The 57,671-nt window shown below is 63.4% G+C and carries 49 protein-coding genes and 3 pseudogenes; 19 read left to right on the top strand and 33 right to left on the bottom strand.

All coding sequences use genetic code 11. The annotated features are described in order from the left end of the window. The first annotated feature begins 126 nt into the window (after window positions 1–126). The 4 genes from HWY30_RS06610 to HWY30_RS06595 all read left to right on the top strand — a co-directional run bounded on the left by HWY30_RS06610 (window position 127) and on the right by HWY30_RS06595 (window position 7,134). Window positions 127–2,244 (top strand): hypothetical protein, encoded by a 2,118-nt coding sequence (locus tag HWY30_RS06610; RefSeq protein ID WP_176078858.1) that lies wholly within the window; start codon window positions 127–129, stop codon window positions 2,242–2,244. An 892-nt stretch (window positions 2,245–3,136) separates the two neighbouring features. Continuing rightward, on the top strand, window positions 3,137–4,525 hold the full coding sequence (locus HWY30_RS06605; RefSeq protein WP_090807122.1) for an FAD-binding oxidoreductase: 1,389 nt from the start codon (window positions 3,137–3,139) through the stop codon (window positions 4,523–4,525). Between the two features lie 266 nt (window positions 4,526–4,791). Next, window positions 4,792–5,382 (top strand): BPSL1445 family SYLF domain-containing lipoprotein, encoded by a 591-nt coding sequence (locus tag HWY30_RS06600; RefSeq protein ID WP_090807125.1) that lies wholly within the window; start codon window positions 4,792–4,794, stop codon window positions 5,380–5,382. Between the two features lie 264 nt (window positions 5,383–5,646). Further along, the gene (locus HWY30_RS06595) at window positions 5,647–7,134 is read left to right on the top strand and encodes a SulP family inorganic anion transporter (protein ID WP_090807127.1); all 1,488 of its coding nucleotides are present in this window, start codon (window positions 5,647–5,649) and stop codon (window positions 7,132–7,134) included. 68 nt (window positions 7,135–7,202) lie between these two features. On the opposite strand, the gene HWY30_RS06590 is transcribed toward HWY30_RS06595, so the two are convergent. Next, window positions 7,203–8,762 (bottom strand): methyl-accepting chemotaxis protein, encoded by a 1,560-nt coding sequence (locus tag HWY30_RS06590; protein ID WP_090807129.1) that lies wholly within the window; start codon window positions 8,760–8,762, stop codon window positions 7,203–7,205. Between the two features lie 110 nt (window positions 8,763–8,872). Further along, window positions 8,873–9,427, bottom strand: a complete 555-nt coding sequence (locus HWY30_RS06585) for a YbaK/EbsC family protein (protein ID WP_167368715.1) — start codon at window positions 9,425–9,427, stop codon at window positions 8,873–8,875. 192 nt (window positions 9,428–9,619) lie between these two features. Between HWY30_RS06585 and HWY30_RS06580 the strand changes: the two genes are divergently transcribed. Beyond that, window positions 9,620–10,888, top strand: coding sequence for a YihY/virulence factor BrkB family protein (locus HWY30_RS06580; RefSeq protein ID WP_090807133.1), 1,269 nt, complete (start codon window positions 9,620–9,622; stop codon window positions 10,886–10,888). A 433-nt stretch (window positions 10,889–11,321) separates the two neighbouring features. Beyond that, window positions 11,322–12,506, top strand: a complete 1,185-nt coding sequence (locus tag HWY30_RS06575; protein WP_090807135.1) for a porin — start codon at window positions 11,322–11,324, stop codon at window positions 12,504–12,506. Between the two features lie 154 nt (window positions 12,507–12,660). On the opposite strand, the gene HWY30_RS06570 is transcribed toward HWY30_RS06575, so the two are convergent. The 6 genes from HWY30_RS06570 to pdxR form a co-directional block, all read right to left on the bottom strand. Then, the gene (locus tag HWY30_RS06570) at window positions 12,661–13,533 is read right to left on the bottom strand and encodes a proteasome-type protease (protein ID WP_090807137.1); all 873 of its coding nucleotides are present in this window, start codon (window positions 13,531–13,533) and stop codon (window positions 12,661–12,663) included. A gap of 172 nt (window positions 13,534–13,705) precedes the next feature. Then, window positions 13,706–14,506, bottom strand: a complete 801-nt coding sequence (locus tag HWY30_RS06565; RefSeq protein ID WP_090807138.1) for a transglutaminase family protein — start codon at window positions 14,504–14,506, stop codon at window positions 13,706–13,708. 12 nt (window positions 14,507–14,518) lie between these two features. Continuing rightward, the gene (locus HWY30_RS06560) at window positions 14,519–15,469 is read right to left on the bottom strand and encodes an alpha-E domain-containing protein (RefSeq protein ID WP_090807140.1); all 951 of its coding nucleotides are present in this window, start codon (window positions 15,467–15,469) and stop codon (window positions 14,519–14,521) included. A gap of 170 nt (window positions 15,470–15,639) precedes the next feature. Next, complete coding sequence (locus HWY30_RS06555; protein WP_090807142.1) at window positions 15,640–17,049, bottom strand: circularly permuted type 2 ATP-grasp protein; 1,410 nt, start codon at window positions 17,047–17,049, stop codon at window positions 15,640–15,642. Window positions 17,050–17,462: 413 nt separating this feature from the next. Continuing rightward, window positions 17,463–17,915, bottom strand: a complete 453-nt coding sequence (locus HWY30_RS06550; protein WP_090807144.1) for an HU family DNA-binding protein — start codon at window positions 17,913–17,915, stop codon at window positions 17,463–17,465. A gap of 375 nt (window positions 17,916–18,290) precedes the next feature. Continuing rightward, entirely contained in the window at window positions 18,291–19,778 is a 1,488-nt protein-coding gene (gene pdxR, locus HWY30_RS06545; RefSeq protein ID WP_090807146.1) for a MocR-like pyridoxine biosynthesis transcription factor PdxR, read from the bottom strand. A gap of 85 nt (window positions 19,779–19,863) precedes the next feature. On the opposite strand from pdxR, the pseudogene HWY30_RS06540 reads away from it, so the two are divergent. Beyond that, a pseudogene (locus tag HWY30_RS06540) lies at window positions 19,864–20,052 on the top strand (carboxymuconolactone decarboxylase family protein); the annotation flags it as partial. A gap of 24 nt (window positions 20,053–20,076) precedes the next feature. Here the strand turns inward: HWY30_RS06540 and HWY30_RS06535 are convergent. The 7 genes from HWY30_RS06535 to HWY30_RS06505 form a co-directional block, all read right to left on the bottom strand. Continuing rightward, window positions 20,077–20,376 (bottom strand): hypothetical protein, encoded by a 300-nt coding sequence (locus tag HWY30_RS06535; RefSeq protein WP_090807148.1) that lies wholly within the window; start codon window positions 20,374–20,376, stop codon window positions 20,077–20,079. Between the two features lie 88 nt (window positions 20,377–20,464). Next, window positions 20,465–21,400: a 2-dehydropantoate 2-reductase gene (gene panE, locus HWY30_RS06530; RefSeq protein WP_090810212.1), complete on the bottom strand. Its 936-nt coding sequence runs from the start codon at window positions 21,398–21,400 to the stop codon at window positions 20,465–20,467. A 141-nt stretch (window positions 21,401–21,541) separates the two neighbouring features. Next, window positions 21,542–22,963 carry an efflux transporter outer membrane subunit gene (locus HWY30_RS06525; protein WP_090807150.1) on the bottom strand — a complete coding sequence of 474 codons (1,422 nt, stop codon included), beginning with the start codon at window positions 22,961–22,963 and terminating at the stop codon, window positions 21,542–21,544. 9 nt (window positions 22,964–22,972) lie between these two features. Continuing rightward, window positions 22,973–24,544 (bottom strand): DHA2 family efflux MFS transporter permease subunit, encoded by a 1,572-nt coding sequence (locus HWY30_RS06520; RefSeq protein ID WP_090810214.1) that lies wholly within the window; start codon window positions 24,542–24,544, stop codon window positions 22,973–22,975. Window positions 24,545–24,551: 7 nt separating this feature from the next. Continuing rightward, on the bottom strand, window positions 24,552–25,652 hold the full coding sequence (locus tag HWY30_RS06515; RefSeq protein ID WP_176078857.1) for an HlyD family secretion protein: 1,101 nt from the start codon (window positions 25,650–25,652) through the stop codon (window positions 24,552–24,554). Window positions 25,653–25,733: 81 nt separating this feature from the next. Further along, a complete protein-coding gene (locus HWY30_RS06510; protein ID WP_090807154.1) occupies window positions 25,734–26,156 on the bottom strand; it encodes a MarR family winged helix-turn-helix transcriptional regulator in 423 nt (140 codons plus the stop codon). Between the two features lie 83 nt (window positions 26,157–26,239). Further along, window positions 26,240–26,662, bottom strand: a complete 423-nt coding sequence (locus HWY30_RS06505; RefSeq protein ID WP_090807156.1) for a MarR family winged helix-turn-helix transcriptional regulator — start codon at window positions 26,660–26,662, stop codon at window positions 26,240–26,242. A gap of 426 nt (window positions 26,663–27,088) precedes the next feature. Here HWY30_RS06505 and HWY30_RS06500 point away from each other — a divergent pair, with 426 nt between their 5' ends. The 4 genes from HWY30_RS06500 to HWY30_RS06485 are packed head-to-tail and all read left to right on the top strand — an operon-like array spanning window position 27,089 to window position 31,213. Beyond that, window positions 27,089–29,434: a TonB-dependent receptor gene (locus HWY30_RS06500; RefSeq protein WP_090807158.1), complete on the top strand. Its 2,346-nt coding sequence runs from the start codon at window positions 27,089–27,091 to the stop codon at window positions 29,432–29,434. 21 nt (window positions 29,435–29,455) lie between these two features. Beyond that, window positions 29,456–30,079, top strand: coding sequence for a MotA/TolQ/ExbB proton channel family protein (locus HWY30_RS06495; RefSeq protein ID WP_090807159.1), 624 nt, complete (start codon window positions 29,456–29,458; stop codon window positions 30,077–30,079). Continuing rightward, a complete protein-coding gene (locus HWY30_RS06490) occupies window positions 30,079–30,477 on the top strand; it encodes an ExbD/TolR family protein (RefSeq protein ID WP_090807161.1) in 399 nt (132 codons plus the stop codon). Before HWY30_RS06495 ends, HWY30_RS06490 begins: the two co-directional genes overlap by 1 nt. Before the next feature lie 31 nt (window positions 30,478–30,508). Continuing rightward, entirely contained in the window at window positions 30,509–31,213 is a 705-nt protein-coding gene (locus tag HWY30_RS06485) for an energy transducer TonB (RefSeq protein ID WP_167368716.1), read from the top strand. A gap of 132 nt (window positions 31,214–31,345) precedes the next feature. On the opposite strand, the gene HWY30_RS06480 is transcribed toward HWY30_RS06485, so the two are convergent. Together HWY30_RS06480 and HWY30_RS06475 are read right to left on the bottom strand one after the other, a co-directional pair. Next, on the bottom strand, window positions 31,346–32,158 hold the full coding sequence (locus HWY30_RS06480) for a DUF4377 domain-containing protein (protein WP_208524303.1): 813 nt from the start codon (window positions 32,156–32,158) through the stop codon (window positions 31,346–31,348). Window positions 32,159–32,431: 273 nt separating this feature from the next. Beyond that, window positions 32,432–32,965: a hypothetical protein gene (locus HWY30_RS06475; RefSeq protein WP_090807165.1), complete on the bottom strand. Its 534-nt coding sequence runs from the start codon at window positions 32,963–32,965 to the stop codon at window positions 32,432–32,434. A gap of 88 nt (window positions 32,966–33,053) precedes the next feature. Here HWY30_RS06475 and HWY30_RS06470 point away from each other — a divergent pair, with 88 nt between their 5' ends. Continuing rightward, entirely contained in the window at window positions 33,054–33,986 is a 933-nt protein-coding gene (locus tag HWY30_RS06470; protein WP_090807167.1) for a LysR family transcriptional regulator, read from the top strand. A gap of 30 nt (window positions 33,987–34,016) precedes the next feature. On the opposite strand, the pseudogene HWY30_RS06465 reads toward HWY30_RS06470, so the two are convergent. The 5 genes and pseudogenes from HWY30_RS06465 to HWY30_RS06445 all read right to left on the bottom strand — a co-directional run. Beyond that, window positions 34,017–34,094, bottom strand: a pseudogene (locus HWY30_RS06465) (transposase); the annotation flags it as partial. A gap of 147 nt (window positions 34,095–34,241) precedes the next feature. Continuing rightward, window positions 34,242–34,709: a universal stress protein gene (locus HWY30_RS06460; protein WP_090807169.1), complete on the bottom strand. Its 468-nt coding sequence runs from the start codon at window positions 34,707–34,709 to the stop codon at window positions 34,242–34,244. A 181-nt stretch (window positions 34,710–34,890) separates the two neighbouring features. Continuing rightward, window positions 34,891–35,076, bottom strand: coding sequence for a hypothetical protein (locus tag HWY30_RS06455; RefSeq protein ID WP_090807171.1), 186 nt, complete (start codon window positions 35,074–35,076; stop codon window positions 34,891–34,893). Window positions 35,077–35,633: 557 nt separating this feature from the next. Then, entirely contained in the window at window positions 35,634–35,984 is a 351-nt protein-coding gene (locus HWY30_RS41450; protein ID WP_244144815.1) for a helix-turn-helix domain-containing protein, read from the bottom strand. Between the two features lie 22 nt (window positions 35,985–36,006). Further along, the gene (locus HWY30_RS06445) at window positions 36,007–36,234 is read right to left on the bottom strand and encodes a hypothetical protein (protein ID WP_244144814.1); all 228 of its coding nucleotides are present in this window, start codon (window positions 36,232–36,234) and stop codon (window positions 36,007–36,009) included. Window positions 36,235–36,948: 714 nt separating this feature from the next. Between HWY30_RS06445 and HWY30_RS06440 the strand changes: the two genes are divergently transcribed. Next, a complete protein-coding gene (locus tag HWY30_RS06440; protein ID WP_143037213.1) occupies window positions 36,949–37,710 on the top strand; it encodes a hypothetical protein in 762 nt (253 codons plus the stop codon). Window positions 37,711–38,014: 304 nt separating this feature from the next. On the opposite strand, the gene HWY30_RS06435 is transcribed toward HWY30_RS06440, so the two are convergent. Further along, on the bottom strand, window positions 38,015–38,191 hold the full coding sequence (locus tag HWY30_RS06435) for a hypothetical protein (RefSeq protein WP_167368717.1): 177 nt from the start codon (window positions 38,189–38,191) through the stop codon (window positions 38,015–38,017). A 606-nt stretch (window positions 38,192–38,797) separates the two neighbouring features. Here HWY30_RS06435 and HWY30_RS06430 point away from each other — a divergent pair. The 5 genes and pseudogenes from HWY30_RS06430 to HWY30_RS41445 form a co-directional block, all read left to right on the top strand. After that, window positions 38,798–39,175 carry a SpoIIAA family protein gene (locus tag HWY30_RS06430; RefSeq protein WP_090807178.1) on the top strand — a complete coding sequence of 126 codons (378 nt, stop codon included), beginning with the start codon at window positions 38,798–38,800 and terminating at the stop codon, window positions 39,173–39,175. A gap of 312 nt (window positions 39,176–39,487) precedes the next feature. After that, window positions 39,488–39,919, top strand: a complete 432-nt coding sequence (locus HWY30_RS06425; RefSeq protein ID WP_090807180.1) for a hypothetical protein — start codon at window positions 39,488–39,490, stop codon at window positions 39,917–39,919. 317 nt (window positions 39,920–40,236) lie between these two features. After that, on the top strand, window positions 40,237–42,090 hold the full coding sequence (locus HWY30_RS06420; protein WP_244144813.1) for an FAD-binding oxidoreductase: 1,854 nt from the start codon (window positions 40,237–40,239) through the stop codon (window positions 42,088–42,090). Between the two features lie 107 nt (window positions 42,091–42,197). Next, on the top strand, window positions 42,198–42,452 hold the full coding sequence (locus HWY30_RS06415; RefSeq protein ID WP_090807184.1) for a hypothetical protein: 255 nt from the start codon (window positions 42,198–42,200) through the stop codon (window positions 42,450–42,452). A gap of 770 nt (window positions 42,453–43,222) precedes the next feature. Continuing rightward, window positions 43,223–43,812, top strand: a pseudogene (locus HWY30_RS41445) (DUF72 domain-containing protein); the annotation flags it as partial. Between the two features lie 442 nt (window positions 43,813–44,254). Here HWY30_RS41445 and HWY30_RS06405 read toward each other — a convergent pair. The 8 genes from HWY30_RS06405 to HWY30_RS06370 all read right to left on the bottom strand — a co-directional run bounded on the left by HWY30_RS06405 (window position 44,255) and on the right by HWY30_RS06370 (window position 53,811). Beyond that, a complete protein-coding gene (locus tag HWY30_RS06405) occupies window positions 44,255–44,749 on the bottom strand; it encodes an OmpA family protein (protein ID WP_244144812.1) in 495 nt (164 codons plus the stop codon). Beyond that, a complete protein-coding gene (locus tag HWY30_RS06400; RefSeq protein WP_090810220.1) occupies window positions 44,746–45,423 on the bottom strand; it encodes a M35 family metalloendopeptidase in 678 nt (225 codons plus the stop codon). The genes HWY30_RS06405 and HWY30_RS06400 overlap by 4 nt, the downstream gene beginning before the upstream one ends. Before the next feature lie 4 nt (window positions 45,424–45,427). Further along, a complete protein-coding gene (locus tag HWY30_RS06395) occupies window positions 45,428–45,883 on the bottom strand; it encodes a hypothetical protein (protein ID WP_090807186.1) in 456 nt (151 codons plus the stop codon). A 98-nt stretch (window positions 45,884–45,981) separates the two neighbouring features. Then, window positions 45,982–46,149, bottom strand: coding sequence for a hypothetical protein (locus HWY30_RS06390; protein WP_167368718.1), 168 nt, complete (start codon window positions 46,147–46,149; stop codon window positions 45,982–45,984). Between the two features lie 206 nt (window positions 46,150–46,355). Beyond that, on the bottom strand, window positions 46,356–46,595 hold the full coding sequence (locus tag HWY30_RS06385) for a hypothetical protein (protein WP_090807188.1): 240 nt from the start codon (window positions 46,593–46,595) through the stop codon (window positions 46,356–46,358). A 183-nt stretch (window positions 46,596–46,778) separates the two neighbouring features. Then, a complete protein-coding gene (locus HWY30_RS06380) occupies window positions 46,779–47,669 on the bottom strand; it encodes a transglutaminase family protein (protein WP_090807192.1) in 891 nt (296 codons plus the stop codon). Then, window positions 47,666–50,296, bottom strand: a complete 2,631-nt coding sequence (locus HWY30_RS06375) for a circularly permuted type 2 ATP-grasp protein (protein ID WP_167368719.1) — start codon at window positions 50,294–50,296, stop codon at window positions 47,666–47,668. Before HWY30_RS06375 ends, HWY30_RS06380 begins: the two co-directional genes overlap by 4 nt. Window positions 50,297–50,325: 29 nt before the next feature. Next, a complete protein-coding gene (locus HWY30_RS06370; RefSeq protein WP_090807193.1) occupies window positions 50,326–53,811 on the bottom strand; it encodes a transglutaminase family protein in 3,486 nt (1,161 codons plus the stop codon). Window positions 53,812–54,135: 324 nt separating this feature from the next. Between HWY30_RS06370 and HWY30_RS06365 the strand changes: the two genes are divergently transcribed. After that, complete coding sequence (locus HWY30_RS06365) at window positions 54,136–55,236, top strand: zinc-binding metallopeptidase family protein (RefSeq protein WP_090810223.1); 1,101 nt, start codon at window positions 54,136–54,138, stop codon at window positions 55,234–55,236. A 105-nt stretch (window positions 55,237–55,341) separates the two neighbouring features. On the opposite strand, the gene HWY30_RS06360 is transcribed toward HWY30_RS06365, so the two are convergent. Continuing rightward, window positions 55,342–56,643: a DUF3443 domain-containing protein gene (locus tag HWY30_RS06360; protein WP_167368720.1), complete on the bottom strand. Its 1,302-nt coding sequence runs from the start codon at window positions 56,641–56,643 to the stop codon at window positions 55,342–55,344. Window positions 56,644–56,654: 11 nt separating this feature from the next. Continuing rightward, on the bottom strand, window positions 56,655–57,104 hold the full coding sequence (locus tag HWY30_RS06355; RefSeq protein ID WP_176078862.1) for a DUF2844 domain-containing protein: 450 nt from the start codon (window positions 57,102–57,104) through the stop codon (window positions 56,655–56,657). Window positions 57,105–57,671 lie beyond the last annotated feature (567 nt).

The raw sequence follows: 57,671 nt of genomic DNA, 5'->3' as shown, positions 1-57,671 counted from the left end.
TTCGCTGCAAACTCCCCGCGGCGCGCGAGCGCGGTCGATGTGGGGGCCGGGCGGCGCCGGCTTCCACCCTCGGGAGCCCCGCAAGGTTCGCGGGACTCCTGCCACTGGTTAGTGGTTGCCGCCGCCGTGGCCACCATTGCCGGAGCCACCGCCGCCGTAGCCGCCACCGTGGCCGCCGCTGCCTTGACCGCCGCCGTTGCCGCCGTTGCCGCCACGGCCACCGTGGCCTCCGTTGCCGGAGCCGCCGTTGCCTTCGCCGCCACCGTGGCCGCCGTTGCCGGAGCCGCCGTTGCCCTGGCCACCGCCGCCTTCACCGCCATGGCCACCGTTGCCGGAACCGCCGTTGCCCTGGCCGCCGCCTTCACCACCATGGCCGCCGTGGCCGGAGCCGCCGTTGCCCTGGCCGCCACCGCCTTCACCGCCATGGCCACCGTTGCCGGAACCGCCGTTGCCCTGGCCGCCGCCTTCACCACCATGGCCGCCGTGGCCGGAGCCGCCGTTGCCCTGGCCGCCACCGCCTTCACCGCCATGGCCGCCGTGGCCGTAGCCGCCGTTGCCCTGGCCGCCACCGCCTTCACCGCCATGGCCACCGTTGCCGGAACCGCCGTTACCCTGGCCGCCGCCTTCACCACCATGGCCGCCGTGGCCGGAGCCGCCGTTGCCCTGGCCGCCACCGCCTTCACCGCCATGGCCGCCGTGGCCGTAGCCGCCGTTGCCCTGGCCGCCACCGCCTTCACCGCCATGGCCACCGTTGCCGGAACCGCCTTTGCCTTCGCCACCGCTGCTGCCGTGGCCGCCGTCACCGTGACCGCCGTCACCGTGACCGCCGTCACCGTGGCCGCCGTCGCCATGACCGCTGGCGCCGTGGCCGCCATCGCCGCGGCCGCCGTCACCGTGGCCACGACCGCCATCACCATCACCACCTTGGCCATGGCCATGACCGCCATCGCCGGCACCATCACCGCCGTGCCCATGGCCATGACCGCCATCGCCGTCACCATCGCCAGCGTGACCATGGCCATGACCGCCATCGCCGGCACCATCACCGCCGTGCCCATGGCCATGGCCTCCATCGCCGTCACCATCGCCAGCGTGACCATGACCGTGACCGCCATCGCCGTCACCATCGCCAGCGTGACCATGACCATGACCATGACCGCGACCGCCATCGCCGTCACCGTCACCGCCTTGGCCATGGCCGCCATCACCATCACCACCGTGGCCATGACCGTGACCGCCATCGCCGTCACCACCGTGGCCATGTCCATGGCCGCCATCGCCGTCACCATCACCGCCGTGGCCATGTCCATGGCCGCCATCGCCGTCACCATCGCCGCCGTGCCCATGACCATGGCCGCCATCGCCGTCACCATCGCCACCGTGCCCATGGCCGTGACCGCCATCGCCATCACCATCACCGCCGTGGCCATGTCCATGGCCGCCATCGCCGTCACCATCGCCGCCGTGCCCATGACCATGACCATGACCATGACCGCCGTCACCATCACCATCACCACCGTGGCCATGTCCATGGCCGCCATCGCCGTCACCATCGCCGCCGTGCCCATGCCCATGACCATGACCATGACCATGACCACCATCCCCACCACCGTCCCCGCCGTTATCACCGCCTCCGGTACCGCCGCCATCGCCGCCCGTGCCGCCATTCCCCGAGCCATTCCCGCCACCACCGCTACCCGCGCCGCCGTTACCGTTATCGCCGGCACCGCCGTTGCCGTTGTTGCCGCCGGTATTTCCCGGGCCCACCCCGCCCGGGCCGGAATTAGCCGAGCTATTCCCGCCACCGCTTCCCGTGCCCGTCGAGGACGTCCCGTTGCCCGCCGGCGAGCCGGTGGGCGATGTCGGGCCGAGCCCCGCCGCCGCGACGCCGAAGGCGCCCGCCCCGAGCTGCCCGAATCCCTGCGACGTGCAGCCCGGCCCGCCGCCCGACGAACATCCGCCGTGCACGCTAGCCTCGGCGAGCACCATCACTGCGGGATCCGTTGCCGGCGCGGCGGTGCTCCCCGAATTCGTCTGCGCACCCGCCATCGCCGCATAAAGACTGACCGCGACCGCCAAAGCCGCCCGTCGCGTTCCCAATATCCACGCGTCCCCGCTTTGCTTCTTCATTTCACTCTCCGAATTATTTCACCAAAAAGACCGGTCCAATTAACGAGTGAATCTCCGCTCGTCAACAAAACGAAAAGTCAAAGCCTTTGCGCAGCTTCGCTTTATGCGAATTAAAAATTCGTTCGCACTAAACACTTCTCTCACGGAAAATCCCCGGTCCGATTTGGCGTGCTTCGAGAGAATCGGCTGGCCGTGCGCGCACGTGATCGTGAGAGCCGCACAGCGAGGCTTGATGGACGTTGAAGTTATTCGCAGCGCAATCGCTCGACCGTGCGCTAGACCACGCAATGCGATATTGCCGATACGGCCCGTCAGGCGGCGTTAAACGACGATCCGCCCGCCAAATCCGCTACTCCACACTCTTCAGACAGGTAGTTAAAAAATCTCGCGCCCAGTGCAATCTGATCAGAAAAAAGAGAATTAGCCTTCGGTTTTATCGGACAAATATGGACGATTTACACATTTGGTTTTATTCATGTGGCCATTCGCACATAAAAATAGAAATAGAAAAACCCAATGAGAGCAACCCAATAGACAACGCAATGAAAATCACCGAAACGCGCGTGCGAAACATTACGCGTCGTCGGGCAATGCGCGTGCGTCGCGAAAATCGCTGTCGCCATGTGCGCTACCTCGCACAGTCGTCGAACGTGTGCCTCGGTCGCACGCGATCACGAGCCACGCCCATATGCAAAGTGTCGTGGCACAACCACCAGCGCGTCGGATAACCAACACATCAGCGCGCACGCTTTTCCCGGAGCATTCCCACCATCTTCGGCAGTACCGCCGCGTATCGTCGTTGCCCTGCCCGCAAAAGCCTGTCCCCGCGAGCCACCGCGCGGAATCGCCCACGAACGCGGGTAAACCTTTGTTTGACTTCGACGCGTCGCCCCGTTTACTGCACGCAGCCGAACCTCTCAATCCGCTTTCATTCACCGCCCGCATTTTTGGTTGGTCTGCGGAGCAGCGTTCTGCGAGCGCCTCCCCCTCTTCGACGAGGTACAACATGGTTACTATCTCCAGCAGCGCGGTCGACGAATTCAAATCCGGACTTCGCGGTCAGCTTCTGCTGCCCGACACGCCGGGCTTCGACACGGCGCGCAGCATCTGGAACGCAATGATCGACCGTTCTCCCGCGATGATCCTGCGCTGCGCGGGTGTTGCCGACGTGCGCCGCGGCGTCGCCTTCGCGCGTGACAACGGCCTGCCGCTCGCGATTCGCGGCGGCGGCCACAACATCGGCGGTAGCGCTGTGTGCGACGACGGCCTCGTGCTCGATCTGTCCACGATGAAATCGGTGCGCATCGACCCGCAAGCGCGGCGCGCCTATGTCGAACCGGGCGCGACGCTGCACGATCTCGATCACGAAGCGCAGGCATTCGGACTCGCGACGCCGCTCGGCATCAACTCGACGACCGGCGTCGCGGGTCTGACGCTCGGCGGCGGCTTCGGCTGGTTGAGCCGCCGCTACGGCATGACGGTCGACAACCTCGTCGCGGCCGACATCGTCACCGCGGACGGTGAATTGCGCCGCCTGAGCGCCACTTCGCACGACGATCTGTTCTGGGCGATTCGCGGCGGCGGCGGCAATTTCGGCGTCGTTACGCTATTCGAGTTCGCGCTGCATGAGGTCGGCCCGCTCGTGTACGGCGGCCTCGTCGTGTTGCCGCTCGCCGACGCGAAGGAAGCGCTGATCAAATACCGCGATGCCGTGCCCGCGATGCCCGACGAGTTGGCCGTCTGGGCCGTCGCGCGGCTCGCGCCACCGCTGCCGTTCCTGCCGCCCGACGTGCACGGCCAACCCGTGCTGGTGTTCGCGATGTGCAACAACGGGCCGGTCGAAAAAGGCCCAGCCGCGGTGGAAGCCGTGCGCGGCTTCGGCAAGCCGCTCGGCGAACATCTCGGTCCGATGCCTTATGAAGTTTGGCAACAGGCCTTCGATCCGCTGCTCACGCCGGGCGCGCGCAACTACTGGAAGTCGCACAACCTCGCCACCATCGACGATGGACTGATCGACGCGCTGATCCGCGCGATCGACACACTGCCGTCCGCGCAATGCGAAATTTTCTTCGGCTTGATCGGCGCGCAAACGCAGCGCGTGGCGGTCGATGCGACCGCTTACCCAAGTCGCGAGACGCAATACGCGATGAACGTGCACGGCCGCTGGGACGATGCGCGCGACGACGAGCGCTGTGTCAAATGGGCGCGCGACTTTTTCGACGCGTCGCGCCCCTTTGCGCTAGGCAGCGTGTACGTCAACTTCATGACGCAGGAGGAAGGCGGCCGTATCGCGGATGCCTATGGGCCCAACTATGAGCGGCTCGTCGCCGTGAAGAACCGCTACGATCCGCGCAACCTGTTCCGCCATAACCAGAACATTCGCCCAACGGCGTAGCGACGACGCGTGACGGAAAACGGCGCAAAAACCCGAACTGCAATGGCCGCGCCGCTCTCGCGCAAGGCGGCGCGGCCCTTGGGCACGCTCCCTGCTATTTGAGCGGTGGACCTCCGCGATGCGAACGTCGCGGTACGCCGCCGCCCGGCTGCGATGACCGCGCGCACGGAACCTCCAGCGTGCAGATGAGAACAAAGCAAAGCAGGCGACTCGCCGCACTCTTCCAAAACGTACAACACGCGTGAGAAACGCAAAGGAAAACCGTCATGCGCAGACGACAATTCATCATGACCGGCAGCGCTGCATGGGCCGTCGCAGGCCTGAGCCTCACCGGTTGCACGACGACTTCGCCGTCCTCGAACGCATCGCCGTCTGCCAACGCCGGCAAGCGCGACACGATCAACGCCGGCGTCGACTCGACGCTCGCGCGTCTCTACGAAAACGTCGACGGTGCGCGTGAGCTCGTTGCGAAAGCGCGTGGCGTGCTGGTGTTTCCATCGGTGATCTCGGCCGGCTTCTGGGTCGGCGGACAGTATGGTGAAGGGGCGATGCGCATCGGCGGCCGCACGGTCGGCTACTACAGCACGGTCGCGGGCTCGTTCGGGTTGCAGATCGGCGCACAGTCGAAGGCGCTCGTGTTTCTGTTCATGACGCAGGAAGCGCTCGACGAATTCATGCACAGCCAGGGCTGGGCAGTCGGCGCGAATGCGACCGTCGCCGTGCTGAAAGTCGGCGCGAACGGCGCGGTCGATTCGTCGACCGCGACGAGCCCGGTGCAGGCTTTCGTGCTGACCAACGGCGGCTTGATGGCCGGCGTGTCGCTCGAAGGCACGAAGGTGTCGCGGCTGATTATCTGAGTATCCGAGCGGAGCTTTCCCTCTTGCGGATTTGTGGTGCGAGCGCGCCGCGCGATTGCACCACAGATCCGCGCCGCGCGTTCGGGCCATAGCGTTCCCGCCCGCTTCGCCAGCGCCGTTCATCGCGCTACGGTAGAATTCACGCCTTTCGTAGACCGTCCGCGCCCAGCGGAAGCAATCCTTCGCGCAGCCGCGCGTTGCCACGCCAGTCCAGCGCAGCCCATACAAGCCTCAGCATTGCGCTCGCGCGCCACCTCGTAGAACATGAACACCGCTAGTCCCGCTTGCGGTCGGCCCGCCTGGCTGTCCGGCATTCGCAGCAACGTGCTCGCAGGCTTGACCTCGTCGTTCGCGCTGGTGCCCGAATGCATCGCCTTTGCGCTCGTCGCCCATCTGAATCCGTTGATGGGTCTGTACGGCGCATTCTTTATCTGCACCGTCACCGCGCTATTCGGCGGACGTCCCGGCATGATTTCGGGCGCGGCGGGCTCGATGGCCGTCGTGATCGTCGCGCTCGTCGTCGAGCACGGCGCGCAGTATCTGCTTGCGACCGTGATCCTGAGCGGCCTCCTGATGATGCTGTTCGGCATATTGCGGCTCGGCAAACTGATCCGCATGGTCCCGCATCCGGTCATGCTCGGCTTCGTCAACGGACTCGCGATCGTCATCGCGACCGCGCAGCTCGCTCACTTCAAAACGGTCACGCCGCACGGCGAAGCCTGGCTGCACGGCAGCGCGCTCGCGACGATGTGCGCGCTCGTCGCGCTGACGATGGCGATCGTCTATCTGCTGCCGCGACTTACGCGAGCCGTGCCACCGGCGCTCGTGGCCATTCTCGGCATCGGCCTTTTCACGCAGCTGCTGCATCTGCCGACGCGCACGCTCGGCGACATGGCGCATGTCGCCGGCAATCTGCCGACGCTGCATCTGCCCGACGTGCCGCTCGATCTCGAGACGCTTCGCATCATCCTGCCGTACGCCGTGCTGATCGCGATCGTCGGTCTGCTCGAAACGCTGCTGACGTTCAACCTGACCGACGAAATCACCGAAACGCGCGGTCAGCCGAATCGCGAATGCGTCGCGCTCGGCGCGGCGAACCTCGCATCGGGGCTGTTCGGCGGCATGGGCGGTTGCGCGATGATCGGCCAGACCATGATCAACCTGAACTCGGGGGGACGCTCGCGGCTGTCGGGAATCGTCAGCGGCGTGATGATCCTGCTGTACATCCTGTTCCTGTCGCCGCTGATCGAGCGAATTCCGCTCGCGGCGCTGGTGGGCGTGATGTTCGTGGTCGCGCAGCAAACCTTCGCGTGGGGATCGCTGCGCGTGCTCGGCAAGGTGCCGCGCAACGACGCGCTCGTGATCGTCGCGGTCACGGTCATCACGGTGTTTGCCGATCTCGCGATCGCGGTGATGTGCGGCATCGTGATCGCCGCGCTCAACTTCGCGTGGCAGCACGCGCGCGAAATTCACACGCATGCCGAGGATCGAGCGGGCCATAAGACCTATGTGCCGCGCGGCACGCTGTTTTTCGCGTCGACGACGCGCTTTCACGAGCTGTTCGATCCGGCGCGCGACCCGGCGAGCGTGACCGTCGATTGCAGTCACCTGCTGCTCGCCGATCATTCGGCGCTCGCCGCGTTGCAGGGTCTGGCCGAGCGCTATCGCAAGGCAGGCAAGCAATTGCGCATGAAGAATCTGTCGGAGCGCAACCGCCAATTGTTGAGCCGCGCGGGGATCGGCTTGGCGTGAGGCACGCACCGCGTTGCGAGCCCGCGCGCGGTGAATTCTCGCGCGCGTCGACAATGCGGCCTGGTGCTTTAGCGCTGCTCGGGCAACCGGAACACCGCGATCGCCGCCGACAACTGCCCGGTCTGCGTCTTCAGCACATCGGCCGCCGCGCTCGCCTCCTCGACGAGCGCCGCATTCTGCTGCGTCGTCTGATCCATGCTCGCGACCGCGATGTTGACCTGCTCGATGCCCGAGGTCTGCTCGGCCGACGCCGCGCTGATCTCGCCCATGATGTCGTTGACACGACGTACCGCCTGCACGACTTCCTGCATCGTGTCACCCGCGCGTCCGACGTGCTCCGAACCGCCCGCGATCTGCGCGGCCGATTCCTCGATCAGCGCCTTGATCTCCTTCGCGGCCGCCGCGCTGCGTTGCGCGAGCGTGCGCACTTCGCCCGCGACCACCGCGAAACCGCGGCCCTCCTCGCCCGCGCGCGCCGCCTCGACGGCCGCGTTCAACGCGAGAATATTGGTTTGGAACGCAATCCCTTCGATCACGCCGATGATGTCGCCGATCCGGTGCGACGACTGTGAAATCCCGCGCATCGTGTCGATCACCCGCCCGACCACCGCGCCGCCGCGCGCCGCGGTCTCCGACGCGTTGTGCGAGAGCTGGCTCGCCTGCTTCGCGTTGTCGGCGTTCTGACGCACGGTCGCGGTGATCTGCTCCATGCTCGACGCGGTCTCGCCGAGCGCGGCCGCCTGCTGCTCGGTGCGGCGCGACAGGTCCGAATTGCCCGCGGCGATCTCGTTCGATACCGACGAAATCAGCGTCGCGCCGGCGCGAATCTGCTCGATCGCCTGCGCGAGACGCTGCTGCATCCGTTTCATCGCGGCGAGCAGGCTCGTGCTGTCGCCGGCCTTCGCGTCGACGACCACGTCGAGGTCGCCGTCCGCGATACGCGACGCGATCTGCAGCGCGTACGCCGGTTCGCCGCCAAGCTGACGCAGAATGCTGCGCAGAATCACGCCGATCACCAGCGACACGAGCGCACAAAGCACCACCGCCGCGATCACGTATTGCACGAGGGTGCGGTAGAACACGCCGTCGATGTCGTCCGTGAAGACGCCGGTGACGATGGTCCAGTCCCACGGCTTGTAAAGCCGCATGTAGTTGATCTTCGGCGCAAGCTTGTCGGTGCCGGGCTTCGGGAACTGCAGATGGACGAAGGCCTCGCCTTCGCGCTGCGTTTGCTCGGAACCTTCCTTGAACACGTGGCGGCCGTCCGGATCGGTGACGTTGGTCATGTCCTTGCCGACGAGGTCGGCGCGCGTGGCATGCATCAGCACGTGCGCCTGGCTGTCTTCGAGCACGAGATAGCCGCCGGCACCGTCGTAGCGCATTGCGCGCAGGTCGTCCATCGCGGCGCGCTGCGCATCGGCGAGCGGCATCGTGCCGGCCGCGACGAGCGCGTTGTAGCGATCGAGCACGCTGTACGCGATGCTGACCACGTTTTTCAGCTCGCCCTCGCGATCGGCGATCATCGTGTCTCGTGTCTTGAACGCCCCCCACAGGCCGATCGCCAGAATGCCCATGCACATCACCGCGAGCGCGAGCCACAGCCGCACTTTCAGGCGAAACCGTTCCATCTTCCGTATCCCTTGTCGTGGTCGGCGGCTGTCCGCGCGAACGGACGCCGCAAACGTTTCATGTCGTTGTCGGGATTAACGGCGCGACGGAAGAAAACTTCAGTGCGGCTTCAAGGTTGCGGGTTTCCGTCCGCAGGCAACGTCAGCGCCGCCACCTCGCAGCGCGGCCATTGCCGCAGCACGTCGGGCGACATCAGCAGCTTGGCCGCGCGCACGCCGGCGCCCATCACGATCTGCGCACGCTCCATCACGGCGGCGTCGACGAGGATGCGCCAGTCGGCCGGCAGACCGAACGCGGTAATTGCGCCGAACTCCATCTGGCTATGCTCGACCGCCGCCTCGCGCTTCGCGAATGACAGCCGCTGTGCGCCGAGCGCGGCCTTCACCGCGCCGTTGATGTCGAGCCGCCGCGAGCCGAGCGACACGAGCGCCGCATAGTGCTCGCCACCCTCTTTCCTGTAGCGGATCACGATCGTGTTCGCGCAGTCTTCGAGACCGAAGCCGTAGCGAGCGCTGAATGCGGCGGTGTCGGAGGCGTCGTCGGTGACGGCGAACACCGTGATCCCGCGCGCCGGCAATTGTTCGATGACGTGCGCGGGCAGATGCGCGCTCCACTGGTCGCGCTCGATGACGTCCAGTTGCTGTACGAGTTCGTGCGAATGCATGATGAGCGGAAAGGTGACATTAACCCGCTGCATTCTAGCGGTACGCGCGGGCGGCCGCGAAACGGGCCGCAAAACAGGCCATGAACGCAGGCCATGCAGCGCGCCGCTTAACTTGTATAGTGACGGGCACGAGGTTTGCGAAAGGCAATGAAGCAAACACCCTGAAGGCGCCCTCACGATTCAGACACGATCATGGACATCGACACGCTCTCTCGCGAGAACCTCCAGCAGGCCGCGCGTCATCAGGCCAATTGGGCGATGGGCGCACTGCGGCAGTTCGCGGAGAACCGCTGTCCTGCGTTGGCGGCGAGCATCGCGTTCTATGCGGCGTTTTCGCTCGCGCCGACGCTCGTGATGGTGCTCGCGGTGGCCGGCTGGTTCTTCGGCCCGGCGGCCGCGCGCGGCGAGCTGTTCGGCCACATCAACGGGCTGATCGGCGACCAGGCCGCGGCCGGCGTGCAGACGATCGTCGAGAACGCGCATCACGCGGGCGCCAAAGGCGGCATCGCGACGATCATCTCGTTCTCGCTGCTGGCGATCGGCGCGTCGGCGACGTTCTCGTCGCTGAACAGCGCGCTCAATATAGTGTGGCCGTACAGCGGGCCGCGCACTTCCAGCTGGCTCGCGCTGGTGCGGGTGCGACTGATTTCGTTCGGGCTCGTGCTCGGCGTCGCGTTCCTGCTGATCGTGTCGCTGGTGCTCGATACGGTGATCGTCTTTATCGGCAACTGGCTGTGGGGCGACTCGCCGTATGTCGTGATCGGCAATCTGCTGCAGCTCGGCGTCGGGCTGTTCGTGCTGATCTTCGCGTTCGCCGGACTGCTCAAGTTTCTGCCCGACGCTCGGGTGCTGTGGCGCGATGCGGTGGTGGGCGGCATCGTCGCGGCCGTGTTGTTCACGGCTGGCAAGAAGCTGTTCGCGCTGTATCTCGCGCATGCGGGAATGGCCAGCGCGTTCGGCGCGGCCGGCTCGCTCGCAGTGCTGCTGATGTGGCTGTACTTCTCGGCGTTGGTGCTGCTGCTCGGCGCGGAGTTCTCGGCGGCGCGCGGCCGGCTGCACGATCCGCGTGGCGGCTGGGGCATGCAGGGCGAGTCGCCGCCGGGCAGCCGCGCGAAGCTCGCGTCGGTACTGGCGGCATCGACCGTCGCGGCAAATGCCGCGCCGTCTGCTCCCGCTGCTGTGGGTGTTGCCAGCCAAACGGCTACGCCGCTGCCCGCGGGAATCAACGCGGCGGCGCAAAGGCGCTCCGCGCATGAGACCGCGGTGGACGTTACGCGCAAGGTGCTCGACGCCGAAGCGCAAGCCACCCGTTTCGCGGCGTCCGCCCTCGTCGAAGCGCGCCGCCAGGCGACGGCCGCCGACCGCTACGTGCGACGCAACCCGTGGACCTCGGTGCTGCTCGCGGCCGCCGCAGGGCTCACGGCCGCGGCCATGGCGCGCCGTGGCGCCGACCGGCGCTGAAGCGGGCGCTTCTCACCACGCTACCGTCCATACCCTGATAGATGCACGTGTTGTGCCGTCAATCCAGTCGATTGCGCCTGGACACACAACGCGCCCCTTCTGTCCAGCCTGTCCAGTCCTTTCGTCAGCCGTCTCTTTTTATGATTTCACTACAAAGACGAGTGGACGTGGACACGACTAGGTTACATTTAGCATACAAATCGATGCTCATCCTGCGTTCGTTCATCCAGTCACTATCAACAAATCAACAATAATGCACATCAGACCAATAAATGTTGCGCAAATGGAAACAATCGTTGAGAGCTTTAAATACAAGGGTTTGCATCGATTGTCAGTTTTTGGCGACACTCTTTTTTTTCCGTTTCTACCCCGCCGAGCCGCTGAGCTATTCTGCTTTCCGCAACAACGAACAATCATCTGCGTGGAGAAATGGATGAAACGAATCGCACTGTCTACCCTCTCGCTGGCGCTCCTCGGCGTCGCCGGTATCGCTCACGCGCAAAGCAGCGTGACCCTGTATGGCGTGCTGGATGAATCGGTCCAGTACGTGAACAACGCTACGCCCAACGGCGGTAGCCTCGTACAAATGTTTGGCGGCAACCTGCAAGGTAACCGTTTCGGCCTGAAGGGCACGGAAGACCTCGGCGGCGGCCTGAAGGCAATTTTCCAGTTGGAAAACGGCTTTGACATCAACAACGGCAAGCTCGGTCAAGGCGGCCTGATGTTCGGTCGTCAGGCTTACGTCGGTTTGACGGGCGACTCTTGGGGCACCTTCACAGCTGGTCGTCAATACGACCCGCTGGTCGACATGATCCAGCCGCTGACGGGCGACAACTACTTCGGCAGCACGTTCGCTACGCCGGGTGACGTCGACAACAACGACAACAGCTTCCGCGTGAACAATTCGCTGAAGTATGTGTCGCCGGTGTTTTCGGGCTTCCAGGTCGAAGGCATGTACGCTCTGGGCGGCGTCGCAGGCGCGACGGGTTCGGGTCAAACGTGGGCCGGCGCAGCAACGTACGCAACGGGTCCGTTCAGCGTCGCGGGTGGCTACCTGAGGACTGACAACGCAAGCACCAACCTTCCTGTCCGCACGGGCTGGAACAGCACGACGGTCCCCGGCGCTACGTTCGACACGGCCTTCCCGAACAACGCAGGCATCAACCAGGCTTACACCACGGCGAAGTCGATCAGCATCGCTTCGGCAGCTGCTCAGTACGTGACGGGCCCGTTGACGGCTAACCTGTCGTACAGCAACGCGCGCTACAAGCCGGACGCACAATCGGCGTTCACGTCGACGCAGATCTTCAACGTCGGCCGCGTGTACGTCGGCTACCAGATCACGCCGGCAGCCCTGCTGGGTATCGGCTACGCGTACACCCGCGGTACGGGCGACGCGGTGGCAACGTACAACCAGGTTTCGCTGGGCGGCGACTACTCGCTGTCGAAGCGCACCGACGTGTACACGGTCGCCGCATGGCAGCATGCAAGCGGCCAACAGCGTGATCCGGCTACGGGCGCACTCGTTTCGTCCACGGCTTCGATCGGTTCGTATGGCAACCAGTCGAGCACCAACAACCAGGTCATGGTCAGCCTCGGTATCCGTCACAAGTTCTAATCGGACTTCGAATCGGACCTGCTACGCAGCCGACGGGCTGCGTAGCCAGAGACCAGAAACCAGCCAGAGGCGATGCCGATGGCTGGTTTTTTTTCGTCCTGAGGTTTTGGTGCGGGCCCAAGCGAGCCTGACGCGCGCTCCGAACCCAACGCAGCTAGCGCCGCTGCGCCTTGCCCTTGTCGGCCTGCGCGAGAATCTGCGCGGGCGACACATCCTGCTCATGCTCGACGCCATCGGCGCCGACCGGCGCGCGATATAGCACCAGCGCCCGCTCCGACTGCGGCGACGGCGCATCCAGCGACCGCTGCCAGTCCGGATCGGGAATCTCGGCGAACACCTGGCGCAGACGCTCGCCCCACGTGCGGTGAAGCATGTCGAAGTACGCGTTGTCGCGATCGATCGACACGAACCGCGTGACCCGCAGCGCATCCTTCTCGTACACGAGCAGATCGAGCGGCAAGCCCACTGACAGGTTCGAGCGCAGCGTCGAGTCCATCGAGATCAGCGCGGACTTCGCGGCCTCGTCGAGCGGTGTGGACGGCGTCAGCACCCGGTCGATGATCGGCTTGCCATACTTCGCCTCGCCGATCTGGAAATACGGATTCACGGCCGACGCCTCGATGAAATTGCCCGCCGCGTAGATCATGAAAAGGCGCATCCGGTTGCCCGCGATCTGGCCGCCGAGAATGAAGCTGCAATTGAAGTCGACACCGAACTTCTGCATCGCCTCGGCCTCGCGCTCATGCACGCGACGCACCGCGCTGCCGACCACGCGCGCGGCGTCCGCCATGGTCGGCACGCTCCACAGCGTGGGCTCGCTGGCATCGGCGGGCTCGGACAGCTCGTGCAGCACCGCTTGCGTGATCGACAGATTGCCGGCGCCGAGCAGCACCAGCATGCGTTCGCCGGGTTGCTCGAACACCGACATCTTGCGCGCGGTACTGATGTGATCGACGCCCGCATTGGTACGCGTGTCGGACAAAAATACGAGGCCGTCGTTGACGGCCATCGCTACGCAGTAAGTCATAAGGGATCCGCGAAAGGCAAAGGAACGGGGCTATTGTAATGCGGCGCACAGGCGCCTTTTATCCGTGTTTACGGCCCTTTTTTGCAGCCTTTTTTGCAGCCTTTTGGCAGCTGATTCCGAACACGTGGCAGGAATGTTAAATGCGGTCGCGCGCGTTGGCGTTGCAATGCGGCTACTGCGACATCTGCGCGCTGACCGCCACCGCCACGTGAAGCTCCTCTTCGAGTCCGCCGATGCGTCGGCCGCGCACCGGTGCCGCGGCCTCATAGTCACGGGCGACCGCGAGCCGGCAGTAGATCTCGCTGGCAAACCCGGCATGCGTGACGTCGATCGAAATCCACCCTTTGCCTTCGAGCCAAACGTCGACCCACGCGTGACTCGCGCCATGCGGCACGTCGCCGGGTTCGATATATCCGCTTACGTAGCGCGCCGGCACGCCGCGCGCGCGGCAGCACGCGAGCATCAGATGCGCATGGTCCTGGCACACGCCGTTGCCGAGCGCGAGCGCCTCGGCGGCCGTGCTCGTGACCTCGGTCACGCCGGGCCGGTACTGCACGCGCTGCACGATCTGCTCGGACAGCGTGAGCAGGCTTGCCGGGCTCGCCAGATTCGCCACCGACTCCGCCAGTTCGCGGATCGCGCCGTCGGCTTCGGTCAGACGCGTCGCGCAGGTGAAATGCTCGAGCGGAATCGGGCCGGGCGGATCACCCAGCACGCCGTCGACGAGCGGCATCGTGTCCACCTCGCCCGACACGCGCAGATGAATCTCGTCGTGCGGCTTGTTCATGACGAGCGTGTGCAGCACGTTGCCGTAGGCGTCGAGCGTCGCGTCGAGCTTGCCCGGCGCGTCGATGTTCCAACGCCGCACGGTCTGTCCGGCGCCGCTCGCGGGTGTCAGGCGCAACTGCTGGATCGAATAGTGAACCGTCGCTTCGTAGCGGTAGGAGGTGTCATGGCGGATCGTCAGGTACATGAGAAAACTCCGTCAGGCCACTGGCAGCATCAGATAAGTACGCGCCACCAGATTGCCCAGATCGAACACGCGAGCGAGGAACTGCGTCAGATAGGCGTGCAGACCGCTTTCGAAAATCTGCCGGATGTCGGCATACAACAGCTCGGCGCGCAGCTTGCCGGCGAAGCGCTCGCACTGGTTCGAGCCCGAGGTGCGCAGCATCGCGAGATTGCTGCACACGCCGTCGAGCGAGGCGAGCAGCGAGCGCGGCATCTGCTGATTGAGGATCATCAGCTCGACGACGCGCGCGGGCGTCACGACGTCGCGATATACCCTGCGGTAGATCTCGAGCGCCGACACCGAACTCAGGATCGAGGTCCAGTAATAGAAGTCCTCGAGCTGGCGCGCCGCGTCGCGTGAATTCGGCTCGACGTTCGCGAAACGCACATCGAGAATCCGCGCGGTGTTGTCGGCGCGCTCCAGATACGTGCCTAGCTGCGTGAAGAAGAACGCGTCGTCCTGCAGCGCGGTGCCGATCGTCACGCCGCGCGACAGATGCGAGCGGAACTTGACCCACTCGAACAACGAGCCCGGATTGCTCGCGGCCTGCCCGCTCGCGAGCCGCTCGTTGAATTCGAGCCACGTGTCGTTGATGGTTTCCCACCACTCGGTCGTCAGCGTGCCGCGCACCGCGCGGGCGTTTTCACGCGCGGCCTGCAGGCACGAATGAATGCTCGACGAATTACTTGCGTCGGCGATCATGAAGTCGAGCATGTGCTCGCGCGTCGGTTCGTCGTAGCGCTGCGCGAAGGCGCTTTCGAGCTCGGAGATGCGCAGCACCGAGCGCTGCGCGCGAGCCTCCTGTTCGGCCGTCTGCGGCAGCAGTTGCGCCTTCAGGTTGATGTCGAGCATGCGGGCGGTGTTCTCCGCACGCTCCATATAGCGGGCCATCCAGAAGAGGTGATCGGCGGTTCGGCTAAGCATGACGACGTTCCATGTCTGTGATCTGAACGCGCGAGGCCTTCGTCAGCGACGAAGGTCCGCGCTGGTTATCCGTTGAGCGCCAGCGCGCATCAGGTTGCGAGTGTCGCGCCCTGCTCTGCTCTGTTGCGAGCGAGGCGAAAAGCGAGGCGAAAAGCGCGGCGGCAACCGCGTCAGTCGACCATCCAGGTGTCCTTGGTCCCGCCTCCCTGCGATGAATTGACGACGAGCGAGCCCTCCTGCAACGCGACCCGCGTGAGGCCGCCCGCCACCATCGTGGTGGTCTTGCCCGACAGCACGAACGGCCGCAGGTCGATATGGCGCGGCGCGATGCCCGATTCGACGAAAGTCGGACACGCGGACAGCGCCAGCGTGGGCTGTGCGATATAACCGGCCGGACGCGCGATCAGCCGCTCGCGGAAGGCCTCGACTTCGGCCTTCGTCGAGGCGGGGCCGACCAGCATCCCGTAGCCGCCCGCGCCGTGCACTTCCTTGACCACCAGCTCCGGCAGATGCGCGAGCGTATAGGCGAGATCCTCGGGCTTACGGCACTGATAGGTCGGTACGTTGTTCAGAATCGGCTTTTCGCCAAGATAAAACGCGATCATGTCAGGCACGTACGGGTAGATCGATTTGTCGTCGGCGATGCCGGTGCCCATCGCGTTCGCGAGCGCGACGCGGCCGGCGCGATAGGCGGTGAGCAGACCCGGTACGCCGAGCGCGGAGTCGGGGCGAAACGCAAGCGGATCGAGAAAATCGTCGTCGACGCGCCGGTAGATCACGTCGACGCGCTTCGGTCCTTGCGTGGTGCGCATGAACACGTAGTTGTCGTCGACGAACAGATCCTTGCCTTCGACGAGCTCGACGCCCATCTGCTGCGCGAGGAACGTATGCTCGAAATACGCGGAGTTGTACATGCCCGGCGTCAGCACGACGACGACCGGATCGTCGACGCCCGCGGGCGCGACCGAGCGCAGCGTATCGAGCAGCAGGTCGGGATAATGCGCGACCGGCGCGATGCGGTTCTGCACGAACAGTTCAGGGAAGAGCCGCATCATCATCTTGCGGTTTTCGAGCATGTACGACACGCCCGACGGCACACGCAGATTGTCTTCGAGTACGTAGAATTCGCCTTCATCGCCGGCGCGCACCACGTCGACGCCCGCGATATGCGCGTAAACACCGAGCGGCACGTCGACGCCCTGCATCTCGGGGCGATACTGTGCGTTGGTATAGACCTGGTCGGCCGGCACGATGCCCGCGTGCACGATGTTGCGATCGTGATAGACGTCGTGGATAAACAGGTTGAGAGCCTGCACGCGCTGTCGCAAACCCGCTTCGAGCGTCTGCCATTCGCCGCGCGGGATGATGCGCGGAATCAGATCGAAGGGAATCAGCCGCTCGGTGCCTGACAGGTCGCCGTTTACTGCGAACGTGATGCCGACGCGCCGGAACAGCAGGTCCGCTTCCGCGCGCTTGCGTGCGATCGCTTCATCGCCCTGACTGTCCAACCATCGCTCAAAGCGCGCGTAATGCGGCCGTACGCCATCGGCGTGATGGCGCATCTCGTCATAGCATCGCATGTCAGCCCCAGTCTTGTTGTCAAATAGAAGGCGAATGCGCTGCGCATTCGGTATTCGACCTTCGATCAAGCAAGCGTTATGCCATTGAATGTGTCTGGATAAAGCGCGTTGACGTGCCCGCTAACGGGGCATCCGCAGGGCGTCGGATTGCCTTGATCGTACTGTCGTGGCTCATGATGCGCCAGTCAGGTGCGTATGCGCCATCAGGGAGCACACTATGAGAGGCGCGCTTGCCGTTTCGCCATTGGACTCGACGCGCACTACGAAGCGAGCGCATAAAAAAAGTCCCCGTGAATCTTCATCCACGGGGACTTCGATCACCTGCATGCAGGCGCTTTTTCACGCACTCAAACGTCAGGCATGGTTAAACACAACAGCGCCATGCCGACGCCTGAGTCGTGCGAGCAACGCGTTCAGGCTGCCGCTGCGTCCTTCAGCTTCTTCAGCGCGCGTGTCTTGATGCGCACGCTGGCCGGCTTGGCCGGGAACCAGCGCTCTTCACCCGTGAACGGGTCCTTGCCGAAGCGCTTCTTCTTCGCCGGCACAGCCTGCACGACGATCTTCAGCAGACCCGACAGCGTGAATTCGCCAGCGCCCTTCTTGTGCACCGTGCCGAGGATCGTGTCTTCGAGCGCGGCCAGCACGGCCTTGGCGGTCTTCGGTTCCACTGCAGCGCGTTCAGCGATGTGAGCTGCCAACGAGGCCTTCGTGAAGGTGTCCTTGATCGGCGACGGTGCGCCAGACGCCTTCACGGCGACCTTCTTGGCTGCGACGGCTTTCTTCGCAGGAACTTTCTTTGCAGCAACCTTCTTGGTCGGTACCGGGGCAGCAGCCTTCTTGGCCACCTTTTTTGCGGAAGTCGGCATGTTTCTCCTACCTGTTGTGGTCAGTGAATTGCTCGAAGCGCACACCGTATGTGCACGCTTCAACGCCGGATTCTACAAGCGCTAAAGCGATTTGCGCGACTCTTTTATGTATTGCGATGAAGTTTTTTGCGCGGCGCCGACTGTGCAACACGTTTTAGTCCCTGTTTTAGCGCCTAAAACGTGCGTGGCGAGCTCTTTAACATGCAGGAGTAACGCTCGTTACAGTTCGTTTCGGCCGTGGTTTCGAGGCGGTTGCGTCGGGGCGAGCCGGTGTTTTCGTCCCTTGAAACAGGGCATTTTCTTCGTTTGACGGGTCAAGCAACGCCCCCCCAACGTTTCGACGATGCCTACGCCTCGCTTGCGGCGAGCTCCGTTTCAGCGTGCGATGCGCTGCAGGATGTCGGCGAGCGTCGTCAGCGCCGTGTCGATATGTTCGGCCGCGATGCTGCCATAGCCGAAGATCAACCCAGGCTGCGGTGTCACGCGATGGTGAAATGGCGCGAGTCCATAGAGGCCGATCGACGCTTCACGCGCGGCGGCAACGAGCACCTCTTCGCCGAGCGACGCCAACGGCCCCTTGAGCCGCGCCGCCAGATGGATGCCGGCGGTCGGCACGATCGGCTCGAACCAGCGCGCGAGACCGCCTTGCAGATGCTCGAGCAGCATCGCGCGGCGGGCCGCGTAAGCCTTGTGCATGCGCCGCAGATGGCGCGCGAAGTCGCCATTGAGCATGAACGACGCGAGCGCCGTTTGCGTCAGCGTGCAGCCGTGACAATCGGCGATCTGCCGCGCCTTCAGCAGCGGGCCGTGCAACGACGCGGGCGGCACCAGGTAGCCGATCCGCAGCTCGGGGAAGATCGTCTTCGAAAACGTGCCGACGTAGGCGACGAGGCCGGCGCGATCGAGGCTCTTCAGCGGCTCCATCGGCCGGCCTTCGAAACGGTACTCGCAGTCGTAGTCGTCCTCGATGATGACCGCGCCGCGCTTTTGCGCCCATTCGAGCAGTTCGACGCGACGCTCGAGGCTCATCGGCATACCGAGCGGAAACTGATGCGAAGGCGTCACGTAGACGAGCCGTGCCTTGTCCGGCAGCTTGCCGACGATCAGGCCTTCGCGATCGACCGGTACCGGCACCACGCGCGCGCCGGTCACCTTGAAGCATGCATGCGCGGGCGGGTAGCCGGGGTCTTCGATGGCCGCGATTTCACCGGGCCGCAGCGTGATGCGCGCCATCAGATCGAGCGCGTGCTGCGCGCCCTGCGTGACGATCACGTCTTCCCAGTTGCTCGACACCGCACGGTTGAAAGCGAGGTAGCGCGAGATCGCGAGCCGCAGCTGCTGCTCCCCTGCGGCGTCGCGATAGGTGCCGGGACTGCGCGCCTGGCCGCGTAGCGCATGATTCACGCAGCGGCGCCAGACGTCGAAGGGAAACAGCGTCTTGTCGGTCGCGCCGCCGATGAAGTCGAGCGGCGACGGCACCGACGGCCGCGGCAACGGCAGACTGTCGGGCATCTGCTCCCACAGCGGCTGCGCGCGCGCGGCGGCCTTCGCTTGCGCGGCGGCCCGCTCGCGCGAACGAGCCGCCGCGCGCGCGTGGGCGGAACGCTCGGCCGGCAACCGTTCGAGTCCGTCGGCGACGAAGGTGCCCGAACCGGCGCGGGCGCTCAGATAACCTTCTGACAGCAGCCGCTCGAAAACGTCGAGCGTGGTCTTGCGCGACACACCGAGCTGCGTCGCGAGATCGCGCGTGGACGGCAGACGCGTGCCGCCGGCAAGGCGCCCTTCAAGAATGCCCGCGCGCAACTGCCGATAAATCTGTCCGGACAGATCGTGATGGCCTTCGACCGCGATGTGAATGTCCATTCGGGTGGTTACCTCAAATAACGGCGAAAGGGTTATTTCGACCGACCAGTGGCGAACGCAAGCTTACCGCCACGGACGCCCGACGCGCGAACGCGCGGCGCTCGAATGGACGGAGGCGCTGACGCTGGTCGCGCAAACGCGCGTGCCGGATACGGTATGGGACGCGGTGAAGCCGCATTTCAGCGAGCAGGAAATCAGCGACCTGACGCCGCTGATCGTTGCGATCAACGGCTGCAACCGCATTGCGGTCTCGTTCAGGAAGATGCCGGAGTGAGCGGCGGCGCGTCTTCGCGGAGCTTCAGAAGATCACGGAAACCGCCACCGCGAGCCAGATTGCGGTCACGCCCGCGAGAAACAGATGCCGCGCGATACGCACGCGTGAGTCGCTGTTCTCCGGCTCGACGGGACTCGTCGCCATCCATGGCACGAGGCCCAGGCACGCGAAGCCGGCCAGCGCGAGCACAAAGACCGCGACGTCGGCCTTGTGCCAGGCAGTCGGCTCATACATACCCCAGTAGCCGAGAAACACGATGCCGATCGAGAACACGGTCGCGGAAGCGGCGCTGAGCGCGGGCACCGATCCAGTTGGAGCCGGCATGCTTGACCTCCGATCGTCAGGTTGCGGCGGCGCTCGCGTGCGTCGCGCCATCCGCCCGATCCGCGTTCGCGTTGGCCGCGGCGAGCCGTCAGGAAGTGCGGGTCTGGCGAGCTTCGTACGTCTTCAGATGACTATAGGCGATGCGCAGCAGCGACACGCCGTGTTCGTCCTTTTGCGCGTCGCCGCCGCGCGAGATCAGGTCGCCGAGGATATGATCCGCCTCGGTGTGCGAGCGGTTTTCGACGTCGCGCAGCATCGACGCGGTCAGCGGCGACGGCGTCAGCAGCACCTGGGTGGCGCGTACCTCGAAGTCCGCGGCCATCGTGAAGCCGTTGTGCTCGGCCGCCGCGCGGCATTCGCCGAGCAGATTCTCAATCACGCGCTTGCCGTCCGGCGCAGCCAGGATATCGCCGACCGAACCGCGCATCAAGCACGTACTCGCGGCCAATGTGGCGAGGAACACCCATTTTTCCCACATGCGCAGCAGGATGTTGTCGCTGATTGCGACGTCGAAGTTCGCGCCGGACATTGCATCGGCAATCGCCTCGGTGCGCTCCGAGGTGCCGCCCACGAGTTCGCCGAAAGTGATCGCGTGCATGTCGTTCAGATGCACGATGTGCTGCTCGGCATCGAGCGTCGCGGCGATCACGCACTGACCGCCGAGCACGCGCTCCTTGCCGAAGCTCGCGGTCAGCACGTCGATATGGCGCATGCCGTTGAGCATCGGTAGGATCAGCGTGTCTTCGCCGACGAACGGCGTGAACGAATCGATCGCGTCGTCGAGACTGTAGGCCTTGCAGCTCAGCAGCACGAGGTCGAACGGCTCGGCGGCGACACCGGCCAGTATCGTCTTCACGTCGGGCAACTGGAGATTGCCGCGCGGGCTGTTGATGACGAGGCCGTCGCTCCGTAGCTTTTCCGCGCGACCGGCGCGTACGAGGAAGGTCACGTCCTGCCCCGCCGCGGCCAGACGTCCGCCGAAATAACCGCCTACCGCGCCCGCTCCTACTACCAGAATTCGCATCTTGAGCCTCTTGAAAGATTTCGATTTGCCGATCATGCGCGTCGCTGGCGGACGCATCTTCATGGTGCCGCGTATTCGGTGCTTGTGCAGGAATGTAGCAAAGATTGGGGGATCGGTTCAGCGTCACGCGCCTCGCTGCCTTCACTGCGCCGCCACCGTTTCCCCCTGCTCCCACCCGCCCCCCAGCGACCGGTACAGCGCGATCGCCGAAAGCGCGTGCTCGCGACGGGCCTGGTTGAGCGACTCCGAGTCGCGCAGATACGCTTCCTGCGCGTCGAGCACATCGAGGAAGCTCGACGCACCGCCCTTATACAGCTCGGTCGACAAACGCAGCGCGTGATTCGACGCATCGAGCGCACCGGCCAGGCGCTGCACCTGCACCGCGCCGCTGACGAGATCGCTGCGATTGTCCTCGACTTCCTTCAGCGCCTGCAACATCGTCTGTTGCAAGCCGAGCTGCGATTCGCGCATGCGGCTCTCGCTCGCGTCGATGTTCGCGGTGATGCGCCCGGCGTTGAAGATCGGGCTCGTCGCATTCAACGCAGCGCTGAACAGGTTGTCGGTCAGCGTCGGCAAGCCAAGGTACGACGATGCGAGCAGCCCATTCGTCAGGTTGATCTTGAACTGCGGATAGCGCTGCGCCTTCGATACCCCCACTTCCGCCGCACGCTGTTCGACGAGCGCATAGGCGGTGCGCACGTCGGGTCGATGCAGCAACGCGTCGGACGGCAACACCTGCGGCGCGCTTTGCGCAGGCACCGGAATCTCGCGCGCGTTGGAAAGCAGCAGCGTATCGAGGCTTTCCGGCGTTCGCCCCGAATACACGGCGATCAGACTCAGTTGATGCTGCACCGCCGATTGCATACGCGGAATCTGCGCCTGCAAGTCCTGCAACTGATTCTGCGCGCGGGCGACGTCGAGCTGCGTCGACAGGCCGTAATGCAGACGCTCCTGCGTGAGCTTCAGCGCGCGGCTGCGAATCTGCTCGTTGTCGTCGAGGATCTGCAATTGCGCCTGCGCCCAGCGTAGATCGATATATGCAGCAGCCGTGTTCGCGGCGAGCGCGAGCCGCAACTGGTTCAGCGCCGCAACGCTACCCGACACCTGCGCCTGTGAGGCGAGCACCGCGAGACGTTCGCCGCCGAACACGTCCGGCGTCCAGCTCGCGGCGAGGCCGAAGCCGGCCTGGCGCACATAGCCGAGCGGCGGCGGCGTGTTCTGCCGCTCGGTCGATGCGCCCGCGTTCGCATTCAGCTCCGGCAGCAGCGCCGCGCGATTCTGCGTCACCAGGTCCTGCGACTGCTTCACGCGTTCGGCCGCGGCCTGCACGTCGAGGTTGCCGGTCAACACCGATTCGATCAGCTGATGCATCACCGGGTCGCCGAATTGCGCCCACCAGGCATCGGTGTTCACGCTGTCTTGCGGCGCGTCGACGCTCCACGCGGCCGGCGCGAGCGTCTGCACCGTATGCGGCAAATCCGCGTGCATCGCGGGTTGCACCGCGCAGGCCGCGAGCGTCAGGAACGCCGCGCTCGCCAGTAACTTCATCACGATTCGTTTCATGTTGGTCTCCTAATGGGCATCGGGCGGGGGCGCGCTGTTGCCGAACGGGCGCGAAAACAGCACGCTCAGCAAGCCGACCACGAAGCACAGCGCAACCGCCAAAAAGGCGTCCGAGAATGCGAGCACCAGCGCTTCGCGCATCAATGCCGCGTGCAATTCGGCGAGCCCCGCACTCGCGGCGTTCAAGACATCACCACCAACGGCCGACAGATACTCGGCCTGCTTCTGCAAGATCGATTCGACGACCGGACGGCCCGCATTCAGATGTTCGTCGAGCCGTTCGTAGTGCAGGTTCAGACGGTCGTTCAACATCGTGCTGCTGACCGCGATGCCGATCGCACCGCCGAGATTGCGCATCAGATTGAACAGCCCGCTCGCGGAGCGCAGCCGCGACGGCGGCAACGCACCCAGCGCCATCGTCACGATCGGCGGAATACAGAATTGCTGGCCAATTCCGCGCAACGCTTGCGGAATCAGCAGCTGCTGCCAGCCCCATTGGTTCGTCAGCGGCACGTACAGATAGCAGCCGATGCCAAACAGCGCGAGTCCGAATACCATCAGCATGCGCATATCGACGAAGCGCGCGAGCGTCGAGTAGGCGGCCAGCGCGAGCAACTGAAAGCAGCCAACGGACAGCAACGCGAGACCAATCTGCAACGAATCGAAGCCGCGCACGCGCGCAAGAAACACCGGCGTCAGAAACACGGTGCAGAAGATTCCGATCCCGGTAATGAACGACAGCAGACTGCCGATACCGAAATTGCGCAACGCCAGTGCGCGCAGATCGACGATCGGTTCCTTCGCGGTGAACGCATGCACGAGGAACAGAAAGCCGCAGATGGCCGCGACCCACGCGCACAGCACGATCACGTCGTCGCCGAACCAGTTTTTGCGCGGTCCCTCTTCGAGCACGTATTCGAGACAACCGAGAAAACCCGACATCAGCAAGATGCCGAAGTAGTCGCCCTTTTTCAGCAAGGACAGATCGACCTTGTCGATATGCACGTACTTCGGCACCAACAGCGTCACGGCGACGCCCGGTACCAGGTTCAGATAGAACAGCCAGTGCCACGACCATTGCGACGTGATCCAGCCGCCGATCACCGGGCCGATCGTCGGCGCAAGCGACGCGAGCGCGCCGATCGTCGTCGACGCGATCAAACGCTGCTTGCCGGGAAACAGTACGAACGCTGTCGTGAACACGGTCGGGATCATTGCGGCACCGAGCGCGCCTTGCAGACCGCGAAACAGGATCATCGAGTTGATGTCCCACGCGAGACCGCACAGCATGCTGGTGACCGTGAAGCCGAACGCGGAGAAGGTGAAGACCCAGCGCGTCGAGAACACGCGCGTGAGCCACCCCGACATCGGAATCACGATGATCTCCGCGATCAGATACGAGGTTTGCACCCAGGAGAGTTCATCCTGACTGGCGGACAGTCCGCCGCCGATATCGCGCAGCGACGATGCGACGATCTGGATATCGAGCGTCGCCATGAAAAAGCCGACGCACATCAGCGCGAATGCGAAGACCTTGGTGCGGGTCGGCTGGTCGGCGGGGTTGTCAAAAGCGTGAGTCATGATCGGTTCATCCCTGCGCGGCCGGATGGCCCGCATCGAGGTGCACTTTCACGGTCGCGGACAGGCCCGGACGCAGCACGCCCTGCATGTCCTTCGGCACGTCGAGGCGCACGCGCACCGGCACGCGCTGCACGATCTTCGTGAAGTTGCCGGTCGCGTTTTCCGCGGGCAAGACGCTGAAGGTTGCACCGGTCGCCGGTGCAAGACTGTCGACCACGCCGTGCAGCGTTGTGCTCGACGCATCGAGTTCGACGTCGACGCTGTCGCCCGAATGCATTTTGCGCAGCTGATCTTCCTTGAAGTTCGCGTCGATCCATAAACCGCTCGCCGGCACGACGGTCAGCAGCGACACGCCCGTGTTGGCGAGCAGCCCAACGCGAGCGGTGCGATTGCCGACATAGCCATCGATCGGCGAGCGGATCGTCGTGTACTCGACGTTCAACGCGGCGACGCGCTGCGCGGCCTGCGCGGTCGCGATGCGCGCTCTCGCGTCGCCGATCTGAGCGTCGAGCACCGCGATCTGGCGTTGCGCCGCGAGCAGCGCCGCGCTGCTGCGATCGACCGCGGCGCGCGCTTTGGCCAGATCGGCGTCGGCCTTCTCGACGACCTGGTTCGACACCGCGTCGTCTTTCACGAGCTCGCGGTAGCGCGTCTGGTCGGCGGCGCTGCGTGTGAGCTCGGCGCCCGACGCGCGGACCTCGGCGGCCTGCTCGTTGATCGCCGCGAGTTGCAGTGATTTCTTCGCTTCGAGTTCGGTGACGGCGGCCTGCGCGCTCTCCACTTCAGCGCTGGCCTGGGCGAGGCGCGCGTCGTAGTCGCGGGCATCGAGACGCACGAGCACCTGGTTGGCGTGCACGAACTCGTTGTCGTGCACGAGCACGTCGGTGACGAAGCCGTTGACCTTCGGCGCCATCACCGTGACGTCGCCGCCGACGTACGCATCGTCGGTGCTCTCGACGAAGCGGCCGACGAAAAACCAGTACGAAGTGGCAAGCGCCAACACGACGAGAACGGAGAGGATCGCGAGCAGCATCCACGGGATACGCCGCACCTGTCTGGCGGGTTGTACCGCGCTTGGCGGCGCGACGGTCGAAGGAGTTGTGGACATGGTGTCGATATGTGCGTATGCACTCTTCAGATTGAAAAAAACGGCGCAGTGCGCCGGCCTCCGCTATCTTCAGCGTTTATGTCAAAGCGTATCCCGGGTGATCGCAAACAGCTCGGTGCGCAGTGCAGCCGCGCGCTCCTCGCCGAAGCGGTGCTCGAACTCGGCCTGTGCGGCATACCAATGAGCGCGGCCTGCGTCTTGCCGCTCTTCGCCCGCGGCGGTCAGCGAGATCAGCAGCGCGCGCGCATCCGCGCCCATCGCCTCGCTCGACACCAGCCCGTCGCGTCGGAGCGGTTGAATCGTCCGGACCAGCGTGGTGCGCTGCATGCGCATGGCCTCGGCAATCTGCTTCATCGTCATCGGACCGGTGCGCTTCAGGCGCCCCAGCAGCGAAAACTGCGTGATGGTCAGCCCGACATTCGACAGGTGCCGGTCGTAGATCTGCGATATATGACGCGCGGCCTGGCGGATCGCAAAGCAGTCGTCGTCGAAAAGCGCTTCCATTCGCTGCACTTCCTTTGCTCGTTAGTGCATATGCACATTAAGAGGCGTCATAAAACCCGCCGAAGCGGGTTCCTACGCGCGATCTAACCGGTGATGCTGAACAGCTCGGTACGCAGCGTCTTTGCGCGGGCGCGGCCGAACTTCTTTTCGAATTCGTCCTGCGCGGCGCGCCATGCGACGGAGGCCTGATCGAACGTCGTCTCGCCTTTTTCCGTCAGGCTGAACAGCAACGTGCGGTTGTCGTGGTCCGCCGCCTCGGCCAGCACGAGGCCGTCGCGCTGCAGGGGCTTCATCGCGCGGACCAGCGTGGTGCGCTCCATCACCATCGCGTCCGCGAGCTCCGCCATAGGCAGGTTCGGTGTGCGCGCGAGCTTCGCGAGGATCGTGAACTGCGCAGCGGTCAGCCCGACGCTGCCGAGATGGCGCTCGTACATCTGCGTGACGTGCCGCGCCGCCTGGCGCAGCGCGAAGCAGTTGCATTCGTCGTAGGAGAGAGGACGGTTCATGGAGCGAAGTTTATGTGTGCATATGCACTGTGTCAAGTTTTTCGAATGGCAACGGGCAAATGCCTCACCCGTTGCGCTACGGCGGCCTTCATTTTGCGACTTGCCACCTGTAATTGTTATGTTATAACATGACCAAAAATTGGCGCTGCAGCCCTGCCAGCCCTGCCGTTTTTCACACCGGCCCACTGCGACGCCCAACAAAATCCGTCCGACCTATGAGCGGACAGTCCATGCTCAACGACCACTTATGACCGTCATCGCCATTACCGTTCTCATCGAAAAGTAGTCCTGATCGACGGGCCTGCTATCGCGCGTCGTCAACCTCCAGTTCGCCTGTCCTTCCCCTGCCGGCCAGGGGCGAGGTGGGTGAGCTTTTGCCGAACGCTTCTGTTTATCAACGCATCGTCCTTAGCGCGAGCAACAACAATGAAAAACCGCACACTGACCGCACAGGCGGCGATCGTGTTCTGTACCGCCATCTCGAACGCATGGGGTGCGCCAGGCAACGCCATGTTGACGGGCACGGTCTCCGATCCCGCGGGCCATCCCGTCGCTCACGCGAAAGTGGAGGTACAGGACGCGAGCGGCGCCTCCATCGGCACGTCGAACACGGACACGTCGGGCCACTTCTCGATCGACGGCGTGGCGCCCGGCACGTATGCGGTCGTCGTCACCGCGGCCGGTTTTGCAAGCGGCAGCAGCATCGCGACCGCCCAGTCCGGCGCCCCGGCGAGCGTCAGCGTACAACTGCAAAAGAGCGATACACTCGACGTGCAGGTCAACGCACAACGTCTGAACGCTGCCCGCAACGGCTTGCTGCCCGAAACGGGCAGCAGCGTCTATCGCTTCACGCAGGCGGACATCGACACGATGCCGGCGGGCGCGAACACGCCGCTCAATCAGGTGCTGCTGCAAGCGCCCGGCGTCGCCAACGACTCGTACGGCCAGCTGCACGTGCGCGGCGAGCACGCCAATTTGCAATACCGGATCAACGGCATCATCATTCCGGAGCCGATCAGCGGCTTCGGCCAGTCGCTCGACACGCGCATCATCGATCAAATGAACCTGCTCACTGGCGCCCTGCCCGCGCAGTACGGCTACCGCACAGCCGGTATCGTCGACATCCGCACCAAATCGGGCGACACGGGCAGCGGCGGCTCGATCGACGTATTCGGCGGCAGCCATCAGACCGTCAAAACGAGCGCCGACGTGTTCGGCAGCGAGGGACCGTTCAGCTACTACCTGAGCGGCTCGCTCGGCATGAACAATCTCGGCATCGAGAATCCGACGGCGAGCGCCAGTGCGATTCACGATCACACGCGCCAGGGCAATGCATTCGGCTATCTGTCGTATCTGATCAATCCGCTCACGCGTGTGAGTCTGTTGTTCGGCGCGACCAGCAACCAGTTCGAGATTCCGAACACGCCGGGGCTCACGCCGAACTTCGCGCTCAACGGCCACAGCACGTTCGATTCGTCGCAACTGAACGAAACGCAATCGGAGCTGAACAATTTCGCGGCGCTCGCGCTTCAAGGCACCAACGGCGGCGCGCTCGATTACCAGGTCGCCTTCTTTACGCGCTATACGCGCACGAAGTTCAACCCCGATCCGATCGGCGACCTGATGTTCAACGGGGTAGCATCGGAGGACTTCCATAGCAACACAGCCAACGGCGTGCAGGTCGATACGACCTGGCGCATCAACGACAGTCACACGGTTCGCGCGGGCGTCTTCTTCCAGCAGGAACACGCGATATTCGACAATAACGTGTCTGTGTTCCCCGCCGACGCGGACGGCAACCAGCTGTCCGATGTGCCCTTCAACATCCAGGACAGCAGCAGCAAGACCGGCTATCTGTACAGCCTGTACGCGCAGGACGAATGGAAGCTGACCGACCGGCTCACGCTGAACTATGGCTTGCGCTACGACCGCATGGACGAGTACACGAGCGCGAGCCAGTTGAGCCCGCGCGTCGGCCTCGTCTACACGCTCACGTCGTCGACGACGCTGCACGCCGGCTACGCGCGCTACTTCACGCCGCCGCCGTTCGAACTCGTGTCCGGCTCGACGATATCGAAGTTCGACGGCACGACGAATCAGAGTTCGGTAACGCAGAACGATCCCGTACAGCCGGAACGCAGCCACTATTTCGATCTCGGCATCACGCAGAAACTCGGCCCTGCGGTCACGCTCGGACTCGACGCGTACTACAAGAAATCGACCGACCTGCTCGACGAAGGACAGTTCGGCTCCGCGCTGATCTACACGCCGTTCAACTACCAGTACGGCAGAACGTATGGCGTCGAATTCACCGCCAACTACAAACAGGACAATCTCTCCGCGTATCTGAACCTCGCGTATAGCCGCGCGCAAGGCAAGAACATCAACTCCGCGCAGTTCAATTTCAGTGCGGACGAACTGGCGTACATCTCGAACAACTGGGTGTACCTCGATCACGACCAGCGCGTGACCGCATCGTTCGGCGCGGCATACGACTTCCACCAAACCACCTTCACGTTCGACGGAATCGTCGGCTCCGGCCTGCGCAGCGGCTTTGCGAACACCGATCGCCTGCCCGTCTATGCGCAGTTCAACCTCGGCGTAATCCAGCACTTCAACGAGCCGATGATCGGCAAGTTCGACGCGCGTCTGGTGGTGATCAACGCATTCAACCGCGTGTACGAGTTGCGTGACGGCTCGGGCATCGGCGTCGGCGCGCCGCAGTACGGTCCGCATTTCGCGGTTTATGCGGGCGTGACCAAGTACTTCTGATCGACGGCAGGGAGAATCATCATGCAGGAATGGACAGGCTTTATCGCGGCGATGCGCACCGGCGGATGGATCATGTATCCGCTCAGCGTGCTCGGCGTGCTCGCATTGACCATCATCATCGAGCGGGCGTATGTGTTTGCCCGCTTCGCAAGCGCACCGGCGCGTGTTTTGCAACCCACGTCGTCAGCCGATGACAACCGTCTCGACCGCCTCGCCCCGCACCACGCGTTTCGGCGCATGGCCGCGCCGTGGCTGTCGGAATCAGACTCGCCGCTGTGGCTGCGCGAGGCGTCGGCGCAATCGATCGCGTCGCAGATCGAGCGCGACATGGGCCGCGGTCTGTGGCTACTGGAGACGATCGTCACGGCGGCGCCGCTGCTCGGCTTGCTCGGCACGATCGTCGGGATGATGAAGTCATTCCAGCTGTTCGGCGGCAATGGACTCGTCGATCCGGGCGGCGTCACGGGCGGGGTGGCGCAGTCGCTGGTGGCGACCGCGATCGGACTGATCGTCGCGGTCTTCGCACTGTTCGCGTTCAACTATTTTTCACGGCGGCTCGAGCGTCTGATGGATGAACTCGAACTGTTCGCCAACGCGCGACTCAGCGCGCTGCGCCTGCAACAAGAGGCGCGAGGCGAGCGCTGATGAAACTCAAACGCTCGCGCGCCTCGCGGCGCGGCCGCATCGAAATCATTCCGATGATCGACGTGATGTTCTTTCTGCTCGCGACCTTCATGCTCGCCTCGCTGGCGATGCAACGTCTCGACGCGGTGCGGATCAACCTGCCTTCGGGACGCGCGCAGCCGATCAGCACGAGCGAGCCGCTGACGATATCGGTGAACGGCAACAACGAGGTCTCGATCAATCGCCACGTCGTTCGCGCGGATCAGATCGAGCCTGAAGTGAAGCGCCTGCTGCGCGCGGACGGCAACGTCGTCATCGCGGCCGACGATCACGCGGGTCACGGCGCGGTCGTGCAGGCCATGCTCGCGGCGCGACGCGCGGGCGCCGAACACTTTCTGATCGCCGTGCATCGTGATTAAAGCTTGCCGCGAGCTGTCCGAGGGGCACGTTGTGGGAACGCTGCGTACCGCCGTCGCCTGTCTGATCTCGCTGGGTATCTGGCTTCTGGTGCTGGCGGCGCTCTCGTCCGGGTTGCTGAAGTCGAGTCAGCCAGCCCCACCGCCTGCTCCACTGGATATGCGCGTGGTCGTGCTCGACGAGCCTGCGCCGCCTGAATCCCGTCCGTCGCAAACTCCGGTTGCGGTTCCAGCGGAACAGGCGCCACGGCACGCGCAGACGCAATCGCGTACCTCAGCGCATCGCGCGGTGCCGCCTGTGCCAACCAGGCCGCAGACGCTGACGACGCCCGCTGCCGCAGCGCCGTCGGCACCGGTTGCTAGTCAGGCACAACGCCCGTCGCAAGACGAGCAGCCGGAACAAACGGCCGCCGCGGGATCGCAGCAATCATCCGCACAGCGCGACGCCGCTCCAGCCGCCTCGGCAAGCTCCAACACCGCCGCCCGCTCCATCTCGCAACCGCTACCGACGCTGCCCGACGACTTGCGCGAGCAGGCCTATCAGACGATCGCGACAGCCCGCTTCACGATCCACGCCGACGGCTCGGTCGATGTCGAGCTCATTCACGCGACGCCGAACCCCCGTCTCAATCAGCTGCTGCTCGACTCGTTGCGGCGCTGGCGCTTTTTTCCCGCGCTGCGCGATGGCCGGCCCGTCGAAAGCACGCAAAACATCCGCGTGCATTTCAACGTCAGTTGAACAGTGCCTGCTGGCTTGCGCAGGTGAAATTCGCCGCGACGTTCACGTCTACAGTGAGCCTCGTTGTGTACATCGCAACCAACGTCGGCCCAGGAGGCCGCCAATGTGCCTGGCGGCACGTTTGAAGAAGCATTACTGCCCGACCTTCTCCGATTCGACGACCAGGTCGAGCACATAAGCGACCGACGGCCCATCGGCAGGCGGGTTCCTGACTGTGAAACGCTTCACGCGCACGACGTTACGGATGCCCGGCGTGTGCGTATAGCCTTCGATATCCTGATTCAACGGGTGCCACGGACCAGGCGTGCCGGTCGCCAGGCCCTGCTCGTCGAAGAAGCGATCGCGCACGAGCAGACATTGCGCGTTCGGCATCAACGGATGGTTGCACGGCACGGACTGCGCCGCCACTTCAAGGAACGCTATTTGACCGGGGCCGCCGTAGCGCGTCTCGGCCGTGGGCACACCGCTAAAGCTCAGCGTGTCGCCGCTATCGGTGACCAGTTGCAGGCTCGGCGCGTTGTCCCGCGCGAGCAGGGTCACGTTGACGCTGCCGCGTACACGCTGCGAGATCGCATCGTCGAGTGCGGCAAGCGCGGCATCGTGGCAGGCCATCATCGTGCTGACCATCGGGCCGATCTGCAAATACCCTTTCCTGACGGTGTAGCCTGCTCCCATGCTGTTGCAGCTATTGACGACGGTGATCCGGTACGGACTGAAGTCGAGCTGCACTGGCCTGTCTGGGCGGACGAACAGGGCATCGATGTGCGTGCCATTGCGATCGATCGCGTTGTTCAGTTGCCAGTGGTATCGGGTCAACAGATCGGTGCCGGTCGGCGACGCCGGGTTGGCGGCGGCCGTGGTTGCCGATGGCGCCGGCGCTGTCACTTCCGGTGCCTGTGCGCAGGCGGCGAGAACGAGCGGCAGCAATAGCATGCAGTATTTCACGTCGGCACCTCGCTGAGTTCAGTGGTCGTTCCGGGCGGTTGCTCGCGTCGTCGGGCCAAGGGACGCGAGAATCAGGTCGCATGCATGAAAGCCGGAAGTGCCAGTGAAGGGTACCACCCGGCCGCATCAGGCCGGGTTTGCGCACCTGCTTCGTTCAGGCCGCGAGCATCGACTCGACGACCGACAGCATAACGCAGGTGGAAGGCGTAAAAACGTCGCTCGATGCTGATCGGATTCCTCGTTACGTGGCCGAACTGCGGCCAGTGCAGCAGGCTACGCCTGGGAAATGTCACGGCCGACGGAAGGACGGGCGTGACGCCGCTTCAGCCGAGGGCGCAACATCAGATAGAAGGCGGCAACATGCGTGATCGCCAGCGTCGGCACATAGATGATCGGAATCGCGTACAAGGCGCCCAGCTCGCCTGCATGCGCGGGCAGATCGGCCGCGGTTGCGTGGTAGTAGTCGATGATCAGGTCGGCCATACCAACCAGATTGAAAGCGACGACGAACGACCAGAAAAGCGGACGTATCCGGGCCGTCAGCAACGCCAGCATCGCCAGCACCCCCGTGGCGAAATCCCCATAGGCGGCGAACACGGCGAAGCTCGCGGACAGTTGCGGACTGACGACACCAGGCAACAGAAAGGCGAGCCCGAAGAAGCGGAAGCTGTGCAACGTGGCGATCGCGCGTTGCGCGTCGAACGGAGCCATCGACTTGAGCTTCGGCCACACGTAGGTGCCGAAGCACAGCAGCCAGGCGAGATAGCCCAAAACGAGGTGCAACTGGAACAGAAGCCGCGATGACATGGTGCCTCCTTGTCGAGTGTTGGACGCGCAGGTGTTAGGTGTACCATCGTCTCGCGCGGGTGACTATTCCTCACAATGTTGACAGGCTATGAAGCAGAACTTCACAGTCAGGCAGGGCGCGCTCGACGGCGTCGAAGTCTTCCTCAGCGTTGCCGAGCATCGCAGTTTTCGCGGGGCCGCCGCGCAACTGGGCGTGACGCCGTCGGCCGTCAGTCAGGCGGTGCGTGTGCTCGAAGCCCGCCTCGGTGCGACGCTCTTCATCCGCACCACGCGCAGCGTCGGCTTGACCGAAGCCGGCGAGCGCTTTCTCGCTCGGGCCAAGCCCGCCTTCGAGGAACTCGTCGCCGCCAGCGAGGTGGCGCGCGGACTCGGCGAGCGACCGTCCGGCCTGTTGCGTCTTTCCGTGCCGCGTGCAGTCGTGCCGATCCTGCTGGAGCCGCTGATCGCGTCATTCTGCAAGGCCAATCCAGAGGTCGAGGTGGAAATAGCGGCCAGCAAGGAGCTGATCGATCTCGCGACGGAAGGCTTCGACGCCGGCATCCGGCTCGGTCAGTTCGTCGCCGCCGACATGGTCGCGGTGCCGCTCACGGCACCGTTCCGTTTTGTCGTCGTGGGAAGTCCCGCCTATTTCGCGGCGCGCGGCCGCCCCGAGCAAATGAACGACCTGCGCGAGCATGCATGCATTCGCTGGCGGCGCTCCAGCGGCGCGCTCGCGTTGTGGTCGTTCAACGACAACGGCCAGCCGATCGAGATCGCCGTCTCCGGTCCTTTCATCGCCAGCGATTTTCCGAGCGTGCTGGGCGCGGCGATCGAAGGCATTGGCCTTGCCCAGCTACCCGAGCCGATGGCCGCCGAGGGGTTGCGAACGGGAAAGCTGGTGCACGTTCTGAAGGCGTACGCGCCGATGGTCCCGGGCGTGTTTCTCTACTATCCGAGCCGCCGCCAGATCATGCCGAAGCTGCGTGCGTTCATCGATCATGTCAAGAGCCGCGCGACGCGCTCGATGCCTGGCGACAGTTGACGAAGTTGATGATGTCGTCGAGGAAGCTCAAAGGTCTTCGCATAGCCGTCGCTCGGACCGGACACCGAAGCAGTAACCGACGATCAGCATGCGAATCATGAGCTCCGGCGTTTCGGCAGCGAACTGATAGGCGCGGCCATGCGAGCTTTTGTTCGTCAACGCAAGCGTTCCAGCGTCTCTACGCTCAAGCCGCTTCCAGCTTGCGAGATCGGTCGCGTTTGTCCTGAGCCCATCATCTGCAGCAGTTTGCGGATTTTATGCCGATGGTGCTTCGCTCTCATGCCGCGATTTTTTCATCGTCGCCGGATCGCGCACGATGGTGACCGCGCACGGCGCGTAGGCGAGCACCTGGCGGGCGACCGAACCGATCAGCCAGCGATCGAACGGCGTATGTCCACGATGCCCCACCACGAGATGGTCGATAGCATGCCGCTCCGCGTACAGCACGATCTCCCTTGCCGGCGGGCCGACCACCAGATCGAACTCCACGGCCCCGATCGAAGCGGCGAGCTTCGCCTTGATGTCGTCGAGGATCGCGGTGGCATGGCGCACTTCCAGATCGATCAGACTTTTTCGCTCAACTTCTATCGCACCCCAGTCCGGCGTGCGCGCGACGACGAGCACATGCAAGCGCGCGTCGAAACGCTTCGCGAGATCGACCGCGAAAGCAACGGCATATTGCGCGGACGCCGACCCGTCATAACCTACCAGCACGTTCTGCATGATCTGCTCCTGTGCGATTCAAACTGGGCCGTGACTTTGTTGGACGAAATGCATCGAGCCATTTGCGTGAACCGCGAGCGCTCCCCGACTTCACGGCGTCGGCGCGAAAGCATGCGCGAACCACTCGCGAACCTGCCGCGTGGATTGTCATGCGGACGACGTCGGCACCTGCGGTGTTGAATCAGTTGTCGTCGCTTCTGGACGGGAGGTGCTCGTGAGGCTCGGGCTCTGCCGCGTCGGCGTTAGGAAGGTCGTCTGGGGCCGGATTTTTCAGGCCCTTCGGATCGGGCTGGCGAGTCTTGCCGGCGGAAGTTTTCGCGGGGTCGAGAGAGGTGCCGGTCGGCTCAGCGGATGGATTGGAGGTCATGATGTGCTCCTGCGCTGATGAATACAGCTTCTACCATGATAGTTCACCTGGCCGATTTGAGGCATACGCGCTGTCACGCCAGCACTACCGTCACGCCCGCCCGCTGTTTCTAGCCACGCTAACCACAGGATCGCCCCGCGCGCCTTTTGTTGCCGCTGGCGGTGCACGCAAGCGGGCCTACCGAGGAAAATTCCGCGTTCCGAATCACACCGAAAATGCACGGGAAGAAACGCCCGACGGCCTTCGTGAGGACGCGGGCGGGAGTCGTAGGTTGATGGAATCCTTGCACATAGCCTTACTGCGGGCCGGCGCCCTGCTTGAAAGCACCGCACGGCAACTGCCAGTCAATGGGCAACGTCGGGATCGACTCGGGGTAGTCCGATGACAGCGCCAAATGGGCCACCGTCTCGTCGTACTCGTAAGCCTTACCCTCGTTGGCCAACTGACGCACCGTCCGGCACACGCGCCCGATGATTGGCGTAGTTCGGCCCAGTTCCAGCCGTTCGACACGGGCATTCAAAATCGTTTAAAACGTAGTCAGACATGACTCTTTCTCATCACTCACCCTGACGGGTGCCCTTGCGATAGTCAGAAGGACTACTGCCGGTCCAATGTTTAAATGCGCGGCAGAAACTGGTGGCGTCGGAAAAGCCAAGATCGAACGCCAGCACTGCCACGCTCGTGTTCGAGTTTGTCCGCCGATGGACAGCGATATCCCTTCGCAGTCCGTCTTTCACGAGCTGGAAGACTGGACATTCAGCGCATTTCATCACGGTTCCATCGTGGCTAAAACGCGCGACTATCTTGAACAGAATATTGCGCAGCCGGTAACCATACAGGATCTTGCGCAGGCATTGCACACATCTGTACGCACGCTCAACCGTAGATTCGCAGAGGAAGGAACGCACCCGAGTGCCCCCGCGCACCAGACTAGCGATAGTTGACGAAGTCGATCAGGTCATTGAGGAACCAGGGCAGAATAAGTTGCGTGTCGGAATAGCTGGTGCCGACAGTGAGTCTCGGTGGTCTTGACGTGGAGTCAGCGGACGGTGCGCCGTCTGGAATGTGCAGGATGTAGGCGTTCGTATCGACCGCCGGCTGATTGTTCGCCGGAGTCGATGTGCAGCCGGTAGCGAGAACGACGAGAACTGCTGCCAAGCAACGAGACTTCATGAGCGGGTGAACTCCGGCGACGTTTTCTACATTATGGCTGAACTGACTTGAATACCGGCAACGAACTGAACCCCATCGCAAAGTCAACACCATTACGCCCAGTGTCGTCCGATGTGCGCCCGCCGCCGCCGATCGTCCCAGGGCTGGTGGCCGAACAGATGTACCCGGACGAGCTACGCAATGGACCGAACCGCCTGAGTGCGCGACTAGGGCTTGCGCAGGTGGTCGGAAGAAAACAGAAGCACTGGCGCCGCCACCTACCGGCGCTCTCGCGCGCTTGGAATCTTTGAGAGTCCGTGCTGCATTTTGACGAACTGCGCCGCTGTGCCACGCACTTGAACAGCGTTATGGTTTTCGCCGCCTTGATGTAATGACCCGGTGGGAGCAGCAATCGCAGGGCTTATCTGGACCGCAGAGCCACGGCGAAGGAACGTGATGGCCGGATTGCCGGCGCGAATTCGCTAGACTGACGCGGATGTCGCCGGCCGGCCATAATCGGTCGCTCGATCAAGCTATCTGACGGAGACTCCATTGTCGGCTCCGTAACAGCTAGCTGACCTTGGCGCACTACTTCGGTCCGGAATAACGTTGACCGAAGCGGACTTTCGATGATTGCATAGCGGACTCGAAGTTCTCGCCTTGCGCTTGCATCGCGCGCAATGTAGTGTCTCAAACGCTGATAACGCGATTAGGAAATCTATGAGCCGTGGTAACCGCTTTGGTTTGGCGAGAAACATACCTGCTCCAACCAAAAGAGCTGTGCGCCAAGCATGTGGCTTCGGCTGCGTTATCTGCGGCAATCCATTTATCCAGTATCACCACGCAGATTTGGCGTTTGCTAACGCGGTCGAGCACGACCCACGGAAAATCACGCTGCTCTGTGGAGGATGTCATGACCGCGTGAGCCGGGGTACATATTCTGACGAAAAGGTCAGGGAGCACATCGCGAAACCATATTGCCTTACAAATGGTCCAGCGTTTACCGATCTCGACTTTGGCTCAGTTGCGCCAAATGTGCGCTTTGCCGGAACCGATATTGAGGATTGTGTGTTTCCGATTCGCGTCGAGGATTACGGCCTCATAATGCTCGAAAAACCGACCGATCCGAACTCGCCGGTTCAAATCTCTGCATTTTTCACCAACACGCGCGGCGAAGTCAGCGTCGCTATATCCCAAAACAACGTATTGCTCATGCCGCAGAATTGGGACGCAACTGCGGAAGGGACACGTTTGCGCATATGGGATGCATCACGACAGCCGTCGCTGTCACTCAATCTTGTTCCTCGGCAGTCGATCGAAATTGAGCGAATCGAGTCGACCCTGTTAGGCTGGAAATTCTCCGGTGACGCTCACTCGCTCAGAGTGACCACGCCTGGCGCGAAAGGTCCAAATACATTCGCCGGTGGGAGAATGTCGGGACCCCATGTCGGCTTCCAGTTCGGTGCCCCGAGGCTAAGGTGAACACGATCCGATATTCGGCTCGCAACGGCCACTGCCACTACAACAGCTGCCATTGAGGTTGCAAACGGTTGAAGGACCGTTGTGGGTCGATCAGCGACATTCGAAACGCCGCTTCTGGACGACCTGTCCCGCCTCCGCTGGCAGGTACCTGCCCAGCTGTGACCAGTATCACCGAATGCGGGGCAGGCTACCTATATCGCAAGATTGTCGGTCACGAACCACGTCTCATCCGTGCTCGCGCCGGACAGCCAATTCACGTCAAGCCACCTTCTAAAGCCCGACGCCATACAAGGGTTGCGGATGCCTACTTGCCGCCGATGCCGACCTTGCCGCGCCCGACCTTTCGATGCGGCACACAGGGGCGCAGCCTCTTCCTTGAGCTAGCCGTCAATGTGACGTGCTCCGCAGGGTAGCGGGTCGTCCTGTTCAGCGCGGCCTGATAGGCGGAATGGCCCGGATCGATGCGCTTGAGAGCTGACATCACTGACTCCTCCTCAGAGGATTCTAGTCCGAAACGGCACGGCGGTTATGTCGCCTTCCTGAACATGCTGTAGTCGAAGTCCGCGACCCGGCGCTCGGCGAACCCGGGCGTGCCCTTGACGTTTGCCATGCGCTCGTTCCGGTGTGTGCCCACAGGTAATTATTCGAGCGCGCGGCGCACACGCGCGGGATTCTAACCTTCAATCCAATCAGGACTCGTGCGTCCCTTCCCGGGTGGGGCGGGACACGGCATGCCGTCGGGGCGACAAAAACCGAATCTCGACGGGCACCCCAAGCAACGCATCCTTTCGGCCATCGATCACGACATCGCGAGCCTGCTGGAACAGTCGGCTGATGCCGAACCGGCTCCGGCACCCCGGCCGCGCATGAAGGGGCGGCTTCATAATTCCGACAATAAAGCACGCTAAGCGGTGGACGCAGGTTGCCGGCTGCGCATTCGTGTCCGCCTCTTGTCGGCCGGCCATGAGCGGTCACTGACCCTGCGAGAACTGTTACCCGAAGCGGTCGCTCATGAGCCTACAATAGGAACGCATCATCGCGGCCGCAGGCACCGAATTGCACTGCGGAGAACCAATGGGGGACGGCGATGTTCAAATTCATCGATGGGTTACCGCAAGATGTGCTCGCGATCGAAGCCACGGGCAAGGTTACGCACGACGACTACAAAAGTACACTCATACCCAAGGCTGAGGCGATGATGGGCAAGGGGCCGATCAAGATGCTCTATGTCGTCGGGAAAGAGTTCACGGGATTTGAGGTTGGAGCGCTTTGGGATGACGGCGCGTTCGGGCTGAGGCACTGGCACGATTTCAGCCACATCGCAGTGGTTACGGATCTCGCATGGCTACGGGTTATGGTTGGTATGCTAAAACCCTTTTTTCATGGCGATGTCCGCTTGTTCTCGCTTGCTGAATTGCCTACCGCGAGACGCTGGATCACGGACTCCAAGCGAGTTAGTCGATGAATAACATCCGCTGGTAAAAATCTGAAATCCATCTGCGCTACAAGGCGTTTCTACGGAAGATGAATTTGCCGGAACAACCTCATTGCACCATTTTCGATTCCCTATTGCTGTCAGTCACGAGTGTCTCAAGCGGTCGGCCTCGGCCTTCCGCGCGAGACGCAGCTCGCGAATTCAGGCCCGTGGCGTCATCTGGCAGAGGTCGGCCAGTTAAAGACCTTCGACGTCTCGGCCAAAATTGACGACAATGTTCCCAAGGAAAGATTGCGGGTCGTGCTCCGTCGTCGGAGACGCCGCTGAATCTAAAAGGAAAACATGAGACGACTGTTCCTCGCTGGGCTCGCAGCCACCTCTTTCGTGACTTGCGTTCATGCGCAAAGCAACGCGTCCGGCCCGCTCGTCACGCCCTCGGGTAACTTGCAATTCGTGCGCGTCGACGGCGATTTCGTGGGGATGCTCGACAAGGAAATTTTCGATCGCTTTAGCGCGAGCATGCTCACGCATTTCGACGACGTAGGCAATGCAAATGACAGCGTCACGCGCACGCTCGTGCAGACTGATTCCGGCCCGGTGCTGTACGACTTTCGCCACCATCCGCCGCTTGTGCAACGCTCGGGTAAGCGCATGACGGTCAAGCGCGTGTTCTGGCAAGGCGATGAAGTCGTGATGCAAAGCTCGCAAGGCTGGTTCCAGTTCAAACGCGGCGTGCTGACGAAGCTGCAGTCGTCTACGACGACGTACCATTGATTACGCGCACCCCCCCCAACACGCGAGCCAGCGATGACATACGTCGCCTCGCCGCGCACGTCGTTGCCTTTTTCCAGGTTGCCTTAACCTCTTGCGGGTCGAGTTCAGCGCGTCGTCGTGGGACAGGTTTCTGCCAATCGACCTCGAAGGCTAAGTCGTTGAAAATCTGTCCGGCGGTGGGCTGGGGGGCTAACGATTTGCGGTGCACGGTTGGCGGACTTCGAACGCTTGAGGCACGTCTTCCGGTCACCCCATTATTCGAAGAGTTCCGCCGGTTTCTCAGTCATCCGGGTTGCAACCATATTGAGATTTCACGCATGCCGATGAAACCTTCAAACAAAACCACGTCCTCGAAAAGACGACGCATTTTGCAAATTGCGGTCGGAATCACATTTTTGCATGGTGCTCGGAAACAGATGCTCGCCTCGGCGCAAGCGGCGGTGTCCGGAGCGCTCACTCGCGTGCGTCCGGGCGATCCAGGCTGGCCGTCCGAGGCGCAGTGGAACGAACTCAGCCAGCAGGTCGGCAATGCACTGGTGAAAGTGCAATCGCCCCTGGTGGCTTGCCTGAACGCGCCCGATAGTGACGACTGCAGGCAACTATTCAGGGAGCTCAAGAACCCCTATTTTCTCGGCGACGAGGTGGGCCTAACGCAAACCCTCGGCTGGGTTGACGCGTGGACATCGACACCCAGCGTCTACGCGGTGGCTGCCCGCAACACGAATGACGTCGTCGTCGCCGTTAACTTCGCACGTCGGAACAATCTCCGCCTCGTGGTGAAGGGCGGCGGCCACAGCTATCAAGGCACATCGAATGCGCCGGACTCTCTGCTGGTCTGGACGCGAAAAATGAACAACATCACCGTGCAGGACGCGTTTGTCGGCACAGGATGCGAGGGACATGCGGCACCGGTGAGGGCGGTCACGGCCGGTGCCGGCGCGCTCTGGGCGCACGTCTACGATGCGGTCACTACCAAGGCGGGCGGTTACGTGCAAGGTGGCGGCTGCATGACGGTCGGCGTGGCCGGCCTGATCCAAAGCGGCGGGTTCGGCAGCTTTTCCAAGGCCTACGGACTGGCCGCGGGAAGCCTGCTCGAAGCGGAAGTTGTGACGGCAGATGGCGCCGTCCGGATCGCCAATGCCTGCACGAATCCCGATCTATTCTGGGCGTTGAAAGGCGGCGGCGGCGGGAGCCTGGGCGTGGTCACCCGGCTGACGCTGCGGGTTCACGAATTGCCCGAGACTTTCGGCGCGGTGAACATGACAATCAAGGCGACATCGACGTCTGCGTTTCGCCGGCTGATTGGCGTGATCATCGACTTCTATAATCAGAACCTGATGAACCCGCACTGGGGCGAACAGATCAGATTTCGCCGCGACAACGTCCTCACTATCTCGATGGTGTTCCAGGGGCTCAGTCGCAGTGAAGCGCAAGCGATCTGGCAGCCGTTCATGGATACGCTTGCCGCGTCCCCGGACGATTTCAAGGTCGAGTTCTCGCCACTGAAGATTGTCGCCATCTCGGCCCGCAGTTTCTGGGCTCCAACCCTGTTCAAGAAGCTCCTCGGCTTCATCAGCACCGACGACCGGCCGGGCGCACCCGACGACAATATCTTTTGGTCGGGTAATCGCGGAGAGGCGGGACAAGTGCTACACGGCTACGAGTCCGCGTGGCTCCCCGCGGCCTTGCTGCAAGATGACCGGCGTCAAACCCTGGCCGACACGCTGTTTGCGGCGACCCGTCAATGGAGCGTGTCGCTGCACGTCAACAAGGGCTTGGCGGGTGCACCGGCGGAGGCTGTCGCTGCCGCGAGAAACACCGCCACGAACCTGGCCGCGCTGGACGCCTTCGCGTTGCTTATCGCCGGGGCGGAGGGGCCGCCCGCGTATCCCGGCATTCAGGGCCACGAGCCCGACACCGCGCTGGCGCGCCGGGACCGGCAGGCCATCGGACGTGCAATGGCCGAGGTGCGCAAGCTGGTTCCAGACGCCGGGTCCTACGTGGCGGAAAGCAATTTTTTCGACGCGGACTGGCAGCGGTCCTTCTGGGGCTCAAATTACAGCAGGCTGCTCGCCATTAAGGATCAGTATGATCCCGATGGTTTGTTCTTCGTTCATCACGGCGTGGGGAGCGAACGCTGGAGCGCCGACGGTTTCACGAAAATCGTATGAACGACTCGACCTTCGAACTCGCACATATGGTTCAGCGGAAATCACATTTCGAAATCTCGTATTGAGGCTTTCCGGCACCATTCGGTCATGACAGGCCGCTAACGTGAATGTTGAAAGGCTATATCCGGCCGACTCCCGCCGACCGCATCGGGCAGGACCCGGCCACGAACGGTCCTTCGCAGTCGGTTGGCGAACGTCTGCGGATGAGCTATCAGTCGCCACTTGGCGAAGCGACGGCGACCGATGATTCGCCGGACGAGCCAGCTTCATTTTCAAGCGCTGTTTCGGGAGTGGGCAGCAGGCAACTCGCACCAGATCCGGAGAATTCCCGGCGCGATTCATCGATCAGTTATATCGAGTAACACCTGTAATCCAGTATGAAACCTTCTTTTCCATGACTCGGACTAGACTGGTCTGGCCTTTTCCCCCGGCAGCGCTTCGTGTTTTTCTCCGCTCGGCCCGCGCCTCCTCAACGTGGGCCAATTTTTTGAGCCAGCGTACCCAACGGTAAAACGGCTGCCCGCTGCAAGCGGTTGCGAACCGCACGTATATTGAAGGAGACGTAAATTGAAAGCACGTCCGACAGCCCGTAATGCCGGTCTGCTCATGCACATTCTTGCCGTGAGTGCGGCGGTGGGCGCAGCCATGATGTCGATCGGGCCGATGGCTTTCGCGCAAGCCAGTTCACCCGTTAGTAGCAGCGTGTTCATCCACCGGTCGTTCGATACGGGCAATAGCGCGGTTAATGAAAACTTTCAGTACATCGCGCATCCGCCAATGCGGCCGGTGGCGGCGAGCGAGCCCACCGTGGTACGCAGTTCGCACCGAGGCCATCGCGGGCAAACGGGAGCGACGGGCAGCGGCACGAACAACGCAGCAGCAGTGCCACTACCGCAGATGCCAGCGGACGCACCATCTAACGCGCCAGTTTCGCAGTAGCGCTTTTTCATCAGATCAGGCCAGGCACCGTGACTGGCGATCGATCGCGGGCTCGTGCCTTCAACCGAGAGGTGATGTGGCGTTCGCGGCTGCGACCGCCCGCTGCTGGACCAAGTGCGGTCGCTCAACGGTAGGAGTCGAAAGGCAGTTACGGGTCGTGAACCGACCTCGATCGTTACCCGCGCGACCTCATGAGAATCTCTATTACAAGGATGTACCGCCGCCAGTTATCGAGGAACTGTGGGCGCGCTTCTTTGCGGCCCTGCAGCCACTGCACGTGTGGCGGGCAAGCTCGGCGCGGTGCTATTCCAGTTTCCGCACTGGATAACCGCAGTACCGAAAGCGATGAGGCTCGTCGAGCACTGCGCCGAGCGCATGCACCCGTTTGTGACCGCGTTCGAATTTCGGCACGAGAGCTGGTTGAGCGAGAAGCACCGCGAGTCAACCCTTGCGATGGAGCGTGAACGCGGGATCGTTCACGTGATTGTCGATGCGCCGGAAGGCGTGACGAAGCGCGCGCACTCAGTTTGGGAAGCGACGTCGCCCGAACTCGCAATCGTACGGCTGCATAGCCGCACCGCGTCGACATGGGGCGGCGCCGAGTCGGCGGCGGAACGGTTCAACCATGACGATAGCGACGACGAGCTTCGCGAACTCGCGCCACCGATCGAGGACATTGCGGGGCGCACGGCGCGCACACACGTCCTGTTCAACAACTGCTATCGCGATATCGCGCGGCGCAACGCTGTGAAAATGATGGGGCTTCTGCGAGTCACGCGGTAAAGGCGCTGGAATGGTTCGCGCTGTCCCCGTGCCGAGAATTCCTGATCCTGATAGCCCTTACGAAGCCCATGAGAGTACTTGCCACACCGATGCGCGAGCGCGGCAAAGACCGGCATAAACGCGATATCGAAGCTGCCGAGCCGGTGTGCGGCGACGTAACCATTAATCACGAACAGTCCGCGCAATACAAGCGCACCAGCAAGGTGGCGAGCTTCCAGCAATCCGGCTCGGCAGATGCGCAACCGCTGCCGCCGCTGCAGGATGTTGAACTGAGCTGGATGGGTCCTAACGGCTTCGTGCTGACCGACATCGAGTTCATCGGTGATATCGCCTATGCTCGGTCGTGGTGGTGCCCGGTCGCTGCATGCCTCGGCGCGCGATCTGTGATTCTGTTTCACGCTGGAATGAAAAGCCCCGCCGAGGCCGGGCCCTATTCTTGTGCTTACGGGTTGATAACCTTGGTGCGTGGGGTCACTCTTGGATCGTTGCACATCCATGCGCAGCTACCTTTACAGATCGGATGCAACTCAACTTCGATCTGGCGGACAGCTAGTTCACCGTCAGCCCGCTTCACCACGAACCCATCCGCAAGAGTTTTCGGCACGATATAGATATTCTCACTTCTGATACCGAGCTTCCTCAAATACGCTTGCACGTTTTCCCCACGGCGCTCCTGCAAAACGTCAAGATCGTGCTCGCCAATATATGCACCGGCCATCACAATCGCCTGAATCTGCACGTCAGGCCACTTCTTTGCCTCTTCCACCGCCTCTGCGATTGCGCGCCGATTTTCCTTTGAAAGTTCGACCGTGTTGAATGGCAACTCAATAGCCGCTACCTCTCCGATAGTACAAGCATTAACCGGGCGTCCCAAGCAAAACCACACGGCAAGCAATGCCGCGAGAAGGCCACCGCGCAAAATCGGTTGTCTACTCATGGTGCGATATTAACTCCATCGAATGTCGCTATGTAGCCAGCGATGCTGTCCGCGTTGCTAATCGCCTGATGAGGCTTATTTCTCGCGAAGATCATCGCCCCCGCTTCGCTGTCGAGATACATGTGGTCTTGCGAATTAAAAGTGTCTGTGAAGTGCGTACATTCATGGATTATCGTCTTGACCTTGCATATTCCCCACAACTGGGCAAATGGACTTTCACAAAACTTCGAGTAAATAGCGATAACCGGTTTTTCCGAATCTGGTTTGCAGACTGCGGCGTGATTGACGCCCGAATCCGGCGTGACCGCACACGACAGGTGCCGGTTTGTTTCACTGTCCCATCGCACAATCCTTTCTGGCTCCAGTTGCTGCATCGCTGCAAGCAATCTCGGAAGCCCTTCGCTAAGTACCCTCTTTGCATGTACATCCGCACTTGCAAAGAAGGTCGTCACCCGGTCCTGCTCTTTCGTGTCCCAACGTGCAAGGCCCTCAATGCGTTTTTTGATTAACTCGACGCCGATATCGCGTGCCCGCATAGCCTGTCTGCGAAACTCCTTGTTGGTCATGTTCGGGCAGATAGAGGTCGTGTTGATCGTGACGTCCCTATTTGAACCAGGAGTCGTGTTTGTAAAAGCAGTGTCATCGAGAGTTACCCATTCGGTGTTGTCGTTCACTTTGCTAGCGCTCCACTTCAATCGCAAGAAACTTGAAACCCTGCGTTGTAACGCGAGAAGTCTGCCCGGCTGCGTTTGTCTTGCCGCTACAGATTTCTTTGCCTTCGGCGAGAATCCGGTATCGCACATCTGGCACAGGGTTGCCGTTGTAATCCCTGATGGTGAACCGTTCATCGAACGGGCCTGCAGGTCGACTGCGACAGAGGCACCCCTCGCCTTGCCCTAACGCCTGCCTCATGTCGTAACCGGACGGGAGAGCCCTGATCGCATTAATCGGAATCCGCTCCCCGGATTTAGGATTCGTCGTCATTGCATGAGGCATATCAGGCCACCCTTTGTATATCTTGAATGTAATACGGCAATCAAGACATTTCCGGTTATCTGATCCCTCGAACATATCCGCAAAGCGAGCCTTCATTTCTGCAATGATCGCCTCTGCGGAGCGCATCCTTTCATACATTGGACCCTCCCATAGGTTAATTCGCGCTCTCAGACCATCAGATCATCAGACCATTGAGCACGCGTAAGAGCACCATCAGTTACCCTCCGCGCTATGGTTCAGATCGGATACAACTGAAGTCCATCCCGCGGGAAAAATTCGCCGGATTCGACATTCAGACCCATTGCAGACGGTATTGGCGTGAAGTTTAAGTAGACTAAATAGGTGATACGGCAAAGCAGGCATTCTTCCTTGCCCACGGCACCATCCTGTTTCAGTTTTCCCATTTGACCTCTTCTGTTTTCCAGCAAAACATCTATCGAATAAACCATTTAAACGGGTCACGGTCAATGACTTTAATTCGAGATAATCCCGTTTTGACAGATATTCACAATTGCTCTGTCCATCTCATTTTCAGGTGCAGTTTTCCAATATCACCGTCCAACAAAAAAAGCGGCATTGAGCCGCTTTTACCGTAAGTGACCGACGCTGGTCAGTGCTTTGCCCATGAAGCGTCCATAGCCGCCAGTTTCCCGTTCGCGCCCTGCGCAGGGTCAGCGAGAAGCGCTGCCGCGTCTCCCGGTGTCAGTTGGCGGTTAGGAAGCCGCTTGGCGTCAAGCGCAAGCACGGTGAACAGTTCCTGATTGGTGCGATTGGTCGCGTGGTAGTTCTCGCCGATCTGGATCATGAGCTCCAGCAGGTTGCGGCGTTCGTGTCTTTCCTCGACAGTCACAGCAGGACTTCTAGCGGAGCCTGAATTGCGCGAGAAGGCCAATAATCGTAGCTGGTCGATCAGCGTTCCGGGCCACAGACAGTCAACGCGATTCGGCTTTATTCGCGTTCTGCTCGACAATGAGTTGCGGGGCGAATAGTTGGCCGACCTCGGTCCAATACCGGCACCGAACCGCGCCCGCAATCACAACTCCAGCACCGTCACCCCGACTTCCATCCGATGCGCGCCGCCGCCAAGAATCGTCCCGCGAAGCAGTGACACGTCGCTGTAATCGCGCCCGATCGCGAGCGTCACATGATCCAGATCGGCGAGCACGTCATTGGTCGGATCGAGATCGATCCAGCCGCTGGCCGGACAATGCACCGATACCCAAGCGTGCGAAGCATCCGCGCCAATCAGGCGCGGGTGTCCCGGCGGCGGATCGTTGCGCAGATAGCCGCTGACGTAGCGGGCGGGCAAACCAAGCGAGCGCAGACAGCCGATCATCACCTGCGCGAAATCCTGACAAACGCCGCTCTTCAGCTCAAACGCGCGTTCGGCCGGCGTGTCGAACAGCGTCGCCGACGGCTTGTACGCGAAGTCCTCGTGAATCCGATGCATCAGATCGATCGCGCCCGCGACGAGCGACCGGCCGGGCGTGAAGCTCGGCAACGCATAGGCGCGCAGCGTCGGCCGCAGCGCAATATTCGGCGAAGCGAAGCAGTACTCCGCCTCGGCACAGAACGCGCCGCCCACGCGAAACCGCAGCGCCTCGGCCACCGTCTCCCAGGGCGGGGTGGCCTCGGCGTCGAGGTTGGTCCAGCGCGGCGTCAGCGCGACCGTGGTTTCGCTGACGAGTTGCAGGCGCTCGTGCGGTGTATCGAGCGCGAAGTACAGCACGTCGTTGCCGAATGCGTCGATGCGGCTATGCTGATACGACGGCTGCGGCTCGATCCGCTCGCTGCGTGAGATCACACGCTGCCACGGACACGCGAGCGGCCGGATCGTCGCCAGATGCTGCGCGGTTTCGACATACGTCGAGTAATGGTAGACAGTGCGATGCGAAACAGACAGCACCGTCGACGCGTTCTTCATGCCCACACCTGCGAGGCAACCGTGGTCGCGTGACTGAAATAGCGCGCGCTGATCTCATGCGCGGCCGCATTGGCGAAGCTGCCGATCTGATCGCACAGCGCAATCAGCTTGCCATACGAGTCCTGTTCGTCGACCTCGCACAGCGATTCGAGCGTCGGCAGCGATTCGACGGGCGGCAGCAACTCCGCGAACGGCCGATGCCGCACACTGCCCGCCGCGATGGCGATCTCGTCGAGTTTGTTGCGCAGGCGCTCGTATACGCCATAAATGCCGCGCGGATTATGCGGTTCGATCACGAGCAGATCGAGCAGCGCCGGTACTTCGAAACGTCCCGGATACAGCGAGCGATACGTGAGCGTGCTGTCGAACATTTGCAGCAGCAGATCGAAGCCGGCCGGCGTCGCGAGCTGGCCGTTCACGGCGACGCCGCGCATGAACGCGGCCATCGTCGCGACGCGTTCGATATGACGCCCGACGAACAGCAGCCGCCACGCCTCATCGCGCGTCATGCGGTCGCCCTGCGCGCCGCTGATCGCCGATAGCTGCACCGACAGATGCTCGAGCGCATTCGCCAGCGTCACGCGGTCGTAGCGATCGAACGCATTGCCGCTGCTCGTGGCACCCGCGCCGCCGTTGCCCGCGCCCACGGCTGGCGACAACACCTGCAACGCGTCCTGAAAGTCGTTGCGCGCCGCGAGGATCATGCGCCAATGATCATTCGACAAACGCCCGCGCACCTCGCCGTTCGCGCGCGCCTGGCAATTGAGGTTCTGGCTGATGCTGACGCTGCCCGCGCTCTCGCCGAGATTCGCGACGAGCGCGCACTCGAACGTCTGCGGCGACGGCAGCCCGTGCGGCGACGCCAGGTCGCCCGACTGCACGAGGCCGCACCATGTCGCGAGTTCGACCAGCGTCGCGAACATCGAATCGGCGTCGTTGCCTTCGAGCGAGCCGAGAATCAGCCGCAGCAGACGCACGTTGTTTTCCGCCCGCTCGCCGTAGCGGCCCGCCCAGAACAGGTTCTCCGCGGCACGGCTCGATACCGTACGATGCTTGCGCGTGAGATCGGCGGGCTGCATCGGCGAAGGCAGCAGTGTGAAGGTCGAGCTTGGCTGGCTCGACAGCACCCAGGTATCGACGCTGCTGCCGCCGTGCTGCATCGATACCGTGGTCTGACGCTCCGCGGCCATGCGCGTGAAACCGCCCGGCATCACGTGCCAGCCGCCGTTGACGTCGGCGATCGCATAGACGCGCAGCACCGACGGCCTTCCGCCGATCGTGCCCTCCTCGAAGCGCGGCGTGCAGGAAAAGCGCTGCTCCTGCTGGATCGTGAACGCGTCGGGCAACGCGTCGATGCGCTCGCGCCATGCCGCGAGCGGCTGCCTGCCCCCTTCGATGCCGGGCGGCGCGTCGCGTCCCGTGAGCGGCCAGGTCGGCACGATGAACGCGTCGTCGAGATGCGCGAACGCATGCTCGCGCGCGGCCCGTTCGCCGCACCACCAGGTCGGCACGCCCGGCAGCAGCAGTTCTTCGCCGAGCAACGCTTCGGCGATACCCGGCATGAAACCGTGCAACGCCGGCGACTCGGCGAACCCCGAGCCCGGCACGTTCGACACGATCACATTGCCCGCGCGCATCACCTGCAACAGCCCCGGCACGCCGATCGTCGAATCGGCGCGCAGTTCGATCGGGTCGCAGAATGCGTCGTCGAGCCGGCGCAGCACGACGTGCACGCGTTCGAGGCCGGCCAGGGTCTTCAGATAGAGCCGGTCGCCGCGCACGGTCAGATCCTTGCCTTCGACCAGCGTGACGCCGAGATAGCGCGCCAGAAACACATGCTCGAAATAGGTTTCGCTGTACGGCCCGGGCGTGAGCAGCGCGATATGCGGTGACGCGTCAGCGCTTTCCTCATTGCGCATCGTCGCTTGCGCGGCCTGCACGAGCGTCGCGATCAGTTGCGAATAGAGCGGCGCGAGCCGGCTCACGCGCAGCGAGCGGAACGGCTCCGCGAGGAGCGTCGACACGATCAGGCGGTTTTCGAGCGCGTAGCCGAGACCGGACGGCGCCTCGGTGCGATGCGCGATCACGCTCCACTCGCCGCCCGGCGTGCGCGCGAGATCGAGCGCGACGACCTGCAGATACTGACCGCCGGGCGGCGTAAAGCCCTTCACCGAACGCAGATAGCCCGGATGGCCGAACACCAGCGCGGGCGGCAGTCGGCCATCTTCGAGCAGCGTCCGCGGTCCGTAGATGTCGGCAACGATCGCGTTGAGCAGATGCGCGCGCTGCGCGACGCCGCGCTCTAGGTGCGCCCACTCGGCCTCGCTGATCAGGAACGGCAGAAGGTCGAGCGCCCACGGCCGTGACTTGCCGTTGTCCGCGTAGACGTTGTAGCTGATGTCGTTGTCGCGGATCTGCTGCGCGATCGACGCGTGATGGTCCGCGAGCCGCGCCACGCCGTCTTCGCCGAGCAGTGCGAAGAACTGCCGCCACGGCTCGCGCAGCGCGCCCGACGCGTCGCGCAGCTCGTCCCAATGTCCGTCATGACCCGGCAGCAATCGCAACAGGGACGAAGCGTCCGCCGGCAGCGCGGACGCCTCGAAGGGCAAAGTCGATTGAAAGGCCAAGGTCGTGTGATGTCAGTGATGCGTGTTTTTCAACTGTGGCGCAGATCGAGTGTGAACGGAAACTCGAGGCTGCGCTGCGGCGTGCCCACGGCGAGCGGCCCCGGCGTATGACCCGACGCAAAGAAACGCGAGCGTCGCCGGCTTTCCGCCTCGTAGGCGTTGACCGGGAAGGTCTGATAGGTGCGCCCGCCCGGATGAGCGACATGATACTGGCATCCGCCGAGCGAGCGGCCGCTCCATGTGTCGACGAGGTCGAACGTGAGCGGCGCGTGTACGCCGATCGTCGGATGCAGCGCCGACGACTGCGACCACGCGCGAAAACGCACGCCGGCCACGTACTCGCTGACGCGGCCGGTCGGCTGCAAAGGCACCGGCACGCCGTTGACGCTCAGCACGTGACGATTGCCGTTCAACCCGAGCACGCGCACCTCGAGCCGCTCGACCGACGAATCGACATAGCGCACCGTGCCGCCGCTGGCGCCCTCCTCGCCCATCACGTGCCATGGTTCGAGCGCATTGCGGATCGTCAGGTCGATGCCGCTCAGCGTCATCTCGCCGACGAGCGGGAAGCGGAATTCGAAGTGCGGCGCGAACCACGCGCTTTCGAAGGCGAAGCCGGCTTCGCCGAGCTCGGCGAGCACGTCGTCGAAATCCATCTTCACGAAGGTGCCGAGCAGGAAGCGATCGTGCAACTCGGTGCCCCAGCGGGTGAGCCGCTGCGTGTACGGTATGCGCCAGAATCGCGCGACCAGTGCGCGCAGCAGCAGTTGCTGCACGAGACTCATGCGCGCGTGCGGCGGCATCTCGAAGCCGCGCAGCTCCAGCAGGCCGAGGCGGCCGGTCGGGCCGTCGGGCGAATACAGCTTGTCGATGCAGAACTCGGCGCGGTGCGTGTTGCCGGTCACGTCGATCAGGATGTTGCGCAGCGCGCGGTCGATCATCCACGGCGGCAGGTTGCCGCTGTCGCGGCCGCCGAGCAGATCGACCTGGCGTTGCAGTTCGGAGAACGCGATCTCGAGTTCGTAGACCTGATCGTTGCGCGCTTCGTCGACGCGCGGTGCCTGGCTCGTCGGTCCGATGAATAGCCCCGAGAACAGATACGACAGCGACGGATGGTTGTGCCAGTACGCGATCAGGCTCGCGAGCAGATCGGGCCGGCGCAGGAACGGGCTGTCGGCCGGCATCGCGCCGCCGAGCACGAAGTGATTGCCGCCGCCGGTGCCAGTATGGCGCCCGTCGAGCATGAACTTCTCGCTGCTCAGATAGCTGTGCGCGGCCGACTGATAAAGGTACTCGGTGTGATCGACGAGCTCGTCCCAGTTCGCGGCCGGATGAATGTTGACTTCGATCACGCCGGGGTCCGGTGTCACCTGCAGCACTTTCAGACGCGGATCGCGCGGCGGCGGATAGCCTTCGAGCACGATCTGCATCTTCAGCTCCGCGGCCGTCGCTTCGACTGCGGCGAGCAGGTCGAGATAGTCGTCGAGATCGGTCAGCGGCGGCATGAATACGTGCAGCAGCGTACGGCCGCTGCCGAACGAATCGGCTTCGGCTTCCGGGCCGGCCGCGCGTTTCGGGTCGCGCGCCTCGACGCACACCGCGGTACGCAGCGTGTCCTTCGACGATTCGCCAAGCGCGGGCAGCGATTCGTCATGGCGCTGCGACGCATACGCGAGCACGCCGCCGTGCGGCATGCCGCTCAGCAGATCGGCCGCCGGCAGCGACAGCGCGGCCGCCTGCCGCGCGCTCGTCTGTTCCTCGGTGATCTGCCGGCCCTCGCGCCCGCCTTCGTACTGCACGCGCAACTGCGCGGCCGTGCGCAGCGGCTGCGGCGGTGCGAACGGATCGTGCGCGTGCTGATACGGATAGTCGGTCTTCGACACCCACGGCAGCGATTCGAGCGGCAGCCGGTAGCCCATCGGCGAATCGCCGGGAATCAGATACATGCGGTCGTCGCGGAAGAACCAGCGGCCCGTGATCCACGTCGGCGTGATGCCCGGCGCGCCGCGCTCGCGGCCGAGCGGCAGCACGTAGCCTGACGGACTCGCGAGCCCCGCGTCGAACACGCGCCGCAGTCGCACGCGTTCGAGCTCGTCGTCCAGACGCGCGTCGAACGGATCGACGTTCACCGGCAGGCGGCGCTCGCGCCACAGGTAGTACCAGGTGTCTTCGTAGCCGGGCTGGATGCAGTCGGGGTCGAGCGACAGCTTCGCGGCCAGATGCGCGATGAAGCGTTGCGCGTCGGCGGCCGTGTAGCGGCCCGGCTCGCGTTCGTCGGCGAACAGGGCCGGGTTGTGCCAGCACGGCTCGCCGTCGGCGCGCCAGTACAGCGACATCGCCCAGCGCGGCAGTTGCTCGCCCGGATACCACTTGCCCTGGCCGATATGCAGGAAGCCGTTCGCGCCGTAGCGGTCGCGCAGCCGGTCCACCAGCGCGACCGCGTAGCCGCGCTTGGTGGGTCCAAGCGCGTCGGTGTTCCATTCGGCGGCGTCGCGATCGCGCACCGATACGAAGGTCGGCTCGCCGCCCATCGTCAGTCGCACGTCCATGTCGGCGAGTTCGTAGTCGACCCGCGCGCCCATCTTCAGCACGTCGTGCCACGCGGCTTCGCTATACGGCTTCGTGACGCGCGGCGACTCGAACACGCGTTCGATCGACATCGTATGTCCGAACTCGACCTCGCTTTCGTCGACCGCACCCGAGATCGGCGCCGCGCTGCCCGGCTCCGGCGTGCACGCGACCGGTATGTGCCCTTCCCCCGCGAACAGCCCCGAGGTCGGATCGAGCCCGATCCAGCCCGCCCCTGGCAGGTAGACCTCGCACCACGCGTGCAGGTCGGTGAAGTCGACCTCGGTGCCGCTCGGGCCGTCGATCGATCTGACGTCGGGCGCGAGCTGCAGCAGATAGCCCGACACGAAGCGCGCCGCGAAGCCGAGCTGCCGCAACGTCTCGACGAGCAGCCAGCCCGAATCGCGGCACGAGCCCGCCGCATTGGTCAAGGTTTCCTCCGGCGTCTGCACGCCCGGCTCCATCCGGATCAGGTAGCGGATCTCGCGTTGCAGCCGCTGGTTCAGCGCCACCAGGAAGTTCGCGGTACCGGCCGGCGTGCGGTCGATGCTCGCGACGAACTCGGCGAAACGCGGCGTCATCGGCCGCTTCACGCGGTAGGGCGCGAGTTCGGCCGCCAGCTCCGGCGCGTAGTCGAATGGAAATTGCTCGGCCGACGGTTCGAGAAAGAAGTCGAACGGGTTGTAGACGGCCATTTCGGCGACCAGATCGACGCTCACCTTGAATTCGCGCGTCTGCTCGGGAAACACGAGCCGCGCCTGATAGTTGGCGAACGCGTCCTGCTGCCAGTTGATGAAGTGCCTCGCGGGTTCGACGCGCATCGAGTACGACAGGATCGGCGTACGACAATGCGGCGCGGGCCGCAGCCGCACGACCTGGGGTGACAGCGTGACCAGCCTGTCGTAGCGGTAATGGGTAACGTGATGCAACGCGACGCGTATGGACACTCCGGACTCCTCGACGAAGGGGGCAGCCCGCCAAAAAAGCAAGCTCTATGCCGTTGCTGGATAAACCCGTATGAATCGTTTGGTGTTGTCTGAACTGCGTTTGCGTTGCGTACCTCGCGCCCTGCCGCGGGCTCGCCTCGGACCGTGCACCAAAGCGGCGCAGCGCCGATGCACGATCATGACCGTACTGTGCGTTAAAGCGGTGACGTCTTGCAATCGCGGCATGAAGATTGCGACCGGCTTTCGTCCGCTATCGCGTTCATGATGCCGCTTACCATGGCTCATCATCGCAAACGACATAGCACCGATCACGAGGCCCGCCCGATGAAAACCTTCCACTGCAATCGCTGCGCGCACCTCGTGTTCTACGAGAACGTCCGCTGCGAGCGCTGCGAGTCGCTGCTCGGCTATCTGCCTGAACTGCGGGAAATCAGCGCGTTCGGGGACGCCGGCGACGGCCGCTGGCGCAGCCTGCATCCCGAGGCGAATGGCGCGCTGTTCCGACAATGCCACAACTACGCGGTCGAAAACGTCTGCAACTGGATGATCCCAGCCGATTCGCCCGACACGCTGTGCTACGCCTGCCAGTTGACCCGCACGATTCCGAACCTGAGCGAACCGGAAAACCGGCTCTACTGGTACCGGCTCGAAGTCGCGAAGCGGCGTCTGCTGTACACGCTGGGCGAGCTTGGCCTCGACGTGCGATCGCGCGACGCGGACCCCGAGCGCGGTCTCGCCTTCGAGTTTCTCGCCGACGGCGGCGCCGGCAAGCCCGTGATGACCGGTCACGACAACGGGCTGATCACGCTGAACATCGCCGAGGCCGACGACGCGCATCGCGAGAAAGTGCGCACCGCGATGGGCGAGCCGTACCGCACGCTGCTCGGCCACTTCCGCCACGAGACGGGCCACTACTTTTTCCGCCACCTGATCGAAACCGAGCCGCGCTGGCTCGAACCGTTTCGCAAGCTGTTCGGCGACGAGCAGGCCGACTACGGCGAAGCCCTGGACGCCTACTACCGCGACGGCGCGCCGGCCGACTGGCAGGCGTCGTACATCAGCGCTTACGCGACGATGCATCCGTGGGAAGACTGGGCGGAGACATGGGCGCACTATCTGCTGATCGTCGACGTGCTCGACACGTCGACGTCTTACGGCCTCGCGCTGCTGCCCGACGATCCGAGCGAGCCGACGCTGACCGACCGCACGCCGGTCGAGGACGCGAGCTTCGGCAATCTGATGAAGCGCTGGTTTCCGCTCACCTATGCGCTGAACAGTCTGAATCGCAGTCTCGGCATGCCCGACGGCTATCCGTTCACGCTCGCCGCGCCGGTGGTCGACAAGCTGCGCTTTGTGCATCGCGTGATCGCGGCAGCGGGTGACAAGCGCGACAAGCGGGGCGACCGCGAGCCAACAAGCGCATAAAAAAGCCCGCCGCCGGACCAGCCGGCAGCGGGCGCATATGACGCTCATCATCGAGCCGCGAGCAACCGGCTACCCGCGCTCGGCTCGCCACTTCAGTACGCCACTTCAGTACGCCACATAAGGCCCCGTCCCACCCGGCGTCGACTGCTGCTCGATCGCCGCATAGACATTGCGACCGTAGAAGAACGGCAGCCCCCAGTCGAACACCGTCGACGTGACGAATGCCGGGCCCGCGAGCAGCGGCAATGCCGAGTCGCCGCTATCAGTCTGCGCGATCGACATCGCATTGCCGACGCTGAACGTCACCGCGCTCGTCGTGCCATTCACGCCTTCGATCATCGCGCTCAACTGCTGCGTCGAGCTCGGGCAGTAATAAGCGCTGTTCGGGCTCGCGCAGGCCGGCATCAAGGTGGTCTGGAAGAAGAGTCCCGTCGAGCCGCTGTCCATAATGCTGCGCGTATACGTGGTGCCGTTCTGCACCGTCGTGAACGTGCCGTTCGACGGGCTCACACCGACCACCTGCGCCCCGCCGAGCGCATTGTCGCTCTGCGTGCCGATGCCGAACACGAGTTGCCCCGACACCGATGGCGCGCCGCCTGACACGGTCGGCAGACTGAGCATCGAGCCGTTGTTGTCGGTCGCGAAGTACGGCACCGGATTGGCGACCTGGTACGTCTGCGCGAGCGGTATCGACGTGCAGCTGGTGCCGCCGCAACCATAGTAGGTCGCGGGGATCGCCTGCTGCACGCAGTTCGCGCCGCAGTCGTGCTTGAACACGCCGATGCCGAGAATGCCATTCGCCTGCAAGGCGGCCGGCGTGTTGCGCGCCGCGCCGACGGCCGCGCAATCGCCCGGCAGCGACGCGTAGCCCGGATCGATCACCTGGATCGGCAGCGCAGCGGCTTTTTCGCCCGCGATCTGTACATCGGCGAGCTTCACCGCGCCCCACGTGTAACCGTCGAAGAACTGCATGCATTCGGCAACCAGGTTGCCCGAGCCGTCCTGCTGCTGCGGCAGGCTCATCGACGCGGGCAATTGCGACGCGAACACGCGCACGCCCCACGAGCCGGTATCGACGAGCACGTGATCGATCGTCTGGCAGTTGCTGGTGCCGGGCGCGCAGATCGTGATGCTGACGAACGGCATGTTCGGCACGTTGCTGACGCCCGAGTCGACCGTCACGCGCACCGCGTTGGCGGCCAGCACCTGCGGCGACGGCGACGTGTTGGTCACGGTCGAACCCGACGAGCTGGTCGAGCTGCCCGAACCGTTCGAGTTGCTGGAGGTGCTCGAATTGGCCGTGGTGCTCGCGCTGCCGCCCCCGCCGCCGCACGCGCTCAACAGCAGCGCCAGAACCACGACGGGCGCCGCGCCCAGCAGAGTCATCCACGAAGACCTGGATCGCATGATTCGCTCCGTTATTGAATAACGCTGACGTCGACGCCCGCGGGCACCGCCTGCGGCAGATAGGCGTAGCCGGTGAAGGCGCGCAGATGGCCGCTCGAGAACACCACGAGGTCACTGTTCGAGACCGCGAGCGGCGCGCCGCGCCGCGCCGCGCTGGCGGCCACGTAGGCATCGAAGGACGCGCCGAGCGTCGCCTTCAGATCGGGCAGCGTCGGGCCGTCCCACGCGACGCCGAACACGATGCCGTTGCCCGCCACGTATTCGCGCACCTGGGTGCCGGACGGCAGCGTCAGCACATGCACCGAATACGCGCCCTGTGCGCTGGCCGCGCGAGCAACCGCATGCAGGCGCGTCCGATCGCCGTCGACGGTGCTGGCGTTCTGGCCGAGCGTCGCGTGCGCGCCGAACGGCAACGCGCAGCTTGCCCCGAGCATTGCGCAGGCAATGCGGGTGAGAAGCATCGGTTTCAAGAGATTTCCTTCGAGGTGAAACGCCGCGACCTGCATGTAGCCGATCACAAACGCGAGACTAGGGGCGCACACCTGACCGGCAAAGCCGGTTGCCTTCACGCCGGTTGGGCTGCGTGAATGCGTCTACGGAAAGGCGAGGCGAAACTTTAGTCAGGCGAATGGCGCGCGGCTATCGTTTGCGGCGCGATTGAAACTGTTCGGAGTTGTTGAATCGATCGACCGGGTTTGATCAGCGTGGGCAAAAGCCTTTTGGCGACAATGCTTTGACGCTTATTCGGTTTCCGTCTGACATTTAGAACTGACCGACTGCGAAAATTGCGGCCGCCACGCGTAAAAGTTGCGAACGTGAGCAGCGCTTGTTCATCGATGTAAGCGTCTGCCGAATAACGAGCGGGCGGAGTCCGCATTCCTCTGACTACATGAGACTTGCAACGCAAATTCCGACGGGATCGGGTAGGAGGCGGGGTTGCCCCCGCCGTCCTCCCACAACACCGGACGTACGGATCACGTATCCGGCGTTTCCTGACGACTGGATTGCTCCAGCGAGCTTCGTTTCGT

The sequence above is a fragment of the Paraburkholderia tuberum STM678 genome (genome assembly GCF_902833905.1).
GTDB lineage: Bacteria > Pseudomonadota > Gammaproteobacteria > Burkholderiales > Burkholderiaceae > Paraburkholderia > Paraburkholderia tuberum.
Note: the sequence above shows the minus strand (reverse complement) of the source record. Positions and strands in the feature narration are given on the sequence as shown.

Bases quoted from the DNA above. Each gene is read 5' to 3' on its own strand.
- HWY30_RS06605 (WP_090807122.1), top strand. From the start codon at position 3,137: ATGGTTACTATCTCCAGCAGCGCGGTCGACGAATTCAAATCCGGACTT.
- HWY30_RS06600 (WP_090807125.1), top strand. From the start codon at position 4,792: ATGCGCAGACGACAATTCATCATGACCGGCAGCGCTGCATGGGCCGTC.
- HWY30_RS06595 (WP_090807127.1), top strand. From the start codon at position 5,647: ATGAACACCGCTAGTCCCGCTTGCGGTCGGCCCGCCTGGCTGTCCGGC.
- HWY30_RS06590 (WP_090807129.1), bottom strand. From the start codon at position 8,762: ATGGAACGGTTTCGCCTGAAAGTGCGGCTGTGGCTCGCGCTCGCGGTG.
- HWY30_RS06585 (WP_167368715.1), bottom strand. From the start codon at position 9,427: ATGCATTCGCACGAACTCGTACAGCAACTGGACGTCATCGAGCGCGAC.
- HWY30_RS06580 (WP_090807133.1), top strand. From the start codon at position 9,620: ATGGACATCGACACGCTCTCTCGCGAGAACCTCCAGCAGGCCGCGCGT.
- HWY30_RS06575 (WP_090807135.1), top strand. From the start codon at position 11,322: ATGAAACGAATCGCACTGTCTACCCTCTCGCTGGCGCTCCTCGGCGTC.
- HWY30_RS06570 (WP_090807137.1), bottom strand. From the start codon at position 13,533: ATGACTTACTGCGTAGCGATGGCCGTCAACGACGGCCTCGTATTTTTG.
- HWY30_RS06565 (WP_090807138.1), bottom strand. From the start codon at position 14,506: ATGTACCTGACGATCCGCCATGACACCTCCTACCGCTACGAAGCGACG.
- HWY30_RS06560 (WP_090807140.1), bottom strand. From the start codon at position 15,469: ATGCTTAGCCGAACCGCCGATCACCTCTTCTGGATGGCCCGCTATATG.
- HWY30_RS06555 (WP_090807142.1), bottom strand. From the start codon at position 17,049: ATGCGATGCTATGACGAGATGCGCCATCACGCCGATGGCGTACGGCCG.
- HWY30_RS06550 (WP_090807144.1), bottom strand. From the start codon at position 17,915: ATGCCGACTTCCGCAAAAAAGGTGGCCAAGAAGGCTGCTGCCCCGGTA.
- pdxR (WP_090807146.1), bottom strand. From the start codon at position 19,778: ATGGACATTCACATCGCGGTCGAAGGCCATCACGATCTGTCCGGACAG.
- HWY30_RS06535 (WP_090807148.1), bottom strand. From the start codon at position 20,376: ATGCCGGCTCCAACTGGATCGGTGCCCGCGCTCAGCGCCGCTTCCGCG.
- panE (WP_090810212.1), bottom strand. From the start codon at position 21,400: ATGCGAATTCTGGTAGTAGGAGCGGGCGCGGTAGGCGGTTATTTCGGC.
- HWY30_RS06525 (WP_090807150.1), bottom strand. From the start codon at position 22,963: ATGAAACGAATCGTGATGAAGTTACTGGCGAGCGCGGCGTTCCTGACG.
- HWY30_RS06520 (WP_090810214.1), bottom strand. From the start codon at position 24,544: ATGACTCACGCTTTTGACAACCCCGCCGACCAGCCGACCCGCACCAAG.
- HWY30_RS06515 (WP_176078857.1), bottom strand. From the start codon at position 25,652: ATGTCCACAACTCCTTCGACCGTCGCGCCGCCAAGCGCGGTACAACCC.
- HWY30_RS06510 (WP_090807154.1), bottom strand. From the start codon at position 26,156: ATGGAAGCGCTTTTCGACGACGACTGCTTTGCGATCCGCCAGGCCGCG.
- HWY30_RS06505 (WP_090807156.1), bottom strand. From the start codon at position 26,662: ATGAACCGTCCTCTCTCCTACGACGAATGCAACTGCTTCGCGCTGCGC.
- HWY30_RS06500 (WP_090807158.1), top strand. From the start codon at position 27,089: ATGAAAAACCGCACACTGACCGCACAGGCGGCGATCGTGTTCTGTACC.
- HWY30_RS06495 (WP_090807159.1), top strand. From the start codon at position 29,456: ATGCAGGAATGGACAGGCTTTATCGCGGCGATGCGCACCGGCGGATGG.
- HWY30_RS06490 (WP_090807161.1), top strand. From the start codon at position 30,079: ATGAAACTCAAACGCTCGCGCGCCTCGCGGCGCGGCCGCATCGAAATC.
- HWY30_RS06475 (WP_090807165.1), bottom strand. From the start codon at position 32,965: ATGTCATCGCGGCTTCTGTTCCAGTTGCACCTCGTTTTGGGCTATCTC.
- HWY30_RS06470 (WP_090807167.1), top strand. From the start codon at position 33,054: ATGAAGCAGAACTTCACAGTCAGGCAGGGCGCGCTCGACGGCGTCGAA.
- HWY30_RS06460 (WP_090807169.1), bottom strand. From the start codon at position 34,709: ATGCAGAACGTGCTGGTAGGTTATGACGGGTCGGCGTCCGCGCAATAT.
- HWY30_RS06455 (WP_090807171.1), bottom strand. From the start codon at position 35,076: ATGACCTCCAATCCATCCGCTGAGCCGACCGGCACCTCTCTCGACCCC.
- HWY30_RS06440 (WP_143037213.1), top strand. From the start codon at position 36,949: ATGAGCCGTGGTAACCGCTTTGGTTTGGCGAGAAACATACCTGCTCCA.
- HWY30_RS06435 (WP_167368717.1), bottom strand. From the start codon at position 38,191: ATGTCAGCTCTCAAGCGCATCGATCCGGGCCATTCCGCCTATCAGGCC.
- HWY30_RS06430 (WP_090807178.1), top strand. From the start codon at position 38,798: ATGTTCAAATTCATCGATGGGTTACCGCAAGATGTGCTCGCGATCGAA.
- HWY30_RS06425 (WP_090807180.1), top strand. From the start codon at position 39,488: ATGAGACGACTGTTCCTCGCTGGGCTCGCAGCCACCTCTTTCGTGACT.
- HWY30_RS06420 (WP_244144813.1), top strand. From the start codon at position 40,237: ATGCCGATGAAACCTTCAAACAAAACCACGTCCTCGAAAAGACGACGC.
- HWY30_RS06415 (WP_090807184.1), top strand. From the start codon at position 42,198: ATGTTGAAAGGCTATATCCGGCCGACTCCCGCCGACCGCATCGGGCAG.
- HWY30_RS06405 (WP_244144812.1), bottom strand. From the start codon at position 44,749: ATGAGTAGACAACCGATTTTGCGCGGTGGCCTTCTCGCGGCATTGCTT.
- HWY30_RS06395 (WP_090807186.1), bottom strand. From the start codon at position 45,883: ATGTATGAAAGGATGCGCTCCGCAGAGGCGATCATTGCAGAAATGAAG.
- HWY30_RS06390 (WP_167368718.1), bottom strand. From the start codon at position 46,149: ATGGGAAAACTGAAACAGGATGGTGCCGTGGGCAAGGAAGAATGCCTG.
- HWY30_RS06380 (WP_090807192.1), bottom strand. From the start codon at position 47,669: ATGAAGAACGCGTCGACGGTGCTGTCTGTTTCGCATCGCACTGTCTAC.
- HWY30_RS06365 (WP_090810223.1), top strand. From the start codon at position 54,136: ATGAAAACCTTCCACTGCAATCGCTGCGCGCACCTCGTGTTCTACGAG.
- HWY30_RS06360 (WP_167368720.1), bottom strand. From the start codon at position 56,643: ATGCGATCCAGGTCTTCGTGGATGACTCTGCTGGGCGCGGCGCCCGTC.
- HWY30_RS06355 (WP_176078862.1), bottom strand. From the start codon at position 57,104: ATGCTTCTCACCCGCATTGCCTGCGCAATGCTCGGGGCAAGCTGCGCG.